The following is a 57,671-nucleotide window of genomic DNA, read 5'->3' as shown; positions in this document are numbered from 1 at the left end:
GGATGAGGTGATTGAGCAGCTCCTGATCGCATTATTCAGCCGCGGTCACTGTCTGCTGGAAGGAGTGCCCGGCCTGGCCAAAACCCTGATGATCAGTACGCTGGCCCAGACGCTCTCCATGTCGTTCAGCCGCATCCAGTTCACCCCGGACCTGATGCCCGCGGATATCACGGGAACCGATGTGCTGCAGGAGGACCGGGAAACGGGATAACCGTACGCCTCCCAAAACACAGGCGGCGCTGCTGGAAGCCATGCAGGAACACCAGGTGAGTGTCGGTCAGACCAGACATCTGCTGAATGATCCGTTTTTTGTACTGGCGACGCAAAACCCGATCGAACAGGAAGGCACCTACTCTCTGCCGGAAGCACAGCAGGACCGCTTCATGTTTAAGGTCTATGTCCGATATCCTTCATTCCAGGAAGAACGACAGATCGCCCGTCAGACGACCTCCGATTCAAAAAATACAATCGACCATGTACTGAACGCCGTGGATGTCCTGGAGATTCAGAAAATTGTAAGACAGGTTCCGGTCTCTGATCACGTGATCGATTATGCCCTGGCTCTGGTCAGGCAGACCCGTGTCAATGAACCGGGTACTCCTGAATTTGTGAACGAATGGCTGAGCTGGGGGGCCGGACCGCGTGCGGTTCAGAACCTGTTGCTCGGCGGAAAAACGCGTGCGTTGCTCAATGGTCATACACACGTCTCGACAGAAGACATCAGCGCTCTGGCTGCACCGGTTTTACGACATCGTATCGTGACCAATTTCTCTGCTGAATCGGAAGGGATCACCTCGGATCGTGTGATTGAGCGCTTGATTGAAGAGACACCGTCTAAGGAAGGCGAACTGACCAGTGACCCAAGATTACAGAAAATATTTGCTGCCTGAAGCAATCTCTCGCATTTCCCGACTGGAAATTCGAGCACGTTCGATCGTCGAGGGGTTCCTGTCGGGATTACACCGCAGCCCCTTCTTCGGGCAATCTGTTGAATTCGCCCAGCACCGGGAATACACCCCGGGTGATGATGTGCGAAATATCGACTGGAAGGTCTGGTCCAAAACAGATAAATACTACATTAAGCAGTACGAAGAAGATACCAACCTGAGAACCACACTACTGGTGGATGTCAGCGAATCCATGCAGTTCGGAACGGGTCCCCTCAACAAGTATGAATACGGTTGTACGGCAGCCGCTGCCCTCGCGTATTTATTGCTCAAGCAGCAGGACGCCGTCGGCATGGTTACTTTTGACGATGGGATTCGCAGCCGGGTACCCGCATTAAGCAAACGCAATCACCTCAATTCACTCCTGACTGCGCTGGCAGCAGAAAAACCTGCCAAAAAAACTGACATTTATGACGTATTAAAAGAAGTGGCAGAAACACGCTCGCAGAAAGGCACGATTATTCTCATATCCGATTTATTCGTTAACAGGGAAAGCCTGTTTAAAGGTTTACGCCTGTTGCAGTATCGCGGGCACGATCTCATGCTGTTGCATATTCTGGATGATCAGGAACTCGATTTTGATTATTCCGGAACAACACGCTTTGAAGGCATGGAACAGGCGGGTGAACTGGTTTGTGACCCCCGTTCTTTGAGAGAAGGGTATCTCAAAGCCATGCATGAGTTTTTAAATGAAATCAGAAGGCGTTGTGCCAGCAATAAATTTGACTACCAGACAATCCGCACCAGCGAATATCTCGACGCTGCATTGTCCCACTATTTGAATCATCGCATCGGAATGCAGCAATCCATCCGACAGTAAACGAAACTTAATCCCCGAACATCTCCAGCCTGTAACTGACGATTCGACTTATGGAAGCCTGGTTAACCCAACATTTTGTGAATTCCGCACTGGTCTCGACCGGCGCCCTGATGATTGCTGCGCCAATCATCATTCACCTGATTAATCGCTTCCAGTATAAACGCGTGCAATTTGCGGCGATGGAATTTCTGCTGCAGAGTCAGCAGACCAATCAGCGTCGCGTCCTGATTGAACAGTTACTGCTGCTGTTACTGCGGATCATACTCATCATCTGCCTGCTGTTGTTGATCGGCCGCCTGATACTCGATCCTAACCAGATGTCAATGTTTCACGGGGCCAAATCACATCATGTGATCGTGCTGGACGACAGCGGTTCCATGCGAAATGCCTGGGGGGAACAGACGGCTTTTAAAGAAGGCCTGCAGGTCATTCGCAAAATCGCTTCCGAAGGAACCAATCGACCCAATACGGAAAAATTCTCCTTAATTGTTCTCTCCCGCGCGGATGCACCCCTGTTTCTGCAGCGTGATATTAATGAAGAACTGATCAACGAACTGGATGCCAAACTCTCTAATCTCACCTGTTCACATCAGAGCCTGGATCTGAACCCGGGACTGGAAGCAGCTGTCGACCTGCTGAATGAAGATCGGGCCATCATCAAAACGCTCCACCTGATCTCCGACTTCCGCAAGTCAGACTGGCAGGAAAAGAAAGGGGTGGCAGCGACGATCGAAAAATTAAGCAACAGCGATACTGCAATCAACCTCATCAAAACCGTACCCGATTCACAATCGAACCTGGCAATCACAGAACTCTCCGGTGCGACTGAAGTCGCAGCCGTCGACGTACCACTCCGCTTGAGAATCAGCCTGAAGAATTTTGGAGAACAGGTCGCCGAGGATGTACGGGTCTCTGCGTTTGTCGATCAGAATAAACTTCCCATGAGTATCGTGTTTGACAAAATCGAAGCCGGCAGTGAGATTTCACAGGACTTTGATGTCGTCTTCAATAAACCCGGACTGCATCAGGTTAATGTGAGTCTGACAAATGACGCGTTGGAAGGGGATAATGATCGCTATATGGCTATCAATGTCAAACCGTCTAATCCCGTACTGATTGTTGATGGAAACCCCTCTGGCAACGAATGGATGTACATCCAGACGGCAATCGCGCCCGATGCATTTACCACCGGGTTTGCGCCGTCTGTTGAGAATGTCGATTATCTGCGCCGTCATCCACTCAACCAGTTTAAAAACATTTATCTGCTGAATATCGCAGAGTTGCCTCTGGACGCCATCGCCGCTTTAGAAAATTTTGTCTCTGAAGGAGGGGGCCTCATCTGGTTTGCCGGCCCTTCACTGCAGCCTCTGTTTTACAATGAGAAACTGTATAAAGAGGGCAACGGTCTGTTTCCGGCTCCACTCGAAATATCTCCGCGTGAATTACCGACCCGGGAATCGAATACCACCGTCGACCTGAATGTCAGCGATCACCCACTCTTTTCTGTGTTTGCCGGTCAGGATAACCCGCTTATTGAAGCCGTCACCATTTCTCGTTACTTTCCCATCTCCGAGCAGTGGCTGCAAACCAAAGCAGATAAAGCATCCGGAGTGAATGTAATCGCAACACTCCGCAACCAGGCTCCCTTGATCCTCGAACACAGGCTGGGAAAAGGACGCATCATTACCTGCCTGACATCAGCGGGTCCTGTGATGACCAATGAGGGAGAACCCTGGAATTCATGGGCGCTCAATCCAAGCTATATCGTGTTCCAGTTGGAACTGCAAAAATACCTGGTCCAGTCCCGTTCGCATGAGCAGGCAGAAATTGCAGGTGCTCCCATCCCCTTTTCGCTCGATGCTTCACTGTTTGCGGATGAAATCGAAATCCAGACTCCCGTGACGCAGGGTGGACGGACCATTCGTCTGAAAGCGACTCCCGCACAACAACCAGATCAGACCGACAGCAGCACACTCCAGCTTGTCACCGTCTATCGAGACACGGATCAACCCGGCGTTTATACGGTTCAACTCAAGCGACAGGACCAGACTATTGAGCCCCGCATGTACGCTTTCAACTTCCCCGTTTCGGAAAGCAACCTGGAACTGGCAACAACCGATGAACTCATGCAGGAACTGGGAAATTCCAAACAGATTCAGATTCAGGAACCGGGGGAATTCCAATGGATTCAAGGGCAGGAAGCCGGTCGGGAAATCACCAACGCCCTATTACTGATCCTGTTCATCTTACTGGTTTGCGAACAGCTGCTGGCCTATCGTTTGAGCTATCATCCTAAAACAGCGGGTGCTGCCGCATGAGTTATTTTGCCTCGATTCCCACCTCTCTGATTCTGGCTGCCGACGAGACAACCGCGTTTCGTTCGATCGAATACGATACGCCCGCCTCGGGCTGGGGCTGGCTGTTGCTGCTGGCTGGCCTGGGGCTCGTACTGCTGTTATCGTTTCGAACCATCTGGAAAGACTCAGTTCAACTCTCCCTGTTCTGGCGCTGCTGGCTGGTTGCATTAAGGCTGGGAGTCCTGTTCGCGTTGATCGCAATCGTATTCAATCCGCATGAGCGTACACAGAAAATGTCGTTTCGCCCCTCACGGGTCGCGGTGCTGGTTGATACCTCCCTTTCGATGAGGCATCCCAATCAGCTGGCTGCGACAAATGCAAGTTCGCCTGCCAGTCGCAACGGTGCCTCCCGCATGGAAGCCGTTGAAAAACTTCTGGCGGATTCCCCCCTGATCAAAGACCTGCAGAAAAATCACCAGGTCAGTATTTATTCATTTGATAAAACTTTAGTCGGCCCCCTGCATGTCTTCCAGAAGCAGAATGCGACAGCTGACACTGCGAAACCAACATCGGAAGAACAAGCCCGCATTCCGGATCAACCCGACTGGAACACACTGCTTCAGCCCCAGGGTCTGGAGACGCGGCTGGGAGAACTGCTCGGACAGCTGATGCGGGAGATCAACGGCTCTACACTCTCCGGAATTATCATCGCCACGGATGGGGCTTCGAATGCAGGCACGGATTTACTATCCGCCAACGAAGCCGCTAAAGATTCGAAGGTACGTCTCATTCCCCTGGGAGTCGGCAGTCCGGTTCCACCAGCGAACATCCAGATTTCCAAAATCATCGCCCCCACGGATGTGCAGTTCGGGGATGGTTTTGAAATCACAGCGATCGTACAGGCCGTCGGAATGCCCGGTAAAAATATAACGATTGAACTTCTGAGAAAAGCGCCGGGCGAAGCTGATCCGACTGTCGTGGAAACGCGGGATGTCCTGCTACCGACCGAAGACAGCCTGCCCCTGGATATCAAATTCGAACGCGTCCCCGCCACTGAGGGTGAAATTGGTTATGTCGTGCGTGCCCGGGGCAATCAGCTGGTGGGCGACGCCAATGACATGGACAATGAACTGGCCCATTCCGTCAATGTATTCAGCCGCCCGACACGGGTCCTGGTCATTGCCGGTGGTCCCATGCGTGATTATCGCTTTGCCCGTACCATGCTGTACCGTCATCCTTCGATCCAGTCTTCAGTCTGGCTGCAGTCTGCCCCCCCCGGAGTCTCTCAGGATGCAAACGAACTGTTGTATGAATTTCCCCAGCGGGCAGATCTGTTTGAATACGACGTGGTACTCGCGTTCGATGTGAACTGGGAATTACTGTCTGCAGAACAGATGCAAAATCTGAACGAATGGGTCTCATCAGCTGGCGGCGGAATCGTCATGGTGGCCGGTGATGTTTACACGCCCAAGCTTGCCCAGGAAAGTGAGAAGTACCAGTCGATCCTGGATCTGTATCCTGTATTTATCAACTCGTTCGTACGCGATTACCTGGATGAAGAAGCAACACAGATTCGCAGAATTGAATGGACTCAGGCCGGCCTGGATGCCGGCTTCCTGATGTTGACCGACGATCCGGCAACTTCACGCCAGTTATGGGAAAACTTTCCGGGCATTTACCGCTGCTACCCTTCGAATGGTGCCAAAGCGGCTGCCACGGTTTACGCCCACTTCCCCGATCCAAAAACACAAACCGAATTTGGATTCTCGATATTGATGGCGTCCCAGTATTACGGAGAAGGTCGTTGTTTCTATCTGGGCAGCCCCGAAATGTGGCGGTTGCGCTCGATTGATGAAGATTACTACGACCGTTTCTGGACCAAGCTCATCCGAAATATCGGACAGGGTCGTACCAAAAGGGGCACGAAACGGGGCACCCTTATTCTGGAACGGGATGAATATGTACTGGGGCAGACTGTCTCTGTACGTGTTCGGTTGCTCGACCCGGAATTCAAACCTCTGATTCAGGAATCGGTGCCGATGGAAGTCATTGATCCCCGCGGCAGACCCCTGGTTCCCAATCTGCTGTTGATGCAGGACCGGAATCGGCCTGGGGAATACGTCGCCAGTTTCCGTGCCGGCCTGCCAGGAAAATATCGATTTGAAATCACTGTTCCTGACTCCAAAGGACAGGTGGTTAATGGCAGTCTGACTGTCCTGCTCCCGCGACTGGAAGATGAATCTCTCAGTCAGAATGTGAAAGGCCTCAAAGAACTGGCCCGCGACACCGGGGGGCAGTATCTCGCACTGGAAGAGGCAGAGCAGATCCCTGCACTGCTGCCTGACCAGGGAGAAGAATTTCTCGTTGATGAACGGCTGAAAACACTCTGGGACCAGGGCTGGGTCTTCTTTCTACTGGCAGGTCTGCTGGCGGCAGAATGGTTAACGCGAAAATTATTCAAGCTGGCATGAATTGTGATACAATTTCTCTGTTTTCTATTGATAACACTCCGCTGAAAATCAGCATGAACTAAACGAATGAATGAACCGTCAAACATTTCGATTCCCCGGGAAATCACCGATTTACTCAATCGGTTACGGGGTAAAATACGTAAATATATTCTGCTGGAAGGCGCAGCAAAGCTGCTGGTAGTCGCCGGCTTGATTTTCTGGGCCAGCTTTGTGGTCGACTGGGTTTATTTCCAACTCAGCCATTTTGAGTTACCAGTCTGGTTTCGTGCCTCGTTTGTCGCGCTCTCGTTAACAGCGATACTGGTTCTGTCTGGTACGTTGATTGTGTTTCGCCTGTTGACAAAAATGAGAAAGAAAGCGCTGGCCCTCGTTCTGGAACGCCGCTTTCCTGAGTTGAATGACCGGCTGGCAACGGCGATTGAACTGCACGAATCCAATGAACCTCAAAATGCACTCACCCGCGCCATGTTGGAGCGGACAGTCAAAGAAGTCGCACAAGGCAGCAGTCGGCTTCCTTTAGAAGACGTCTTCGATAAACGCCCATTACGAAGAGCATTCTTCGGTGCCCTGATCCTGTCCGTTTCCATTCTGATCCTGGCTGTCGTCAACCAGCCCGCGATGGCTCGCTGGGCGAAAGGGTACCTGGAATTACAAAACGATTACTGGAACCGTGAGACAGGACTGGTCGTCAAAGTGCTCGCTCAACCGGGAGACCGGATCCGGGAATTCCAGGACCAGACTTACAAACATGGCCTGGGAAATGATCTGACACTGGTAGTGGAAACTGTCGAGGGAAAAAAAGTTCCGGAACGCGTGCAGTTAACCTATCGCATGCAGAATGGACGGGATGGAGGCCGGACCGTTATGTCTCGCCTGGGCGAAGGTCGTTTCAAGCACACGATTACGGACGTCCTAGACGGTATGCAGATCTGGGTTTCCGGCAATGACTATACCAATCCGGAACCCTATCAGATTGAAATTGTAGAAACACCCGTTCTCGACCAGATCCAGCTGGAATGTCGCTATCCGGAATATACCGGCTTGAACACCTTAGACCCCGAGACCGGTCTGCCCCAACCCGATCTCCGGACCGTTCAGGGAACTCAGATCGCGCTGCCCGTCCACACAGACTTCCAGATGATCTCCACGGCCAACAAGCCCATCACCCGGTTTTCTCTGGAAACAGATCAGCTCAAAATACAGCTCGAGCCAGCGTTGGCAGCCGGTTCCTCATCGAAGTCTAATTTCCTGGCATGGAAAAATCTACAGGGAGAGATTGTAAAGCAGACCAGTTTCTCGCCTGCTCAATTAGCACAGATGTGTGGTCCGGACCATCAGGTTTTTCGGATTCCCTTTACATTAGTTTCTGAAAATAAAGCAACCGCTGCCCAAAGGATCCCGCTGCTGATTGATCAGCCGATGCGGATCTACCTGGAAGACGTAGACGGGCTGCTGGTCACTGAACCGATTCGCCTCAGTGTGATGGGGATTATCGATCAGGCACCGCAGGTGGACACCCGCCTGACGGGAATTGGAAAATCAATTACCCGCAAAGCAATGATTCCGGTCGCAGGAAAAATCACCGATGACTATGGCATCCAGTCGGCGCACTTTGACTTTCTGGTAGACGAAGCTAAAAAGTTCCGTCCTCGACCATTCCGTTCCAAGCCTGCGGAACGTCCCAAAGAGTTTACCTTACAGCGAAATGAAAAAGAGGCCTGGGAGCGATTTGAAGTTCTGCCGCTGGATTTAAAAGTGGGTCAGAAACTCAGCCTGACAGTTCATGCTGAAGATGCGGATAACCTGAGTGGCCCCCATCTGGTACATGGTGAAACCTATCATTTTGAAATCGTGACGGATGAAGAATTGCTTTCAATCCTATATTCCAAAGAACTGAATTTGCGCAAGCGCTTTGAACAGATCTTCAAAGAAGTCACACAGACCCGAGATGAGCTCAAAGAACGCGTCGCCCAGGTTCGCGAATCCCAGACCATCAGAGAGAAACAAAAGCAGGGACAGACCGACCCCGGTTGGGACGACAAATTACTGGAAAACCAGAGTGCCGTCGCCATTTCGGCAGATCGATCGCTCTATGGAACGCGGAAAAATGCGACCGAAACCGCCTCGATTGTGGAATCATTTCATGACATTCGCGAAGAGTTGGTCAACAACGGTGTGGCCACTGCACAGATTCTGGGTCGCATAGATGACAAAATCCTCAAACCTCTGACGATGATTCATGAACAGGATTTTCCAGATGTCGATCAACGGCTGGGACTGTTCCGACTGGCAATCGAAAAGAATACCGACCCGCTTACCGAAATCCAGACCAGCATTGATCTTCTGGATGCCATGCTGGTTCGCATGCAGAACGTTCTCAACGAAATGCAGGACCTGCTGGAGTTCCATGAAGCCATCGAAATGCTTAAAAATCTGATCGAACGTGAGAAAGAATTGACCGAAGAGACCAAAAAGTATCGCAAAAACAAGCTTCTGGACCGTCTCAAAGGTTTGGGGTTAGAGTAAACTGAAAACGGACCAAAACCGGAGAAAAATGCGATTCAAGAACTCCTCAATCACACACTGGACACAAAAACACGCTTCGATCCTCGTCCTTTACGTGATATAATAATTAACGCGTTTAAATCTTTGCGCGCCGCACAGATAGACGTCCATGCAACTGACGCTTCCCCTTCCTCAACCGTTCTGAGATCACTATGAAAACTTTGGCAGAAATAACACTGATGTGGAATCGTCCAGGGACTTTCGTTCTGATGCTTTCGCTCTTAGGCTGCCTGCTGAATCAGAACATCAGCCAGGCACAGCAACCCGGGGCTACGGAAGACGCTGCTGCCCCGGAGGTAAAAAAAAGCAACCTGTCCGACAAACAGGAAGCAATCACGCAGCAGTTCAAACGATTTGAATCAACATTGCATGATCTTGGCGAATACATGAAAAAGACAGATCCTGCACGCGCGGACCTGCTGTTTCGTGCTTTTGGTCAAAGCAAACAGAACCAGATGACGGTTGAAATGCAACGTGTGCTGCAGATGCTCGATCAGGGTCAACTGGGAGATGCGGTGGAACGCCAGGAGAATCTGCTGAAAAACATGCAGAATCTGCTCGCATTGCTTCAAAGTGAAGACCGCATGAGTGAAGTCGAGAAAGAGAAGCAACGCATTCAGGATCTGCTCAAAGATGTCAATCGACTGATGGGGCAGGAACGGGATGTGCGTGCGGCGACTGAGCGGGGAGGAAATCCCGCGGACCTCAAAGATAAACAACAGAAGGCTGAGGAGAACGCCCAGAAACTGGTCGACAAAATCGAACAGCAGGACGCCGAAAAAAACGATTCCCAGAAGCCTGATTCCGATTCCAAATCATCTGAGAAGGAACAGGAAGGCCAGCAGAAAGACCAGAAGAATCAAGAGGGAAAGTCCGATTCGAAATCAGAGTCTGAATCCGGCAAACCTTCCGAATCAGAGTCGAAAGGCAAACCGCCTGAAAACGGCAAATCAGATCCCAATCAAAAAGGGTCTGAAGGACAGAAATCTGATCAGCAGTCTCAAGAACAGCAACAGCAGTCGCAACAACAGCAGCAGCAAGGCCAGCAGGGAAAATCCCAGGAGGGAGAAAACCAGCAGTCCCAGGAACAACAGCAGCAGAAGACGCCGGGACGGGAACAGATCGAACAGGCCCGCCAGGAAATGGAAAAGGCCATCGAAGAACTGGAAAAAAAACAGAAAGATGCTGCTTCCCGTCACCAGGATGATGCGATCCGAAAATTAACGGAAGCCAAAGAAAAACTCGAGGAAATGCTGCGTCAGTTACGCGAAGAAGAACGTGAACTGATGCTGGCTGCCATGGAAGCCCGTTTGCAGAAGATTCTGGCGCAACAGAATCGTGTTTACGCCGGCACCCTTTCCATCGGTCAAGTTCCCGAAAAGGAACGCACGAGCCGTCATACGGCCCGCGCTGTGCAACTGTCCCGTGAAGAATCCCTGATTGGGCTCGAGGTTGAAAAAGCGATCCTGCTGATCACGGATGAAGGGTCTTCGGTCGCCTTCAGTGAAGCGCTGGCGGAAGTCCGGGAAGACGTGCAAAATGTAAGTTACCGTCTGAATCGCGTGCAGGTGGATGAACTGACACAGGGCATTGAAAAAGACATCATCAGTTCCCTGGAAGAAATGATTGAAGCGCTACAGAAAGAAATGGATAAATCAGACGAAGAGAAAAAGAAACAGCAACAACAGCAACAGCAGGGCTCCCCGGAAGACCAGGCATTAATCGACATGCTGGCAGAGATCAAAATGCTGCGGTCATTGCAGTTACGTGTGAATAATCGTACCCGGCGAATTGAAAAACTGGCATTGGAAGAGGGAGCCAACCAGGCCGACATCCAGGAACAGTTACAGAAACTGGCTAATCGACAAACCCGCATTCAAAATGCGACTTATATACTGGCAACCGGCAAAAACAAATAAGCGATTTTTCCAGATCGCGGGAACAAAGGTAACAGACCGCCATGCAAGTCAGGATTAATTTAACTCGCACCACAGGATCAACTCTCCTCTGCCGGGGAGTGTTCGCCCTGATCCTGCTGACCTTGCTACTACCTGCGTTCAGCTTTGGGCAGACTCCCCTTCCCGTGCCTCTTCCCTTAAAAGAGCCAGCCGAGAAACAAACTGAGACAGAGGTCACGGTGCTATATGCTGCCCCGACGTCTGCAGAATTAAAATCTCAACTGGAAAACTGGGTTGCCGATCAAAAAGTAAAAGATCCGGCGCAACTGAAAGCAACGGCCAGTCAACTGGTAAAACTGGAATCCGCCTCATCTGCCGAAGAGAAGCTGAACGTGGCAATCCGCATCTTCTCAGTCGTCGATCCACAAGCAGCAGAGCTGATTCAATCTAACCAGTTTTCAGACAGAGTTCCTCAGTTTTCCACCCATCCACTGCTAATGGAAGGAAAAGCGGAAACATTTTATCTTGCCAATCTGAGATACTTTGTCGCCCGCAATCTGACACAATTCAGACTGGTCGACCCGGCTCTGGAAATCTTCAATTCCATCAACCCGGAACCCCTGATTGATCCGGCTGGGTACCTGTTTTATAAAGCGGTCTGTGAACACCACCTGTTGCAGAAAGAAGCCTGTGAAAAAACTCTGGATCAACTCCTGAACCGTACCCAGGACGTTCCTGAACGCTTTACCCAGGTCGCGGTCCTGATGCAGGCAGATCTGGCATCACTCAAAGAAGAAAGCCTGGATGAAATTTCCCGCAAGATGAGTGATGTGGAGCGCAGGCTCGAACTCGGTAATTCCGGAAAGAAAGTCCAGCAGGTCGAAGACGAAATCATTGCCTCTCTGGATAAACTGATCAAGAAAATGGAAGACCAGTCAAAAAACAGCCCTGCTTCCGGTTCGGGGGCAGGCAATTCCAAAACTCCCGCCGCAGGTTCTGATGAGAGCCGCGTGAAAGGCGAGACTGCACCGGGAGAAGTGGACAAGAAAAAATTATCCAACAATGGGGGCTGGGGCCAGTTGCCACCCAAAAAGCAGGCTTCTGCCAAAAACATTATCAACCGTAATTTCCCATCCCATTACCGTAAAGCAATTGAAAAATACTTCAAGAAGCTGGCTGCCGAAAAAGCCAGTTCCGGTAAATAACGATATTAAATCCTTTTAAATTCACTCATCGTTCAGCTGAGTTACTGGAGTTTACTAAATGCCTGTTCTGTTTTTTGTTTCAATGACCACGCTGCTGGCCGTGGCTCCTGAAGTTGAAGTCACTTCACTCAGTGGCGCAAGTGCCACCGGGAGTCTGCAGTCATTAAACAAAACAGTCGCGAAAGTCAAAGCGGGGCAGACCGAGAAAGATCTTCCCCTGTCCAATATTTTGAATATGCGATTTCCCAGACACCGTTTTCAACGCAGCCTTGAGCTGCCCGTCACAGTCAGGCTGACTGATGGCTCTCATTTTCCGATACAAAGCCTGCAAAGCAACGAACGACAGGTTAAAGTCAGCGGCGACCAGACGGGCGAGCTGGTCCTGCCATCAATAAATGTCGCCTCAATTCGCTTTGGACCGCTGACTTCCAATATCAGAGGCTCCTGGGAAAAACTGTTGAACGGAGAAAATTCAAAAGACCTGCTCGTGGTTCAAAAGGAGAATGTCCTCGATTACATCGATGGAGTCGTGGGTTCGATTACCGGAGATAAAATTCAGTTTTTTACCGGGGAAGACGAAGTCGCCGTCAATCGCAGTCGCGTTTTCGGAGTCATCTACGCACGGCCTCCCTCTCCGGAAGGTTCCCCCTTCTGTGCAATTCGACTGACAGACGAGGGAGTATTGAATGCTTCCGCGATTACTTTTACGGGTACCGAATTTATCGCCACTTTGCAGGCAGGCGCCCAGGCCCGGTTTGCCCCCCCATCGATTGCCAGTCTGGATTTCAGCCAGGGTAAGGTGCGTTATCTCTCTGACCTGGAACCAGCGAATATTGAATACACGCCTTTCTTTGATACGGTCTGGAAATATCGGAAAGACAGACACCGTGATGGTGGCCCCCTGCGGGTGGGCGGGAAAGAGTATGCCCGTGGTCTTTACATTCATTCCAAAACACTTCTTCAATATCGACTGAAAGGCGAGTACCGGAATTTTCGCGCGATCATGGGGATCGATGATTCCGTGCCCGGCATTGGATTTGTCTATGTTGAGATCAAGGGTGATGGCCGCATTCTGTACTCGGGAAATGTGCGGAGCTCAGATTCTCCGGTGGAATTAAATCTGGATGTTCGCGGCGTCCGTGATTTCGAGGTCCTGGTCGATTTTGGAGACAACCTGGAAATCTGCGATCACCTCGATCTTTGTGAAGCACGTTTTATTAAATAATTCAGTGACGGTTCATTTAACGGGAACAGACTGGCTGTTTCGAAGTGAGCCGTGGAAGTTTAAAGGTAATTTGATGCAGAGATTTTTCATCTGTGTTCCATTAGTGATCTGCACCCTTATCAGTCAGCCTGTGTTCTCAGCAGAGTCTTCTGTTGATCCTGCAGTGCTGGCGGCTCAGAAGCAGCGAATTGACGTCATCAAAGAAGTCTCTCCCTCTGTGGTTGCCATATTTGGTGGTGCCGGTGATGGCGGAGGCTCGGGTGTGCTGGTCACACCGGACGGATATGCATTAACCAATTTTCACGTCGTATCGGGAGCCGGCAACTTCATGAAGTGCGGGTTGAATGATGGCAAGCTGTATGATGCAGTCATCGTCAGCATTGACCCGACTGGTGATGTGGCTTTGATCAAACTGCTGGGCCGCACCGATTTTCCTGCTGCCCGGCTGGGAGACAGTGATACCGTCCAGGTGGGTGACTGGGCTTACGCGATGGGAAATCCGTTTCTCCTGGCGACCGATTTTCAACCGACGATCACCTACGGCATCGTCAGTGGCGTTCACCGATATCAGTATCCGGCTGGCACATTTCTCGAATACACGGACTGCATCCAGGTCGACTCCTCCATCAATCCGGGTAACTCGGGAGGCCCCCTGTTTAATGATCGTGGGGAACTGATCGGAATCAACGGACGCGGCTCTTTTGAAAAACGGGGCCGGGTCAACTCAGGAGCCGGCTATGCGATTTCCATTAACCAGATCAAACACTTCTGGGATCATCTGAAGAGTGGTCGTATTGTCGACCATGCATCGCTGGGAGCCACCGTCACCACCGGCTTTGATTCGCATGTCAATGTGGCTGAAATCCTCGAAGAATCAGACGCTTATCGAAAAGGTTTGAGACTGGGGGATGAAATCGTTTCCTTTGCAGGTCGCCCCATCCGCAGCGTGAACCAGTTTAAAAATATTCTGGGCATCTATCCTGCAGGCTGGACATTACCGCTGGTATATCGGCGGGATGAGAAAAAGCAGACGATTTACGTCAGGCTGCAGTCACTGCATACAGCCTCCGAACTGCAGGAACAGGCAGGACAGAAACAGCTGATTCCAGAAAAATCGCCTGAACCGGGTGACGAAAAACCCCGCCTGCCCATGCCCAATCCCCACGCGAAAGCGGCTCCCGAACCACCAGAAAAATATAAGCATCTGTATGTGCCGAAAACCGGATTTGCCAATTACTATTTCAATCAGCAACAGCAGGAACGACTGCTGCAGGCCTTAAGCGCGACGAGTAATTTCTCTGATCGAACCGGAACCTGGACGCTGACCGGAAAACTGGCTGATGAAACGGATTTCACTCTTACTCTCGCAGACAAAGGCGTCGGGTTTGAAGTCGGCAAGGATATCTTTCTGCAGTCACTGGAAACAGACACATTCGTCGATGAGCCTCCGGGCACGGGTGGTTTGCTGGCCGCACTGCATCACTTCCGACTGTTACTCTCCGGACAGTCAGAGCGATTTACTGATTTTTATTACCTGGGCAGCGAACGACTGGACGGGACCAACGAGATGGTTGATGTGCTGATTGCAACTCAGACCGGTACGATCTCCCGCTGGTATTTCAATAAATCCGACCTGTCTCTGCGGGGACTGGATTTTTACCTGACAGAAAATGCGGAAGTCTGTGCAATCCGCTTCGAACAGTTTCAGACTCTCAATGGCCAGAAGTTTCCCGGTGAACTGGATGTACGACATGGCAGCCGACCTGTGATGAAACTGAAAATTGAACGCCTCAAGCTGGAAACGCCTGAGAACACAAAAAAATAGCACCGGACCGTATGAAAGCAGATCTTCAGTGATTCAAAGCAAAGTAGTAAAACCTGTTCTGTTCCTGTTGTGCGTGACAGGGTTGCTGATGTCAGCTGTGAAAAGCGTCTCTGCTTCTTCGCAATCAACGATAGAGTATGCCCTGCCCCGGCTGGTGAAAATTTTTGGCGCCGGCGGAGTTAAAAACCTGTATGGTTACAGTACCGGCTTTCTCGTTTCTCCCCAAGGACATATCGCCACAATCTGGAGCCCCGTTCTCGATACCGATCGCCTGTCAGTCGTCCTGCATGATGGACGGAAGTTTGAAGCTGAAGTTCTGGGAGCTGAACCACACCTGGACCTGGCCATTATCAAGTTGAAATCGGAACGGGAATTAAACCTGCCCTGTTTTGATTATAAAGAAAAAGTCACAGCAGGTCCGGGTACACGGATCCTGGGCTTCAGTAACATGTTTAAAGTCGCTACGGGTGATGAACCGGTATCCGTGCTGCATGGCGTTATTGAAGCACGTACAGAATTACCACGCCGCAGAGGTGCCTTTGAACTCTCGTATTCAGGCGATGTTTACGTAGTGGATGCGATTACCAATAATCCGGGCGCCGCCGGCGGGGCATTGCTCACCTACGATGGCAAGCTGCTGGGTATGATCGGCAAACAGGTCCGGAATGCCAAAACGAATACGTGGGTTAACTACTCCCTGCCCATCGACGTGCTGAGCAAAAGTATCGAGCAGATTATCACCGGCAAATTTGATTCCAGTGAAGATCAGAAGAAACCCGAAATGGATGCGCCCCAGCGTTACCGTCCGGTTGACTTTGGTCTGGTGATGGTGCCAGATGTGCTTTACCGTACCCCCGCTTATATCGACAGGGTTCTACCCGATTCACTGGTTGCAAAAGCGGGATTACAGCCTGATGATCTTGTGGTGTTTGTGAATGATGAACTGATCAATTCCTGCAAAACACTGAATACCGAACTCGGCCAGCTGGAATCCGGCGATTTACTGCGTCTGGTCGTTCGCCGCAATAATCAACTTATCTCGATTGAATTTCAGGTTCCCCCTGAAAATAAATAATCACCACAGCATCGAAACCATCATGAGCAATCTTTTTCGTTTACTGACGTTATTGCTGGCATTGTCTGGTTCTGTTGAAATAATCCAGGCTCAGGCCCCTCATCTGGAAATTCTGGAAGAACGTGCCTTCAAACAGGCGGCCGCTTTTGTAAACCCCTCCATCGTCCGTATTGAAACTGTCGGAGGGCAGGATCGGGTCGGCAAGCTCATCACCGGAACCGGCCCGACTTCCGGAGTGATTGTCAGCCGTGACGGCCTGATTATTTCCAGCGCCTTTAATTTTATCGGCAAACCCTCTTCGATCCTGGTCACGTTGCCCGATGGCCGTCGTTTTCCGGCTCAGAATGTCGCCACAGACCATCTGAAGATGCTGACACTGCTGAAAATTGACGCGCAAAACCTGCCCGTTCCGCTCGCAATTCCGGAGAGTGAAATCCAGGTCGGCATGTGGTCGATTGCATTGGGACGTACTTTTGAACTGGATCAACCCAGTATTTCCGTGGGAATCGTAAGTGCGCTGGAACGGATCTGGGGAAAAGCGATTCAGACTGATGCGAAGATTTCTCCAGTCAACTACGGCGGCCCCCTGGTGGATATCAATGGCCGCGTGATGGGTATTCTGGTCCCGCTCTCTCCCGGGGCATCAGCAGAAACGGCGGGCGTGGAATGGTATGACTCGGGAATCGGGTTTGCAATTCCGATGTCGGATGTGCTTAAGGTCATTCCCCGCCTCAATACGGGTAAAGATCTTTATCCGGGTCTGCTGGGAATCACCTTAACCGGTCAAGGCGACCTGTCTACCGACATGAAGCTTGACCGTGTCCGCTATGGCAGTCCCGCCCAGGAAGCGGGCGTCAAAGCGGGAGACACACTCACTCAGCTGGATGGTAATGCGGTGGCCATGCATTCCCAGGTAAAACAGGTTCTGATGAATAAATACGCGGGAGATGCTGTCAGCCTGGTAGTCAAAAGAGAAGGCGCAGCGGAACCACTCTCATTTAAAGCGACCATGGTAGAAAAACTGGTGCCGTTTGAATCAGGATTCCTGGGAATCCTCCCACAGCGAACAGCGATCAATCAGGTAGAAGCAGGTGTCGGCATCCGGTTTATTTTTTCGAAATCAGCGGCTGAGGAAGCCGGTCTCAAGTCCGGGGACCGCATTCTGGAATTCAATCAGCAGAAAGTATCAGATCCCGGCGCACTGGCTCTGCTGGTGAATCATTTGCGTCCGGAAGAAACAGCCGAACTTTTGATCTCACGAGATCAAAAACAGCAGACAGTCAAAGTCATATTACAGTCCCCTCCCCATACAGTGGAAGCGGAACTGCCCACACAGGCGCTGCCTTCCCGCACCGCTGCTGAAAACCAGAAAGACAAAATCAAAACAGGACATCTCAAAGAAGAACTACCCGGTTCTGAATCTACTTACTGGGCTTATATCCCTGAGAATTACAACCCGGATTATGAATACGGTTTGATGGTCTGGATTCATCCGCCGGGTAATACCATGGAATCAACGATTTTTAATGAGTGGAAGAGTATTTGTGAGCAACGGGGGATTATTATCGTCGGCCCCGCAGCAGAAGATGTAATCCGCTGGAACCGGGATGAGACGGAATTTGTTAAAGAAGTAGTGGAGTCGATGCGGAAGCGATACCAGATTGATAACACCAGAATCTTCCTGCTCAGTCATGGCGATGGAAGCGAATTTGCATTCGATCTGGCCTTTAAATATCGAGAGCTGTTTCGTGGTGTCGCTGTTTCTGAAGCCACGCTCAACAATAAACCACCGGAGACTGATCCTGACTATCCCCTAAGCCTGTATTTCGTATTGAATGCAGCCAACCCGCTGAATCAGTTACTGCAACCACAGATCGAAGCGATTCGAGAAATGAACTACCCTACGGTCTTTGAGCTGATCAAAAAAGAGGATCCGGCGGGACAGTATCTGGATAAAACGAGACTGGAAGCAATCGGACGCTGGGCAGACAGCCTGGACCGGATTTGAGCATCATTTATAGCAAGTCACATTTAACCATAGCATCTCCCAATCTATTATGCTCGGGCCAGATGACCCTGGGGACGCCCGCCACAGTAAAACGAGGCACAGTCCAGATCCCCAGACAGCACCCTGCATTTTCTACATTCATTGAATCCCGCGCCAGCTGATTACTGTGCCTGTCGATCTGCAAAACCGCAGGCACATCGCTACTCCTGACTGGCGGGAGTGCTCATTACTGACTGCTGATCCCCATTCGATATCTCCTGCTTTTGTCTGACTGCCATGACGACTGAAATGGCGATAATAATCAGTCCAATCAGTTCGGGTGAGAAAAACAACAGCCAGATCACCCCCAGTAACAGCAGAGCAAAAGCAGGATGCGTATTAAGCCAGTCTGCAGACCGTGCTTGCACCATTTTACCCAGAATCGGAAGTAAAACGATAAGACCAATCGCAGCCAACAGCAGATTCAGGTAAAGGTCAGGCATAATCCATGCTGAGAGTAATTCTTCTTCGGGATCAAAACTCCCTGCCTTGGAGAAATAATGAATTTTCTGTTGTGCAACCGGTTTTAGTTTCTGATGGAATTGGGCGAAAAATGAAGGCGTTGGCAATATCTCGTCGTCACCGGATCTGACATATTGTTTGAAAACAAAGACGCGATCTTTTAAAGCCGCAAAGCGATTCAATGTCTCACTGATCCCCTGCCGATTCAGATCAGGATCAGCCACAATCATTTCCAGATGCTTGAGCGATTTCAGAATTGCCTGCCAGGTCGATTGTGAAACATTACTCTGATCTGCCAGTTCCAGCTCCACTTCGGCAACCTTGAGTTCTGCTTCCAGTTGATCGGCAAAATAAGTAAAAGGTGTTACTTCCTGGGAGAGAAACGTTCGATGGTGATTTGAGGATACGATTTGAACTAAATTATGAGTCAGTGGGAAATTTACTGGTTGAGGTAACTGCAACCAGGCCTTTTCCAGAAAATATTCGTGTTCAATCTGGTAAGACTCCCAGAAGAGGGTCAGTTCATAAAATTTCGGCCCCCCGTTCAAGGGAATCGAGAGGGCGCCGTCTTTCTGCTCAAGCGTCGTGTCATTTTCACCATTGATCAAAACCGCCATCAGCTTGGTTTTCGCAGGCCAGCTCAGTTTCAGCGAACGACTGGTCTGATTGAACAGTTTAATCTGCGTCAGGCCATGAATGACTTCCGGATTGCTCAGGATGATTTCTGATTCCATGTAGGGAATGAATTCTTCGCTTACCACAGTTGTATCACTCAATGTCGAATTCAATTTCCAGGGTCTGTTATTGCCAGAATAAACACGTTCTCTACTGAAATCGGGAGAGATATCGCAGCGAGCCTGAACCCAGTCCGGAACCTTTTCCGGCTGAATCGTTTTTCGTTTCTTTTTATCGGAGAGTTGAAATTCGAGCTGGGAAGATAACAGAAGATAATGCTTTTGAATTTTGGAATTTTCTAGAGTGACAGGCGCAATCACCAGTTCCTGGGCCGGCTTCAACACGGTCGATCTTACAGAAATACTTTTTTCTTTTGTTCTGGAGTCTGGTGGCAGTAAATGAACCAGCAGAGATCCCTCTGGCGACTGGCCTGCCAATTCGAAGGGCATGCCGTCGATTGTATAATTCTCAGTATACTCCTGGGGAATCAACAGGGTGATCTGCATTTCCGGATCTGGAATCGTAAACCGTAATGTTTGCGTCACTTCGATCTTCTGATCTTCGAGCACATCCACCATCGTTAGAGAATCTGCAGAAATCAGCATATTGTGTGGTTTAATTGAAAGTTCGATCACATTACTCTTTGAATCGGTCGCCTGAAACCGACCGACGAATGTCAGATGCTCAACGGAAGATGGTTGAGCCGTATCGTCCTGAACCCGACGAAATTCGGGTGAGGTCAATTTCACTTCGAGCTGTGGTTTCTGATGTAGAGTTAATTGAGAATCTTCAGTCCGGGTCTGTTCTATCTGAATCCCCGGTATCTTCAAATCTCCCATGCTGCGGACGGGTAACCATCCCTTCAATGTCAGATCCTGCAATCCCGACGTTTTATTTTTCAGAAACAATGTGATCTGATTTCCAGCGCGATGCCAGTGTGCCAACCGCTCTACATCTTCTTCTTTTACTGAAAGCGATTCGATCCGGAGTGCCGCCGGGACTGTCAGGATATGTCGAAAAGCGGGTGCCTGACTGATTCGCAATTCTGCGGAAAAGGTCCAGTCGATACTCTTCTGATTCACCACCAGAGACTGGCTGACTCGAGCAGAGCGATCGGGATTTTTAGACTTCAGGTTCAAAGAGATGGGTGCAGGTTGAGCCATTTGAAATAAAAGTGTGGCCGACTTGAGTATATTATCCTCTGGCTGACGACCCGGTGCTTTGGCAGAGATCGAAGTTACACCTTCCGGTAATGTCCCCGACTGCTCTATTTCGAATTCGGGCCCCGTCCGCACACCGATCTGTTGAGATGTAATTTTGATCGTTGCACTCTGGGTTTCCAGATGATCCGATCCAAAATAGACAGGCGGAATCGTGACTTCCTGCAGGGAGTCGTCGGCAGGAAATTCGAAAACGGCATTGATTAGAAATTCACCTGACTTGGATTCTGATAATTCCAGAAGCAGATTTTCAGATTGATGATCGGCGGTGGGATGCAGAGCAGGAATGATCGAAATCCCGGGCGACTTGACACTGCGGACAATCATTCCGGCAGGCAGTTTCCAGGATAGATAATCAACCTTTCCATTTAATACATTGTATTTCACCTGCACATCCAGGCGCGTCATTGAGGAAGATACGTCAGCATTGATGAGGACGCCTGCTTCGAGATTAAGGGGACTGACCTGAGAACTTTGCCCCATAAACCATTTTACTTTTAACTGAGAAGTCTCTTTCAGGTACGTCGAAAAATGCTTCTGTCCCGACAACTGATATCGGGAACTACCCGCACTTTCTGAAAGTTCTACAAGTTGAACGGCATCGTGGAAATCAAACGAGAAATGGTTTGTAGCCAGAGGTGGAATCGAGAGTTCAAACTGACCGCTGCCGGGACTGATTTTTACTGCAGGATGCAGAACCAGTTCGATGTGATGCTCCTGATAAGAATGATCGAATACCGGTTTTCGTGCTTCCAGAGGACCATTTGGATCTGATGACGCGCGGGGGCTGTGAGCCAATTCATTACTGACATTCACCAGAATACTCTGACCGTCGGCAGACAGTAATACCGGGATTACCTTGCCATCGACACGACAGGAATCCGGCCCGCTGAGATTCCCCCCATTGATGGGCAACTGAATCACCGAGGACGTCCTGGTAACAGGGATTTTTACTCGAAAATCAGCATTCACTGTCAGCAACTGATTATCACGAATATCGCCTGCATATTCTGCTGAAGTAATCAGATACGCCGGCGGTTCTGGATCCGCTACAAATTCTTCCAGAACCTGAAGTAAACCGGGGGTCAGATAGGCGAATGATTCTGAACCAGTACGGGAACTGTCTGGTAACAGGACATATTCAGTCTGAACAGCTACCGACTGATTTCCTTCTGCGGGAAGATTCAGCACTGGTGAGTTTTGTGCATATCCTGTCGCGGTGATTCCCAGGACACCTGCCAGCAATATTCGCGCTGTCATAGACACTGAAGAAAGAGAGTGCTGATAGGCTTTGGTGCTTTCATCTTCGATCTGTCGCTGGACTTCCTGCCTGAGAAACCGGCGGGGAATCAGCAGAACAATGAGAATTCCGGCCAGACAGCTGCCGGAGATCTCAGCCCAGACAAACGGAAAGACCCAGGAAAGGATCATTGAGATCAGAATTCCCATGATGCAAATCTTGTCGCGGTGTTTCACACTCCAGATTCGCAGCATCAGACCAATGGTGACTGTTACCAGGAGGATGACCCAGGAAAACAGACGGATATTCCCCGCATTCGCAATTTCTAAAACACCTGACTTCACAGGAAATAAAACAATGGCATCCCATTCTGAACGGTTTACACCCGCATTTTGATTCGGTTTCCCCAGGACACCCAGAAAGCGACGTGTGAGTGATTCAGCGGGCAGGGACTGCTGCAATACCATATTCAGCGGCCCTTCCATCAGTTGAACTCCCGCTGGAAGCACAAACTTCCATTCTGTTTCCAGAACACGCTGGCTGATCTGGGGAAAAGGTATCTGCCGCGTTGTCGTCAGGAAATCAGCACTGGAGGTGGTCTGATACTGAATCGTAATCTGGTAACTGTCCAACTGGTCAAACAAGGGAATCAGATACTGCTTGTCCACTTCAAGAGGAGTCACCCGCCTGCCGTTGACTGTCGTCGAAATCAGTTTCACTTCTCGCGGTAAACGAAAGAGGAATTTGTCATCAAATGTTTTGGAGAGATCAAGCGCGATGGCTGCTTCGTGCACATCCGGTTCACCATTGCCGTGCCCGAAATGAGAATGAATGCTGACTGTAGCCGTTCCCTGATCCAGGCTGTTTTCAGGCATTTCAGAAGAGCGGGTGATCGTTAATGCCCCCAGCGGCTGCTGATATTCCCATTCATAATTGCGTTGATTCCGGGGAAAACGGGATCTGTCTTGAATGTCTGGTGGAAGCAGGAGCCCTTCCGTCTTCATTCTCAAATTGAGCTCGTTGGAATTCAGTACCCGCACGATTCCCTGAAAGGGTTGTGCCTGAGGCGCAAAAACCAGTGCAGCCCGGACTGTTTTCTGGAATGGTCTGTTACGTTCTCCCCGAATTTCCAGTTCTTTGAAAACAGGAGCCGGGAACGAAAGCTCCCAGAGTTCTCCTAGATTGGGAAGATACCACTTCTGATGTTCAGAAACCGGTAGTTTTTGTATTTTAAGCTTCGCCTGCAGGCTACTGTCTGAAGGAAGAGTCCATTCCAGTGGCTTTCCTTCTTCTGACAGGTAAACCATGACACGCTGAATGCCTCTGGCTGGCGGCACACAGTTCAGAATGTAATTTTCCTGAATCAAATCATTATTCAGAGCCAGGAAAGTGCTCGCATTCACCTGGAAAGTCTGTTCCATGCTGGACTGTCTGAGGGTTCCCCAGCGGGCTCCGGAATAGGGTGAGAGGTGAAAGAACCTGGAGTTCTCCTGTCTGACAGCAGGAAACTTCCAGCTTTTAGGTAGTTCACTGGCTGTCAGGTCTTCCACTTCTTTATCAGGATCAAATTGCAGTGCCAGCTGATTTGGCGTGGACAGTTCCAGAATTCGATCGACGCTGCTGCACCCCAGTGGCCTGATACCAGCCAGTTCGATCTGTCGATTGGAAACAGGAACCAGTCGGCGAGCCTGGATTTCCAGAACAAAAGGGGCCTCGGGCGAAACCGATACCGGTAAGCGGATACTCAGTTTCTGCTGCTGATCGCTTTGTTCGACATCCCAGACAATGGCTGCGGAATTCGTCTCCGCCGGACTGCTGACCTGAGTAATTTCCCAGCCGGAGGGTATCATTGATTCCAGTCGATACGTGGAACCTGCGGCAGACGACCAGTGTATTCGGGAAGTCAGTTTCCAGGCCTTCTCTTCTACCTGGATCAGACTGTGTACGCGGGCAGAAAGATTCAAGTCCGGCAATGACAGCCGGTAAACCAGCCGGGCATCGGGTGCATACTGTTTGAAGTCGTAGGCTTCTCCCTGCTCTTCCTGAATCAGTACCCCCGTCTGTCTCAAGTCCGTGAAGCTGATGGCATGCGTCTCCAGAGGCGATGAAATATCCAGGTGAATGGTTCCACCAAGAAAATGTGCCTGCTGCAGTTTGAGCCGGGGGATGATTATCGCAGAATCCAGAGAAGGTGACGCCAGCGCCCGGACCGTTAACGGGCGACTGATGCCGATGAGAGGGTCGATCAAATCGACGGTCATCAGCGTTTGCTCGCTGGTTTTCTGTAACTCAAACGGCAAAGCCAGATCGTTTCCCAGTGTCACGGAGTAAATGTCGTATTCCGCAGGAGCAGAAAATACCAGTTTCTGAACTGGCGTGTTGAGCACTTCGATCTGGAAGTCTTCTCTCAAGCGTAGACCATCTTCACGGATCCCCGCCTGGGCAAACTGATGATAGAGTATTTGGGTCGGCGCATTTTTGATTTTTTCCGCCTGGTGAATAATTGCCTGAAACTGAGACTGCCCGCCCAGTTCGATCTGCCAGAGATCAAATTGCGAGTCTTCGCTCGGTCGGGGACCAGTCACGTAGCCGACCGAGGTCGTTAAAAACATCCCCCGTGGCAGCTTCAGTTGTACTCGAGAGACGACTGTTTCAGGAAGCTGAAACGTGAATTCCGTTCTCTGGGGAAGTTGCCGACCTTTCAGACTCCATTGCCCGGTGAGTGCTTCATCAAAATGATCGACCAGCAGGAGCGATTTCTGATCTGGTGCCAGTCCCCAGACGGCATCCTGGTTGCCCCATTTCAATTCATGCACCGCCAGATTTAACTGGGAAAGATCAATAAATCCGCGTTCACTGCGGGAGCAGTGCATGACATAATTCAGTTTCCCATCCACCAGTTGATCACCTTTCAACGTGGCGGTATATGTCGCTTCCTGAATCCAGGAATTGGGGGGCGTGTTCTTCTTGACCAGGGCCGCTTTTTTCAGCGACTGATACTTTTTCAGGGGAACTGGAAACCAGTTTCCTTCAGGCCAGCTGGATAGATCGCTGCCGGAAACCCTTGTTTCTTCAATCCGCAGCGTGGGAGAGAGCTCCCAGACCTGATTGTCGGCAGCAGTGGCTGTGGCTGAGGGGAACAGACAGCCGAGCCACGAAAACCAGAGACCAAGTCCGCAGATCAAAGCGGTCTGGAAACAGCCGGGGACTCGATACCCAATCATCGATTCGCCCCGGCTTCTGAAGACGAGACCGGTTTTTCGACCACTTCGGATCCGGGCCGGACTGCCGTGATATCTTCAGGATCCACTTCCGAGGGTCGGATTCGTTCTGAAATGGACGGAGGAGGAATGAAATCGCTGGGTGCAGACATGGTCAACAGTTTCGCTTCTCGATGTTTTCTGGATGTCCCGTTAATCATCGATGCGACCACAGCGAGAATCAAGCCAAATACAGCAGGCTGCAGAAGTACTTCTACCGGAGCAGTATACCACAGCGCCACAGCAGAGACGGCAGTAATCATCAGCAGCAGGACCAACGCACTCCGCAGAGCCGAGATACTCATTAAAATGAATCCCAGCAGTAATGCTGTTCCCGCGCCGATGAAGACGATCATCGATCGGGACAGCGCCCGAAACTGCAAGGATGTCGCCGGTCCCAGTCGATAGAACTGATAATCGTTTACGCCAAGAAATTCATCAGACTCAGGCGGTGCATTTTTAAGTGCCAGCGGCAGTTCATCCTGGCCATAGAACTGGCGAGACCAGAATACACCCTGATTTTCCCAGCGGAACTGAGGGGTAAATCCCAGCGGGATGGTAAGCAGATGCTGATTGTTAGGCAGACTGATTTTCCACATCGTCTTTTCGATCCACAGATTATCGGCAAATTCCACAGCGGCCACCGTCATGGGCTGAAACTGCGAATCTCGCTGATGTTTTGTAGAACCATAGTCGATCGTCAGGATATTCTGTTCATTTTCCTTTTCTTTGGGAGAGGGCAAAATGAGTTGATATTCCTGAGACTTACCCAGTTGCAGACTGCCGGTCACACGCTGGTCATTCCACCAGATATCATCGATTTTAATGGCTGCATTTTCCGGCATGCGAAAAGTTAACGTGCGCGGGGAAACCGGGAATTCATACTGAGCCCGTGCCTGATAGGAACCGGTCAAATCCAGGCTGCACTGAATCCAGGCCTGACTGATTGAATAGGCAAACAGGGAACCGGATTCGTTCTTATTCAACTTGAGACTGATGTCCGCTTTCGGATCGATGGCGCGCCAGAAGGCATTATTATTCATCGCCAGTTGCTGCTGCCATGCTGCATCCAGACTTTCGATTTCCAGATACTGCGCATCTTCATCATCCATCAGCGACAGTTCAAACTGGCTTTCGGTAAAAGGTACATCGTCGGAACGAATCAGGGGCACATGGAGTTCATCGGGAGAATTCTGGGGCAACAGGTAGACAGCAGTAATTTTCACCGAACCCAGTTTTTTACTGCGCAGAGAGAGCCGGGCATTCTGCACAGGATCAGCTTCATCAGAAGTCCAGGTAGGTACCAGTGGGTTCTGTTCATTATCCAGATAAAAATTCACTCGATTTTTTAATTCCAAAGGAACCCGTAATCTAACTTCAGACAGCGGCTCATATTCAATCTGATACTGAATCTCCTGTTCTACCCGCATCTCGGCACTTTCAATTTCCAGTAGCGCCGAGCTGGTGGCAATAATTTCCTGACTATGAATGGAAACGACTGCCGAAAACTCGTTGGGACCTGGTTGAATCTGGTATTCGTTTTTACGCAGGTTTAAAACTTCGGCAGGCAGGGTCAATTTCCCCCCTTGCGCCACTGGTGTCGTAAGAACCTGCGTTTTGGGTGCGGGGGTCAGATCTGTCACCACGTTGGTATCATTGACCATGACCAGGGATGTCGGTGACAGGCTGGGCGCTTTGATTTCCGGCAGGGTAAAGTTAAAAGGCTCCTGATCCGCGATCACCGGACGACGTGCGCGGAATGTGATTTCAAATTCACCTTTGGAACGTTTCAGCAGGTTGATATTGATACGCCCCGGCTGTGATTGATTAATCTCGATCGCTTCGGTTAACGATGGTTCCTGCATCAGTTCCAGTTCCCAACCCTCTTTGACCCGATCAGGCCAGTTGAGAGATACCTGATCGAGGGCACCCTGAAAGACATTGATCTGGACCCGGGCTTCCAGCTCGGCCCGGTTGCCAAACATCTGTACCAGATAAAAAGGTCTGGCAGAAAAATAGGGTTTGACCCGTTCAATATTCAAAGGCAGTTGAAACGGCTGATTCAGAAAGCGATAAGAACTGTCCAGATCTTTCTGGTTTGCTTTAATCTGATACACGGATCGATTCTGACCTTCTGTTCGAAAAATGCGATAGCCGTCCAGCGTCTGAATATCGATCAACCCGGTCTGACGCTTGGCACGACTCACCTCAAAACCGTCTATCAGAAACTCTCCCTTCTCTTCGGGAAAATCCCGTTCCAGAGTCCACTGCAGTTCGATCGGCCCGACCGTGGGTTCGATCAATGAAACATCAACGATGTTATCCTTGAGCAACTGATGACTCTTATAACCTTCGCACTTGACATCCAGCAATCGGAACGACTGAGGTAACTTGACCTGCACAGTCTGAAAGCTGCCGGTTAAAGCTTTGATCGACTGGGAAGCATTGAGCAGCACGGAGTCGGTGGTAAAATCGGTCGTCAACAGAGTCTCAGCCTGGAGAACCGTTTCGACTTTCTTCTCATCAGGAATAGGCTGCCAGGAAAGATCCAGCTGATCCCCCAGTCCGAACATCTCAACCAGGCTCTGATCGTCTGAGACTGCTTTTTTGGAAACGGCAACTCCGGTTGGCACTTCCAGACTGATCTGGGGCAGCGGAATCGTCAGTTTGAGATTACTGACTGCCGTCTGTGGTAATACGAGTTGCAGACGGCGCGAGGGCAGCTGCTGTTTGAGTGAAACACTCACAGTCAGATTCAGTTCGTGAGTACCTTTGCCCTGAAACCACCAGAGATAACCTTCGGTCCGATTAAAGCCCCCCGGACTGGATTCCCCCTGCCCTTTGTAACTGGTTTTGAGAAAGATCGATTCATTCAGTTTGATGGGAACGCGGATCCACTGCTTTTCTTCATTGATCAATACCACAATCCGCACATCGAGAACCGCACGATCATCTTTAATGGTTCCCTCAAGCGAAATGGAAGAAACAGCATACGCTGGTGAGCGATCCACCTGGCTTTCCTGTTTCTGTTTGAGGTATTCCAGAATCTGATTCAGGCTGAGATTCGGTAGCGGGAAAAACTGACCATCATCCCCTTTGATATACACATCCTGTTTCGCGGAACCCTGAGCTGTGCCATCTGTCTTCTGTCCGGGGGCGGTCTCTGCTGGCTGAGGAACGATAACAGTACCACTTCCCGCAGGTTGAGTCGCCTTGTCTGGAGTTACCGGTAATTCGTTCTTTCGATCGCCGCCTGACTGCAGACTGTTTTGCCCAGGTTGAGTTGACTGGGCGTAAAGGGAGTCACACGTACCTCCCACGCAGAAAACAGACAGCAAGAACAATCCCAGTGAGACTGAGATGAAACGTGCAAGATATGACATAATTGTTAATAGAACCCGGTCTTAGGGAACAGCTAACCTCTGAGAGAATTCGATCACCGGACTGGTCCCGAGCAAAGTGATTCGAACTCATCACTGACAGTTTCCTGACAGACTCAAACCATAACCATATCCTTATGTATATAACCCGACCCTGTCTGTGTTAATTATCACTGCTTCTATCATACGTCGTATTTTGGGCACATTAAAGAACGAATCTCGAAGGTGACTAAAAAAGCGTCTCAGTTAATAATGACTGCAGGGCAACATGAATGTTTGTCCCATTGGTGGCTAATAGACTGGGTTTTTCAATGGTAAACTCGGCATTTTCGATCGAAGTGACAGCGGCTCCCGCTTCACGGCAGATGAGAACGCCAGCCGCCATATCCCAGGGTTTCAGATTACTTGACCAGTAACCGTCAATCCGACCGGTGGCCACGTAGCATAAATTCAACGCTGCCGAGCCTGTGCGCTGCAAAGTCTGTGACTCGGGCAGCACCCGTAAAAAACGATCAATGGCAATATCCCGTCCAGTAACTCCCACCGGTAGACTGGCTACCAGCATCGCCTGATCCAGAGTGAGAATACGGGAGGGCGCGATGGGAGTCCCGTTTAAGGTAGCCCCGCGCCCCTGAAAGGCAGAGAACATTTCATCGCGATTCGGGTCATAAACGACTCCCAGCACAAGCGCTCCCTGATACTCGAGTCCAATGGACACGCAATAATAAGGGAAACCGTGTACATAATTAGAAGTCCCATCCAGAGGATCGATGACCCAGCGATATTCGGAGTCGCCATCCTGCCGGTTCAAACCCTCTTCCCCTAACATGTTATGTTCAGGGTAGGATTCACTGATATGATTTAAAATCGCTTTCTGGGATGCAAAATCAGCGTCGGTCACGAGATCGGCGCGGCCTTTCTCAGAGACCCGAAATTCATCGACCCAGTCCAGCAGACATTGAGCTCCTCGACGGGCAGCCGTTTCAGCAACATCCAGTAATTCTGTTGAATTCAATGTTCATCCTTCCTTGAAACACATGCGAGCCCTCTGCGTGATGCGCCAGAGTCCGCCTCAGTAATCTGTCTGATGTACGGAAACAGAAAACCAGAGAAAAATTCCCGGCCTGGTCTGTCTCTCCGGATCAGAGCGATTCTCCAGATAAGACTCATTTTAGGAATCAGGGATCGGTGCGCGAACCGTTAACCTCCTGAATTCAGAATTCTTTCCCCTCTTCACTGAAACTGCAAGCCCTCCTGTTGAGCTTCACTTCCTTTGCAAACAGGTAGCAATCACAAGGAGTTACATCATAAAACAGTGTTGCCTTCCATGTGATCACTCCAGGAAAGACAGCTCGGCCCCGGGTGTGATTTCCTGCCGTTTCTGATTCTACTGATTGTGCTGATACCCGTCATTAATCGCTTTGTCCGAAATATAACGGTTTTATTCTGTATTGTTGCGTTTAGAAAACAGTCGAACGGCCGAGGCTGCGTTTTTTTTCAGAATGAAAGTATCTCAGGGGAAACGTGAGGTATATTTTCAACACCTGCTGTCAGGTTCAGCATAAATTCACCAGATAACGTACCTGCCTTAATCGGCAGAACTTCCATCACCAGTTAGATTGATTGAGAAGCACAACAATGGATTTTCAGCTCACCCAAACCTCACTGTATGTCATGGCGATCAGCGTGGGGATCTTCACAGTGATCGCTGCGATTACGGATTACAAAGCCAGAAAAATCTACAACGTTTTGACGGTTCCCTTCTTCGTATTAGGCATTATTTACCAGCTGGTTTTCAATGGCTGGGAAGGCCTGATGTACGGCGGACTGGGGTTCCTGGCAGGCTTTGGCTCATTCTTTCTGATCTGGATCGTCGGCAGTGGTGCTGCCGGGGACGTAAAAATGATGGGCGCTTTATCGATCTGGCTGGGTTTCAAAGCGACTATTGCCGTCATGATTGTCGGAACGCTGTTTGTACTGATCGGTTCGTTTCTGGTTCTCTTCTGGAGTGTTGTCACAAAAGGGACACGAAAAACCAAAGAAACGTATCTGGCAACCGGCAAAGCTTTGAAGAATAAAAAGAAATACAAACCGGAAAGCATGGAACAGAAGCAGAAGCGGGGCCTGATGCCGTTCGCGCTGCCAGTCGTGCTGGCGACCTGGAGTGTCACCACCTGGATGGTGATCAAGTCGGTCGTACTTTAAACACCTGGTTCCAGACCAGATCACATTAGAAATACTGTTGAAAGTAATTCAGCAATGCGAGTCAAACGAGTTCAACATCATTCGCAACAGCCAGAACGCCGGGGGTTCCTGAGTATGGAACTGGCGCTGGTGCTACCGATTTTCGGTATCGTGCTGTTCGCGTTACTCGAATTTACTCTCTTGTTTTATGCGCGGGCAGATGTGGTCGAAGCCAGCCGCATCGGTGCGCGACTGGCAACACTGCCGGGCATCACACAAGAAAATGTACAACAGGAAGTATTGAAGATACTGCCTCCCCAGTTGGGGCAAGGTGCTGTCATCCAGACGGAGATGGGAGAACATGCCGGCGATATCGTGATGGTGGCTGTCAGCATTCCGATGAATCTGGCTTCGCCGAACCTGCTGTGGCCAGTGGGATACGACTTAACGGGACAAAATTTGTATTCAGAAACAAGGATGATCAAAGAGTGATTCGATCGGCGAATCGATTCGCACCTTGTTGATTTGGAAATAATCGTAAAGCCCTCCGACGATTCAACAGGAGGGGAAACTGGAAGCCGGGCAACCGCCTTGCTTCACCAAGTTACGGGAGATTGATCCGGTGAAAAGCCTGACCCCTGCAAAAGTAACCCTGTTGATGTTTGGCGTCTTCGGCGTACTGATTGCAGCCTATATAGGAAAACGATTACTGGCCGGTAAAGAAGAAGCACCGCCAGTTGCCACACGAAACATTCCCATGGCGATCAGTGAACTGGAACCAGGTACCCTGGTAACCGATGAGCATCTGGGTCTGGGTCCGATTGCGATCAAAAATCTGAAGCCGGAAATGATGACATCGAACCGCGTGATCGTCGGTCGTATCGTCAAGGAACGCATTCCTGCCGCGACACCGATTTCAACCGGTCAGCTGTACCCGGCCGGAGAGACACCACCTATCCAGGTGGAAGCAGGTATGCGGGCGATTTCCGTACCTCTGGAATCGTCCGTAGATCTGGTCGATGGACTGATCAAACCCGGTGAGTACGTCGATGTCCACATGACACCGACCGGCATGAATAATGACAAACGCATGAATGGTGGCATGACGCTGACCCTGTTTAACGGCGTCCGGGTGATTGCCATCAATCGCAGCTACACTCAAAACAGCAGTTCCCGGCGGGGTACAAATGTCACGCTGGAACTGACTCCCGAACAGGCCAACATCATGATCCTGGCCCGTGACCGCGGTGAAATTACAATGAGTTATACCCCCGAAGGAAAAGGGAATGGCGGCGTTGCCGTCAGCAGTTCTGAAAAAGCAACCCTCTATGAAATCCTCGGATTGAAGTCTCCGGAAAAACCAAAAGAGGAAGAACCGCCTAAGCCTTTTGTCGTAGAAGGTTATTATGGTTCCACCCGCAGTGTGAATAAATTTGATCGAGATGGATTACGAATCGGCGATTATGACAGTTACCGTCGCGGTGGAACCGGTGGATTCAACTCGGGCGGATACCTGAATCCTCACTGGGGAAATGGTGGCGGCTATGACAGCGACAGTGGTTCCATCAGTGCCCCTGCCCGACCTGGCGATGCCAATACCGATTCGAACGGCCCGACAGCTCAACAAACTCCCAATCCCGGTCCTCCCCAAGGTGGTCCCGGTGGGCAGCCGGGGCCTTATGCCCGCTCGTTTTCGTTTCCTCAGAACCAGACTGCAGGCCGTTAAGGTATTACGGTCTCATTCACTGGCGGGGTCTTTCTGTTTTTTATCACTGAAGTTCAGACTTATGAAACGTCTCCAGAAAATCCAGTTCACAAGAGCGCAATCTGACGCACGCCGAGGGGTGATTACCCCTCTGGCTGCGATAGTACTGCTTGTCGTAATGACGGGCATTGCGCTGATCGTGAACCGCCTGTGGCTGGATGCTGCATCACTGGAAGTCACCACCTGCGTGGAGACAGCGGCGCTGGCAGCGGGGCATGAACTGGTTTCCGATGAACTTCTGAAAGACAAACCGGACTATAACCTGCTGATGGAACGGGCAGAGACTTCAGCCAACCAGGCTCTGAAACTGAATACCGTGGCCGGTCAGCGGATCGGGATTAATCTCAGCAAAGGTGATAACTTACACTTCGGGAAATTAGTTCCTGATGAAGAGACCGGTTTGAGAAAGTTTCTGCAGACAGACCATGAGCCACAGAGCATTCAGATCAAAACTCACAACTCCAGCCGCCTCGCTAATCCGGTTGCGGATTTCATGTCGGATCTGACTCACACGGATCTGGGCAGGACCAGCGCGCAAATCGAAGCAACCCTGGACAATCATGTGCAGGGAGTTCGTCCCTTTGAAAACGTCCCGGTGCCCGCTTACCCACTGGCGATTTTGAAGATCGACCCGACGGGAAAGCATACGGAAACCTGGGAACTTCAGATCAACCAGAAACGAGGAAGAGATGAGTATCGATTCGACCCTGAGACGAAAACAGTCAGTCGTGGTTCCGATGGAATCCCGGAAATCATTCTGACCGGAAAACCGCGACGGGGTGAAATTACCGATGCGAACATGCAACTGCTGGATTTCGGTTCTGATTTCAAATCGGAGGCGGTGGTTCGTCAGATCCGATCGGGGCTCACCAGGAAAGATTTAAAACATTATCAAGGGGAACTGCTGTTTAACGGGCCTCCCCTTCCCATACATTGCAGCCCGGACATTGAAAATGCGGAACAGGATGCCTTTCAGGCAATGATCGGCCAATGCCGCATCTGCTTTTTATATGACCAGGTCACTGCTTCCAGTCAGAAATATGATGGAACGGCAGACTGCACGAAGCTGGTGGCAGGCCGCATCATGGCAGTCCAGAGAACCGATAATCAGACAACCAGAATCATCCTGCAACCTGCGGTAATGACAACACGTACTGCCATTCTGGCTCAGCCACAGGCAGATCCGTCTGCTGCCCTTTCCACACGGGATCTGAAACAGACAGCAGACTCACTCAAACCAGTAACCAATAAATACATTTACAAGCTTTATCTGACCCGTTAAGGGTGGAGAGTTCCATGGTATTACAAAGCGAATCAACCATAGCCAATCCAAATGCGGATGCCAAAAAAGCCTTCCAGAGGCTCAAGACACAACTGCATCATCAGATGGTGGACGCCATCGATTTTTCCAAGGCAGGTGGATTGCCTGAAGAAGATCTGCGAAACAAACTGCGTGGCCTGGCAGAGCATCTTTGCATGCAGCAGGATATCGCCCTGGATCAGACGAACCGCGACATCATGGTCCGGGAGATCCTCGACGAAATTTATGGCTTCGGTCCACTGGAGCCCCTGATGAGTGACCCGGAGATCAGCGACGTGCTGGTCAACGGTGCGGATCGTGTTTTCATCGAGCGGAATGGTCTGCTGGAAGAAACCGACATCAGTTTTGCTGACGATGAGCACTTACTGCAGTTTATCCATCGCCTGGTGGGACGAGCCGGTCGACGTATCGATGAAGTCTCGCCGATGGTCGACGCCAAACTGCCCGATGGTTCCCGTCTGAACGCGGTGATTCCTCCCCTGGCATTAAAAGGCCCGACACTTTCCATTCGTCGTTTCCGAACCCAGGCTCTGTTGTTTGAAGACATGGTCAAAAAAGGATCGCTGGCGCCGGATATGGCCCGCTTTCTGGAAATGGCAGTTCACGGACGCCTCAATATTCTGATCAGCGGTGGTACCGGTGCCGGAAAAACCACGCTGCTGAATAACCTGAGCCGCTATATTTCAAGTAAAGAACGTATTGTAACCATCGAACAGACAGCGGAACTGCAACTGCAGCAGCCGGACGTTGTTTCCCTGGAAGCACGACCATCCAACATCGAAGGTCAGGGGGAAATCAACCAGCGTGACCTGTTGAAGAACAGTCTGCGAATGCGGCCTGACCGGGTGATCGTGGGGGAATCCCGCGGCGGTGAGGTACTGGAAATGCTGCAGGCGATGAATACCGGTCACGATGGCTCCATGAGTACCGTGCACGCCAACGATACGCGTGACGCGCTGGACCGACTGGAACTGATGATTGCATTATCCGGTGCAGATCTTCCGAACTCAATTGCCCGACGGTATATCGCTTCGGCGATCCACCTGCTGGTACATATTACTCGTCTCCCCAATGGTGAGCGAAAAGTGATGCGTATCTCGGAACTGATCGGCTTTCAGAATGGCGAATACATGGTGGAAGACCTGTTCGTGTTTCGCATCACCGGTGTTGAGAAAAATGGTCAGGTACACGGTGCATTCTATGCAACCGGACATCATCCTGTGGCAATGAACTGGTTAACGCAGACCAACTTTGATGACTGCGAAGATCTGTTCCACGCGCGTGAACTGAAACTCTCTGATACGAAATCAGATCAACAGGATGGACAGGAGCAATAAACATGGCTACTGACGCCGCTATCAAAACAAATAAAATCGAGGACTTTACGGAGATCCTCCGCGATCGTGACCGCTACGCTGTTGATGACTCAAAGCAAATCGGAAACCGCTTGAATGGCGGTTTCGATGAATTGATCATCCATTCCGGCGTTGACGCCAACCCAGGAGTCATCCTGTTTCTCTGCCTGATGAGTTCAATCCTGGCTGGCGGATTGATTTATATTCTGCAGGAAAATTTTCTTTCCACATCGATTGCGTTCATGGTGGGTGGGATGGCCCCGATCGCTTACTTGATCTTCAGCAGGTCAAGCCGTCAGAAAAAGATCAATGATCAGTTGTCTGATATGGTTGACGAACTCGCGCGCGCCGCTAAAACGGGACGTAGTCTTACACATTGTTTCATCAGTGTTGCTGAGAAAACTCCTGCTCCCCTGGGAGAGGCACTCAAGGAGGCATCCCGTCGTTTACAGATGGGTGTTTCCATGAAAGCTGCTCTGGATGGGCTGTATGAGCGTACGGGAGTGGCAAGTCTGAGCATTCTTTCGATGGCATTGATTGTCCATCAGGAGACCGGGGGGGACCTGGTGAAAGTTCTGGAACGGCTGGCACGAACGATTCGCGACCGTGTGCTGTTCCTGGGGCGTCTGCGGACTGCCACGGCCGGTAGCCGTGCCACTGCGGTCCTGATGATCTTGCTGCCGCCACTGATTCTTGCGTTCTTTATTTTACGGGACCCGACCTACCTGACCACCTTGATGGCTTCTTCGTGGGGGCGTGGTGCCACGTTTACCGCTATCGCACTGCAGGTGATTGGCTCTCTGTGGGTCTTGAGAGTATTAAAAACCAGTCAACGTAGCTGATAACAAAGATTTCATTGAAACCTGCCAGAAACTGGCGAGGGCAATCCCATGTTTACACCAACAATTACAATTTCCATCTTTTATACCATCTGTGGTCTGATCATTTTATGGATGCTGTTTCGTATCATCCGTAAACGGAAACCTCAGCAGAACGAGCAACAACATCCGCAGGCGCCGCCGGAAGTCGAGAAGCAGTCGCAGGCTGCGACTTTGACTCCCTCTACCGCATCTGCCCGCTCCTCTGCAGCAACCTGGGAACATCGCCAGCTGTTTTCCGCAATCGAAACGAGCAACAAGACTGCTTCCACACTGCCTCCCGTCGAAGCCGGTGATGTACCATCCATGGGTGGAGAAGATTATATCTTCGGTTCCGCTACGCCTGCCCTGGCTGAAATGATGCCCGAGTCGGAAGAGCGTCGTGCCAAAACGAAAAAAGAATTACAGGCAGCGGGTTACTATCAGCCGCACGCTTTACATAATTTTTCGGCAATTCGATTCATTTCGATCCTGTTGACCCTGCTGTTTTTCGGTGTTGTATTACTGATTGCTCCAGAACGTTTTGAAATCCCGATTCTGGTGGCGATGCTGATCGTGCCGATCCTGGTCTGGGCGGTCCCCTTCCTGGTGATAACCGGTAAAGCCTCTGACCGCAGGAGTGAAATTGAACAGGGTATCCCCGACATGCTGGACATGTTAAACATGTGTGTGTCACAGGGGATGACCGTTCCACACGCCTTAAAGAAAATCATCAACGAACTGGCCAAAGTCTATCCAGCACTGGCTCATGAACTGAAAATCGTAATCGAACAATCCTCGATCGGGACCTTCTCGCAGGCTCTATCGAATTTCAGCAAACGTATTGATGTGCCGGAAGTGCATTCGTTTGCCGCCCTGCTGATTCAGACCGACCAGATGGGTACCAATGTGACATCAGCTTTGCAGGAATACAGTGATAACATGCGAGAAAGTCTGTCACAGCGGGCAGACGAGAAGGCCAACAAAGCGACATTCAAACTGTTGTTCCCCACGGTGCTCTGCCTGATGCCGGCAATTTATATCTTCCTGCTCGGCCCCGCGATTGTAGAACTGTCAGACTTCTTCCATTCCGGAGGACGTGACAGTCTTAACAATACCACCAATATGTTCCAGCAGGTTGGTGGGCCGTAAGCCCTGTTCGCACAGTCTATTTATTTAAAAAACATCCTGACAACAATTGCTGTCAGGATGTTTTAATATCTGGTTTGCCACAATTCAATTCAGATCAGACCTGGGGCAGTTCCCAGTCCGCTCGGTATTCGCGACACAGCAGGGCGTTGGCCTGTTCATTCTCGATGATTTGATTCAGTCGGGTATCAAAGCGGATTTCCTGTCCCGCGCGAAACGCCACATTCCCCAGATGGCAGAGCGCACTGGAGACGTGTCCAATTTCAATATCCGAAGTCGGTGTCTTACGGGACTTGATGCAGTCGATGAAGTTTCGATGGTGTGTGGTGGCCTGGTCACTGGTACCGGATGTCGCCGCATCTTTCTGATCGTAGACTTTCCAGCCGCCACGATCGACGACCAGCGTCCCCTTATCACCATAAAAGGCAGCCGCTGCGTTGCGTCCTTCCATACCATGCGTGCTCCAGAGGCGATGTTCCCAGACAATGGTTTTATCCGGGTAATTATATTGAACCACCTGGGTATCCGGAGTTTCCTGATCATCGTTGAAGAAATATTTACCCCCGGACGCAGAGATCCGCTCTGGTAAATCGACCCCCAGCCCCCAGCGGGCAATGTCCAGCATATGCACGCCCCAGTTCCCCATCTCGCCGGTCCCATAATCCCAGAACCAGTGCCAGTTATAGTGAAAGCGATTCGGGTTGAAAGGACGGCTGGCAGCGGGACCCAGCCAGAGATCGTAATTCACGCCCGCGGGAACCGTGGTATTTTTCTTTTTACCGATCGGTTTGCGGCGATGAATAATCCAGGCTTTGGCCAGCTTGACTTCCCCCAGTTTTCCGCTCTGGACAAAATCCACGGCTGATTGAAAGTGGGAGCCACTGCGTTGATGAATTCCGGACTGAACCACACGCTGGTATTTTCTGGCCGCCTCGATCATCGCCAGACCTTCGTTCAGATTATGCGAAACCGGTTTTTCGACGTAGACATCTTTTCCTGCCTGGCAGGCCATGATGGCCATTAAGGCGTGCCAGTGATCAGGGGTCGCGATCACCACGCCGTCAATTTCCGGGTCATCCAGGACTCTGCGGAAGTCGGTGACAAATGCGGGAGCAACCCCCTGCCCCTTTTCGATCGACTTGACTGCTGCTGGCGCGACGGATTCGTCCACGTCACAGATTGTCTTGAAACGCACATCGGGAAATTCAGCCATGCTGGAAGTCAGGAATTTTCCCTGTCCGCGCACGCCGATTCCTGCCAGGACCACCCGCTCGCCGGGCGAAGATTCCGCGCGGGCAAGATTGCTTGCCAGACCCACCACCCCGGCGGCCATTCCCGCTGCATTTCGCGCGCTGCGATCCAGAAACTGTCTGCGATTGACGTCCCGTTTCAGAAATTCTTCTACATCCACTTCAAAACCTCTTGCGTTAACTCCCTGTGAAATGGGAACTTTTGAATTTGTGCCCAATCTTGGATTTATTCTCAGCGACTCAATGTCTATTATAACAGATAAGAACACTGAATATATCCTGTCATTCTACATACATTACGCATTTCTGTCACATTTATTGAGTTTTCCTCGATAAATATGAGTTTAGACGACCGACCTTTCCAAAGGGTTTCCTGTTCACTCGAACGGGGATAAATCAGAAGCGATTTCAATTGACGCTCTATCAGTCCAATAAAGATCTTGCCAGCATGCCGATAAAATTTCGATGCCAACACTGTGATCAGTTGATGGGAATATCTCGCTCGAAAGCAGGCGAAGTCGTCGACTGTCCTACCTGTGGGTTATCCGTACGGGTGCCCGGTCTGGATGGCGCGGTGGCTCCGATTCCGCAACCTCGCCTTAATCTGAAAGATGCGGAACTGGCCAATGCCCTGGACGAACTGGCGGCGATTGGCGCCAATGTCACTCTCGATAAACAGAAATTTTCGGAACAACAGGAATCACTGGCAGCTGAAGCTTCGGCACAAAATTCGGATCACACTTCGTTTCCTGAAGAGGCGTTTAAAGCAATTCCGATGAAGTCGATTCAAACCTCCGAGCCTCCGCAGCAGCTGGAACCAGCTCATGTATCGTCTGCACCAGAAAGGCAGGCCACGCCCGTCAGTCAGTTACAGGTGGAACCTGCGGAGCAGGGCGAAATCAATCATGCCGAGGAGCTTTCCCATCTGGCAGGCCTGGCACAGAAACGTGCCTCAGATGTCCTGGCAGAAAAAAAGAAGACCAGGCTGAAACACGCAGCCCGGTTTGAGTTACCCACCAGTACGTGGGTGATCATTCTGCTTACCTTTGGCGCGTTGATGTTTTCCATCGGTTTACTCGTCGGTCGCAACGTTTTGTGAAATCGAAACTCCCGGTGAGTTTGTGAGAAAGTCACAACAGAGCGTTCACATTCTCCGGAGGACGACCGAGTACAGCCTGTCTGCCTTTCACCACAATCGGTCGTTCGATCAGTTTGGGATGCGCTGCCAGCAGTTCAAGCGCTTCGTCCCGAGAGAGTTCTTTCTCAGCCAACTTGAGTTCCCGATAGATCTCTTCCCCCTGACGCATTAAATCGCGGGGTTCCATTTTCAGTTTCTTTAACAGGGAATCCAGTTCTGCCACGGTCGGCGGTGTTTTCAGATATTCGATGACCTGCGGTTCCTGACCGGCTGCCTGGATCAAAGCTAAAGTCTGTCGGCTCTTGCCACAACGGGGATTATGATAAATTGTGATCATGGTTTTTCTGCTTCAACTCCTGCAGCTGACTGGCAAACTCAGCGACGACCTCCGGAGACTGCTGGTAGACATCAGCGACATCCCAGCGATCAACGGGTTTGCGATACAGCTCTTTTTTCTGTGAATCATCTCTCAATTCAGGCTCATCCGCATCCTGACTCGTTATTGATTCCAGATAATAATATTCAGCAGTCCGAATTGCCAACGTCTCATCATCGGCTGCATAGATGTGCGGCTCCTGAATTTCGAATTCACCTTCCAGCAGTTTCAGTAAATCGACTCCCTGATCAGACTGTGCCTCTGAACCGGTTTTCCACCACGAAAGCAATGTGACCGGTAGATCAGCCGGTTGTGTCAGGAACTGTCGGCGGCTGCCTGACTGTCCGCTGTCGGAGCGAAACAGCATCAAAGGAATGTGCGTCGATTCTTCCAATAGCCCCTGCATCCCGGAATCCCTCACCGGCCCCAGCAAAGCAGTACCCCCACGGGCAGCCGTCACGATCAGGAGAAAGGAATGGGAGTCTGCATATTCCAGCAGTCGATCCAGAAAACGGCCCAACCACTGATCGAGCAGCGTGACATACCCCGCATAAACCACCCGCGCCATCTGTCGTTCCTGCTCGTCCAGTTCAGACCATTCTTCCGGGCTGGTAAACAGTTCTGCCACGGCGGAAACCAGTTCCTGCCAGTCCTCTTCTTCCAGGTCTGTTTCTAAATCTTCATCGGAAACATCTTCCAGTTCCTCCAGAGTTTCATCAGCCTCTTCTGAGGCACCCTGATCGAGCACTTCGTCCAGGTACAGGGTCGCAAAAAACTCGGGAGCCAGGGGAAAAGAGGGAACTCCTTCCGAGCGGATCCAGATCAGTTGATCGCGTGAATCTTCCATCCACCCGGGTAATCGCTCGACAGCAGCCTGCATCAGTTTTGCGATGGGTGTCTCGACTTCGCTGAGCTGATAATGATTGGTCCCCGTGATCGTGTCGACCTGATCAAAACTGGAAAGGTACGGTTCCTGTGCTCTTTGCGCGGCATTTCGCCCGGCGTCGGCATCTGCTTCCAGGAGCAGAGACGTCGCAATGCCCTGATTCTTTAAAGTTGAGACGAAACTCTGCAGATTCGGACTGGCAGCCTGAAATGCCTGGGGAAGAGTCTCACCTGTCCAACAGGGAAACGAATTCTGCGTTGCAGACAAGTCGTTGGCATAGTGTTGATCAAACAGCACGGATAGAGCAGCCAGGCGATCAAAATTGGGGGTCTCGATCCATTGATGTCCATAGCACCCCAGCATGCAGGCAGGCAACTCTTCAAAACTGACAACAAAGGCTTTTTTCATGTAATCACTGGTCTTCGTTATGATGAAAAAGAATCAATCCACTCACTGCATCGTCTGGAATACGCGCGGGCGTCATCGGCTGTCACGATGCCTTCCGCCTGATGGATCGTCATAAATCCCTGATAATCGACTGCTTTCAGCCCGCTAAAGACTTCTGCAAAATCAATCCCCTGTCCGGACTCATCCCAGTAAGGCAGTAATCGAAACGGCCGTTCTCCCAGACACCAGGTCTCCAGGTGATCTGGCCCCTCAGCGGTAATCACAAGATTCTGAACGTACGCATTTCTGAGCCAGGGCTGGATCGTTCGTATTGCCTCAATACCATAATCCTGGCCACACATCAGCAGGCTCGCCGGTTCATAGATCAACCCGAAGTTGGGTCGGTCTATCTGCTGCAGGACCTCAATTGATTTACCCAGTTCTTCAAACAGGCAGGCGGGATGAAACTGATGCACAAGTTGAATTCCCCGCTCGGCTGCCAGGTCACAGGCCTGTCGCGCGTAAGGGATGTCCTCTTCGGTTTTCAGACAGACCCGCACCATCTGACTTCCCAGCACTTCAGCCACATGCAGCGAGGGTTCAATCTGACGCAAAGCCTGGGGCGCGTCATTATTGTTCTGAGGAATATTCAAATCAGCGGTTACCATCGAAATGACAAGACCGGCCTGATCCACGATGCTACGAACCTCTTCCAGTTCAGCTTGAGTACTATGCACGCCAACAACACTGGCCCGCATACAAAGGGCCGCATAACCTGTGTCAGCAGCAATTTCTGCGACCTGGGGAAAGGGGATATTTAATTTTGTCTTACAGGCTGCTTCAGCGATCCGCACCGAAAGTGAAAGCTTCATCGAGTATCCTTTAACTGGTTATTGACCTGTACCGGAAGGATCCACCTGAACGCGGCGCGGAACTTCCGGAATCGGCAACTTACCGGCGGCCCAGGCCTGAGCCGTTTCACTGCCCGGATAGGCAGACTCCACTTCGACATGATAGGTACGCCATTTGCCGCCTGTCGCGCCCCGCATGATCTTGCTGGCATTCTGAGGTTTCAGTTTTATTTTTCTGCGAATCCCTACTTCTGGCAGATACCATTCTGCATAAGTCCCGGCATCGGTCAGTACTGTGATATGGAACGTCATGGGACGAAAGGGAGAGATATTCTGCAGCCAGCCCTCAATCCGGGGCGGCAGTGAGGGAGAATACGAGGTGGCTGACATTTTCACAATGGCCATTTCCTGTTTATGTTTTTCCAGATGCACATACTTATCGTCCAGTGGCGGCAATTTCAGCTTAGACTCCAGTATCGCCTGGATTAATTGTACTTTGAACTTCAGTTGCAGTTCCTCAGGGCGCACTTTGAGGATTTCAACAAATTCTTCGTACTGTTCTTTGGGAGATATTTCGGCAAAGGGCTCTTTGGTGGACAGATTTTGTACATATTTGAGATATTCCGTCGGATGTTCTGTCACGAGCATCCAGTGCAGCCCCCAGGCATGGACATAGGCGTCGCCGGAAAGAATACTTCCACTGAAGACACCATCCAGAGCCACCACTTCGCCCCAGTTCAGCAGCTTGGCGATACCCGACATCAATGCATAGTGGGTATTGATCCGGTCCGGACTGACATTGATCCGGTCTCCTTTTCCTTCAAAACCGGTGGCGATGCCTTCCATGAACCAGGTCGGAACCGGAGCAAAACGTTTGACGAGGCCACGATTGGTGGTCTGCAGGTGAATCGCTTCGTGCAGAGGCGTTTCAAACGAACTGCATTCACTCATTCTGAGTATCAGGTTGTTGGACACATGAGAGTAGTAGGCCAGAATATTTTCGGCACCATCCCCCAGCCCTGCGGTCTCTTTTCCAAACGCTTCGAAATCAGCGTCCGACTCGAAAATCAACATGGCCATGGGAAATTCATATTCAGCCAGTTCGATTCCCATTTTCCGGGAGTAGGTTTCAAATATGACATCCACGTTCTGCATGAAACGTCCCGCTTTTTCCAGGAACGTTTTGACACGAAGTTCCGTACGATCCGAACCATCCAGGGGTGCCGCCAGTACCACACCCACCAGAAACGGGCTCTCCAGATGAAAACGGAATTTTTCTTTGCCGAATTTTTGCGTGAGGTCTTCAGACATCTGCTCGACCGTCAGCGGTTTCGGTGCCGCCTTGAGTTCCCGTTTTTTGATTTTTCCCTGGGGAACCAGCACGATCGAACCGTCTGGTTTCAACAGACCATGCAACATCTCGCCGCGCCGTTTCCCGGAACCATACAACGATGCTTCCAGGGTGACGGTTTCACCCGACTCGTCGACGTAGGTAAAAATATCGGCCTGCAGAGTTGAGTTGCCGATCGGAAGTGAAACAGCGATTACAAACAGGCTGAGAAACAGCCTGGCAATTGTTTGATTCATAGGGCACCTTGTGTTTTCTGATTCGATTCTGGTTTGAGTTCAATCTGACTTCACGGGAACGAGTTGCAGCGCATCGACAACGACGTGCCCTTTCGTGCCCTGATTGGTAATGCGCAGCACTTCCCGCTTCCCCTGCTCGAATGGAAACCGTCCCAGCAGATGGTATTTTCCGTGATTGGGTTGCTGCTTCTGATTGACCACGATCTCTTTGGTGCCTGTAGAACTGGTCACAATATAGGGTGTATTAATCGAACGATTGGAGCCGGGAGAATAATAGACGCGCACTTCATACAGACCCGTCTGCGGAATATCTGCCGTGAAGGAAATCTCCCGCTCCCCTTTTTCCGTATCTCCATCATGCTGATAGCCCTGGCCCACGTAAGGAGAACTGGCGGAACTGGTTTTCCAGCCCAGGCTGCTCCGGGCATCGCGATCATCGACGACAATTCCCGATAAACTACGCACTCGAATTGGTGGTTCCCGGCGGGGCCCGTCCCAGACGAGTACCTGTTTGTCCGCGATTAATTTTTTTCTCAGTTGTGTGTAATCAATATCCTGAACCGCCTGTCCGGCATCAATCGACTGGCAAGCGGCAGTCGCGGCTGACTGCCCCAGTACCATGAAGACCGGTTCCATACGAATCGAACCATAGGCGATATGCGAAGCCGCCATCGCAACGGGAATGAGCAGATTCTCACATTCTTCTTTTTTGGGACGAATCGAACGATAAGAAATGGGATAGGGGTTAGGCACACCGACCTGCACATCACCTTCGTTCAAGGTTTTTCCATTGACCGCATACCGCTGCTGATTGTGCGAATCCATGGTATAGGCACCCAGGCCCACGCTGTCTTCCGCGACCAGTTCCGACATGCAGTTCTTTTCTGTCATTACGTATTCAGAGATCAGTCGGCGGGCTTCGCGAATGTACAACTGGAATGGCCAGCCTGCCCTATCCTGAAATTCATCTTTGGTCGGTTTCCAGGTCTGAAACTGCTTTCGCACTTCAGCGGGTACACGCGGATCGTTTGCCAGCGTCCACATTAATCCCTGCTGATAGGTGAGATGCTCCTGAATGATCTGTTCCCGTTTTTGATAGTCGGCGTCGGGGTATTCATAGTTCATCCCGATATTATCAGTGGAGATGGCAAAATTATTATTCGTATCGGTCTTGCGATTCGGCATCAGTACCGGGTTCCAGGGCACACGCAGATCGCCGGCCTCAAAGTTTCTTAACAGCAGTTCATAACGCAGGGGATCATAATTTTCGGGTTTCACCCATTCCCGCTGATTTTCGGGAACATCTGTTGTACACATCCGAAAACAGTAGGCCTGCACGCGATGATCGCCGTCACCGTCTTTGCCCCCCGGTCCTTCCTGTTGTACGCCTGGGAGCAGTCCACTTTGGGGATCGCCGGGTACGACATACGGATCTACCGGCTTGATGAACTGATGGAAGACTGCATTCCGGGTCTGAATTCCATTCAATGATTCACCATAAGTGTCGTTGGATTCACGCCCCACATGGTAAGAGACACCGGCAACCGCCATCAGGTCCCCTTCATATGTGGCGTCGATAAAAACATTCCCCGAAATAACGAGTCCACTCTCCATTTTAATCGAAGCGATACGAGCCTGCTCTTTCTTCACACCCTGCTTCAGATCCAGACGCTGTTGCTTCAGAACGGGAATCGCCTGTTCGCTGAGCATTTTTTCAAACGTCGCTTCAGCGACATGCGGCTCGAAAGTCCACATCTCTGACTCGGCCCCTTTGCTGCGGCGACTTTTGTATTCGTCCTGTTTCTGATACTCCCAGGAAGATTCCTGGCTGTAATAATCGCCCAGACGACCATAAAACTCACGGGCAATACCGCCGATAGCCGCTTTGTTACCGATATCTGTGGCACCTAAGCCCCCCGAGGAAAGACCACCCAGATGGGTTCCCGGTTCGATCAGCAGTACACTTTTTCCCATCCGATCTGCCTGAATTGCGGCTGCAATGCCACCGGAAGTTCCGCCGTACACGACCACGTCATAACGGGATTTGAGCTGCTCAGGTTTGATTTCCTGCGCCACAGCGAGATTTAAAAATCCCAACCCGAGAATCAGAATTAACGTAAAACGGATAATTTTCGTAGAAACAGCAAGCATGCAGAAGACCTTCTCACTCAACTGGTATGTTCTCATCAATATTAATTAAGAAGCAGACATGTTTACACAGGCCCGTTTCGTCCATCATAATCACTACGCCGGAATATCTAAACCGGGTTGCTGAAAATCTGTATTTATATCTGACTTAAACTGTTAATTATGTGAACAATACCATTTAGGACGATTTCATCATATAATGGTAACCGTCTCAATTACGAAACCATCCCAGTGCGCTGTTCCCAACCCATTCCAATCCCCAGCAGGCTGACATGAGCTTTGATTTCCTTAATCCGATGATGCTGCTCGGTTTACTGGGAATCTCACTGCCCGTGCTCGTGCACTTGCTCAGTCGAAAAAAATACGATGTCGTGCAATGGGGGGCGATGCAGTTTCTGGAACTGGGGCGGCGGACACGTCGTCGAATTCGTCTGGAAGGCTGGTTGCTGCTGGCAATGCGGATGCTGTTGATTGCCTTGATTGCCCTCGCCTTATCCCGCCCCTGGGTATCCGGCGGTTTTCTATCGAAATTTATTTCCACGCAATCCAGAGATGTCGTCTTCGTGATCGATGGATCCTACAGTATGGGCTGGGAAGGCGAAGCCGAAACACCGCATGCCGCGGCCATCCAGTGGGTGCACCGCTTTATGGAAGAATTAAATTCCGGCGATACCATCACCCTCATTGATGCCCGCGACCAGCCCCGATTGATTACCGAGTCTCCGACTTCCCAGTTTGATGTGGTCCGTGAGAAATTAAATCAACTGCCACCTCCCGCCGGTTCATCCAATCTGGCAAATTCCATTTCCAAAGCCATTCAGACGCTCAGTAAAACATCGAACCTGGAACGCGAAATCATCGTACTTACTGACGACCAGGCCTTTTGCTGGTCTCCCGAAGATTCGATTTTGTGGGCGCAGGTCAATGATCTGTTGCAGCAGTCTGCAGTTCCCGTCGATCTGTGGGCGACCAATGTCGCGGGTGAAAAAAACGAAGGACTGCTCACCAATCGAAAAGTAGAACAGCTGTCGGTTTCTCGCGAGGTCTGCGTCAAAAACCTTCCGGTCCGAATTTCGACCACTGTGCGTTATGACGGCCCGGAAGAGAATCTGATCTGCCCGGTCTATTTTGAAGTGGATGGACAGCAGCTGCCGGAAAAAACACAATCCGTAAAAATCGAAAATCATGGCGAGACCGCCGTCGAATTTGAGCATCGCTTCGAAGATGAAGGGACACACGTTGTGAGCATCGTCATCGACGCCGATCAGTTGCCCGGAGATGATCGCTCCGATGCTGCCCTGCATGTTACCAGCGCCTTACCCGTGCTGCTGGTGGATGGCACACCCAGTTTTGATGCGACACGCAGCGAAGTTTTTTTCGCCAATCTCGCATTGATGGCGCCCGCCAACCGGACACCCTGGATTCAGACGACGGTCATTGAAAAGACTCAGTTGAACGCGGACATTCTGAAAAACCAGGCCGTCGTCGTGCTGGCGAATGTCGACACACTTTCGGAAACACAGGCGGGAGCTCTCATCGATTTTGTCAATCACCAGGGGGGTGGCGTCTTAATCGCGCTGGGTGATCAGATCAACGCGGACGATTATCAGCGACTGCTGTTCCACGACAAAGCCCTGATCCCGGTAGAACTGAAATCAAGGGAGTCCAATCCGGGAGCCGAATTCGGCAATCTGATACAGATTCGTGCTGACAGCCTGCAGAGCCCGTGGTTGAACCGCTTTCGCGGAGAATATGCCAATGGTCTGACGGCGGCACGGTTCAGTGACTGGTGGGATACCTCAGCCATCACTCAATCCGACCAGCCTGAAGAGGAGAAACAAGATGAGAAAAACCGGCAGAAAGCAGCAGCCACACCAGTGGAACTGGCGAGTTTAAGTAATAATTCTCCCTTCATGCTGATGATGAATCATGAACGGGGGCGTGTACTGCTGCTGACTTCATCACTCGATGCGGACTGGAACAATCTGCCGGCGAAACCCGATTACGTCCCCTTTCTCCATGAAGCAGTTTTTGAACTTTCATCAGGTCGAGTGTTTCGAAACCTGCAGACAGACGAACCGATAGTGGTTCCTGTCCCTGCTAAAACCACGGTGGAACAGATTGAATTTCTCGACCCCAACGGCAAACCGCTGACCGGCACGATCGAAGCAGATCCCGCTGCTAATGCTGCCACGTTTCAATCTCAGAATACATCCCTGCCCGGCGTCTACAGCCTGTCTCCAAAACCAGGTGTGCAGGCTGACCTCAAACCGGATCGTTTTGTTGTCAACTTCGACCGCAGTGAATCCAACCTGACGCCACTCAGTGAAGCACAACAGAAAACGCTCTCAGAAGAATCGCAGCTGACTTTTTTCAAGACACTCGATGAATTGAAGCAGGCCATGTTCTCTGATGTCTCGGAAACTGAATTCTGGCGAGTTCTGTTACTGATATTTCTGCTGCTGATGGTGGGTGAAATGTTCCTGACCAGGCGACTGGTGCAAGGAGGCCATTCGACACTTCCCGAGCAGAGCGAAACCTGATGCAGTTAATCTTAGACAGAGAGATGACGGATTGTAATGATTGAAAGGCACTTCCAGTTTAACGGCTTTGAATGGAGCGGATGGACGATTTTCAGCGTCTGTGCCGTTGTGGCGGCGCTCGTCTCCATCGTAATGCTGTTTCGCTACGAACGTCGCCTGGTCTCTTCTTCAATCGGCAACATCCTCATCACACTGCGAATCGCAGCACTGATTCTGATCCTGCTCACCTTTCTGGAACCCGTGCTGACCTGGTCGTTTAATGTGAATAAGACCGGGCGGCTGATTGTCGCCGTGGATGTGTCTGACAGCATGAACACCCAGGATCGTCATGCCAGTGATCTGGAAAAGCTGAGGCTGGCCCGCGCATTGAAAATGATCGGCAATGAACAGGTCGACAGCCGCCTGGATCGCTGGGAAGCCGCCTACGCTGCCGACGAAGAACCGCCGTGGGTCGACGAGGATGAAACCGCCAACCCCGAAAAGCGGGAAGAACTGGCGGCCAGCCGCAAAGAGAATCTGGCGGCGATCTTTGCCGACATTGATCAGCTGTCCCGCAAACAGATTGCACAAAAGCTGCTGTTGAACCCTGCCAATCCGATTCTGGAAAAGCTCCAGGAACGCGGCCAGGTGGATCTTGTCCTGTTTGCCGGTGATGCTGTCACCACCGAAAAAACAACACTGGAAAAGTCACTGAGTGAAGTTCCCGATCAGGTGCGGATGGAACTTTCTAATCTGACACAGGCACTAAAAAATACAGGCAGTAGTGCTGAAACAGGCGAAGCGCCGATCTCCGGTTACATCCTGCTGACCGATGGCCGGGACAACAGTCAGTTGAATCCCGTAACGATGGCGGCACAACTCGGGCAGATGAAAGTTCCCATCTATCCGGTGATGCTGGGTACAAACTACCAGCCGAAAGACATTTCCATTGCTGACCTGGACTACCCGCAGACGGCATTCAAAGACGACCGCCCCTTACTGAAGGCACGTATTGCAGCCAATGGATTTGACGGACAGGAAATCAGTGTCATCCTGAAACAGGGGGATCAGGAACTGGCGGTAAAACGTTTTACACCGCAGGGAGTCAGTAAACTGCTGGAATTTGAACTGGATTCCGGCAAGCTCGGGCGGCAGGAATACACTCTGGAAACGGAAGTTCTGCCGGGAGAAACGCGGGAGGACAATAATAACAAAGACTTTGCCATCAACATCGTGGATGATAAATCGCATGTACTGCTCGTTGAGGAAACCGCGCGCTGGGAATACCGGTTCCTGCATCATGCACTGGAGCGGGATAAACGTATCGCGCTGGAGCAGGTTTTGTTCGAACAACCCTATATGGGGCTACTGCCTCAACCCTTTTTTCCCACCCAGCTTAAGATTAATGTTCCTGTGCAAGACAAAAATGCGGAACCGGATGACCGCGCTCAGCCCTTCGCCGATCAGGATCTGATTATCATCGGAGATGTCTCTCCGGCTCATCTGGAAGAAAAAAACTGGAAACATATCCAGACCTTCGTCGGCGATCAGGGGGGGACACTGGTCCTGCTGGCGGGGAAAAAATATATGCCCCTGGAACATCACTCTCCCACGCTGAATGAGCTGCTGCCAGTGAAAACTCCTCAGGTGATTGACTGGAATCAGGCAAATTTCAAAGTCCCCCCCGGCGAGCGGGGTATGCGGCTGCGCCTGACGCCGGAAGGCGAAGCCGAACCGCTGCTGCAGTTCGACGCCAATGCCGAAATCAATCGAGATATCTGGAAGGAACTGCCGGGACATCTCTGGTTTCTGCAGGGAGAACTGAAACCAGGTGCGACCGTACTCGCTTACGGCGTCTCTCCATTCAATGCACCCCCCAATGAAAAAACGGACGGGGTGATCATTCATCGTCAGTACGGTTCCGGACAGGTTATCTGGGTGGGCATCGACAGCACCTGGCGCTGGCGGTTTCGCGTGGGCGATCGCTACCACCACCGCTTCTGGGGACAACTGGCGCGCTGGGCGGCCAAGAATAAAGCGTCGGCTGGAAACGAATTTGTAAAATTCAGCTTAAGCAAAACGGACATTGATGCAGGTGAGATCACCACAGCCCGCGCCCGCTGGACCCAGGAATACCGAGACCAGTTTCCCGAAGTCAAATCCACGGTCTCGATTTTCAAAGCGTCTGAACCAGACAAGATGATTGCTTCACTCGATCTGTTGAATCAAAAAAATCAACCCCTGCTGCAGGAAGCAAATCTGCCTGCCCTGCCCGCGGGGGAATACCAGCTGAAACTGCAGACGACGCCACCCATCGCAGGTGCAAAGGACATCACCACCCCCCTGTTTGTCAATCCAATCAAAACCATCGAACTGGGTAACCTGACTTCGAATCCACAACTATTGACAGAAATGGCAGAGTCAAGCGGGGGAAAACTGCTGATGCCGCAGACCATCAATGAACTCATGGAATTACTCCCGTCCCTCAAACAGGAAACGACAAAACAGGACGAAGTTTCGGTCTGGGACCACTGGTTTTTCCTGATTCTGATCATGGGTATCCTGACCGTGGAATGGGCTCTCCGTAAACTGAACGGCTTACCTTGAACCAGCTTGGCAGCTTTTTGGACTCGAATTCGTTTTTTCATCCCTATTTCATCCCAAATCTTGTTACAATAAATGCGGGTGCGGTCTGCGCGATACAAGTTCCCTGACCGGGAACCAGCTCGGACCAGTGTTCCCTCAAGTGCTCACTGAAACAGACTCCACAATCACTTCCTGCTGAGATAAACTATGGATGGGCAGTTAGATCAATTTGTGAACGAACTGAAACGGCAGCTGAACCAGCTTGATCGACGCATTCGTTCTCTGGCGCTGTTACGTGGTCTGGGCCTGGTCATTCTGGTACTGGTCTGCCTGATAACGCTGCAGATCAGCATCGACTTTCTGTTTTCACTCGATTCCACCGCCCGCATCATCATGAGTTCGATCTCACTGGCAGTGCTGACGGGTTGCCTCTGGTTTGGTATTCTGCGCCGAGTCATACAAAAACGCACTCCTGTCGAACTGGCTGCCATTGTCGAAGAGTCACAATCCTCACTCAATGAACGACTGACTTCGGTACTCGAACTGGCTTCTGCTCAGAATGAAACCAGCTCCGTGATCATGCGCGAACGACTGGCTCGTGAAACGATCGCTTCCCTGACCACGTTTAATATTACCGATTCCGTTCCCTCTGATCGCGCCATGAGATTCATCATGAGCGCCGGTATCGCGATTCTGATTTTTATTACTCCCCTGCTGTTCTGGCCTGACGCCTATCGCCTGCTGCTCTCCCGCAGTGTGATCCCCTGGGGCAACTTCGCGACCGTAAGCTCTCTCTATTTCGATGTCCAGCCCGGCGATGAAACCGTCGCCCGGGGAACGGATTTGAAAATTGTGGCAGAACCGCGCTGGCATACCAAAACACCGGGAAAGATCAACGACGTCTGGATTGAGTGGAAAGATAGCGCCGGCAAAGAAAACTCCCGCCGTATGGACCTCGACCAGGAAACCGGTTTCTACCTGACTCAGTTTCCACGACTTCTCAGCGGCTTCCAGTATACGATTTCCTCCGACCGCAGTCGCTCGAAACACTATACGATTGAAATTGCCGAGCCCCCCTCCATCACCGATACACTGCTGACAGTCAAGTCTCCCGGCTATACTCAGAAACCAACCGAGCAACTGAAGGTCATTCCCAGCGAACTCCGTGTGATCGAACAGAGTCTGCTCAGTTTCAAACTGCAATTTGATCGTCCCGTCACTGCCGTCACACTCGAGTCTCAGCGTTACGCTACCGGTCAAGAAGAACGGCCCCCCGTGGAACAGAAGGCATTCACACTCAGTGAGGACCAGTTGTCGGCGGAGTTGGAGTTACCCGTACACAAAAGCAGCTTTTTGTTTCACCTCACACTCGAAAGCCTGCAGGGTAAACTCAAAACCCAGACCTCGGAGCATCTGGTCAAAGTCATTCCGGACCGGGCTCCGGAAATTGAACTTTCCCTTTACAATCAACCGGAATTCATCAAACCCACTGATGGTTTAACGGTGCCCGTGAAGGTTCTGGATGATTTTTCTGTCGCCGAACTCGAACTTCACGTTCAGAAACTGGATGACAAAGTGACAGTGCTGAAGGTACCCGCCCCGTTGCTGGGGAAACCTGCTGTCGAACACGAGTTTAAAATCGACCTGGAAGGGCTGGGTGCGCAGCAGGCGGATATTTTTACCTATCGCATCCGGGCAGCCGACAATCGAGAAATTCCGGAGCCGAATGTCGTCTGGACCACTCCCCGCGTCTTTGGCATTGATAAGAATGCAGACCAGCAGGTATCAGCGGGAGTTGTCTCCCGTCAGCAGAAACTGCGGGATGAGCTGCAGAAGATCCAGCAGGAATTCAAAGAACACAAAGATCAAGTTGACCAGAAAATTGCGGAACTGAATCAGGTCAAAGAAAAAGAAGCCTTAAAGGCCGCAGATCAGGATCAGTTGCAGGAACTGAGTAAACAGGAACGCAAGCTGGCTCAAAAACTGGAAAACCTGGCCAATGAATTACTGCAGCTCCCCCTGTATCAGAAACTGGCAGAACAGACTCAGGAAGTGGCACGCACTGATTTCGTCAAAAACCATGACACACTCAAAGCGACCGCGGATGCCGAAAATGTCAAACAGGCACGAAGCGACCTGAAACCGGTTCCCAAAGCCATGAAAGGGACCGAACAGAAACTCGATCAACTGGCGCAGCAGTATGACAAACTTGTCGAACTGGAAAACGACCTTTTAAACCTGAACCGCCTGGCAGAAGAAACGGATCACCTGGCGAACGATCTGCTGGCATTCAACGACAAACTGGAATCGACAAAGCCCCAATCAGAACAGCAGGCTGCTCCACTACAGGAAAACCCGGACGGCAAACAAGCTGCGTCTGAAAAATCAAAAATGGAACAGAAGAAAGAGGAAGCCCACCAGCAGCGTTCCCCCGAGATGGAGAAGGAACTGGCCAATCAGCAGGCGGAACTGAAACATCGTCAGTCCCGCCTGGCAAAAGACCTGGATCAGTTACTGGAACGTCGCCCTGAACTGGTTGATGCCGCCCGCAACTATCAGATGAAACAACTGGATTCACTGGTCAGACAGACTTCTCAGCTGGTGGAACCGCAAACCCAGGTAGCCGAAGCAATCCAGGAACAGGCTCCTGTCGCCGCCGGCAGACCGGCAGCACCACAGACAGCAGAGCAAACCCGTGAAGCGAATCCTCCCGCGACCGCGCAGGGTGAAAATCAACCTGCACAACCCGCAGACAACACGACTCCACCGGGCGCTTCCCCTGCCGGACAAGCGCCCCCTGCAGCCGCGGAACCATCACAGAATGCCGCTACGGCGGCCGCAGCGCAACCTGCCGAAAGCAGGATGAGTAATGAACCGTCACGGGCGAAAGCAGAGCCGGCAGAAGCGGAATCCGTTCTTGATTTACAACGGCAGCAGCAGTTACTCGCGGAAGCTGCGACCAACTTCGTGCTGGAAACCGCACAGCAGTTCGGCCCTGATTCCGAGCCAACCCGCAAAGCCACGCAACTGGCTGAAGAATCAATCAAGGCACAACAGGCTGCCAATGCAGGTCGTCTGCACGAAGCCGGCCAGGCCGCCAATCGTGCCTCGAAAGTGGCTGAGGAAATCATGCAGGCTCACAAAGAACAGAAGCAGGAAAACACTGAGAGAGATGCCTTTCTGGAGCAGGCGGAGCGTATGGCAAACCTGCAACAGTCCCAGGCCGCCAAGATGGAACAGGCATCTGCATCCGAAGCGAATCGACAGCAAGCCTTAAAAAATACACAACAGGCGCTCGCCCAACAGACCCAGGCATTATCAAAGCAATTGTCTGAAACCTCGCGAAAACTGGAAACCGATCCAGTCAGCTTGAAAAAAGAGAGCCAGCAGGCAGACCGGACACGCCAGAAAACAGAATCTGCCGGTCAGGCGATGGAGAAAACGGTCGAAAGTCTGCAGGAAGAAAATCTGGCACAGGCAGCCGAACAGGCGAAACAGGCCGCCCAGGCTCTGCAGGACGCCGCCCGCCAGGCACAGCAGGCCAGCAGACAGAAAGTGAAAGAATCTCCTGTGCCTGAGAAAGTCGGAAACCAGGTAACGGACGCTGCCCAACAGTTGCGCGAAGCACAAAAACAGCTGGAGCAGACTCCCGAATTCAAAAACCAGTCTGATCAGTCGATGGCCCAGAAACAGCAGTCACCGCCCGGGGAAGCAAAAGAAAACTCTCAAGAAGGCAGCCCGGCAGATCAAAAAGAGAAAGCGACTGAATCGGGGGATGCCAAAGCCCAAGCGAACTCAGAAGCCGGCGACAAGTCGCAGTCACAGGAGCAGATGGCGGAAAACGCGAACAAGCAGCAGGGAGATTCCGATCAACAGGGTAAACCTTCGAAATCGCAGGCCGCTGCCGAGTCACTGAAACGGGCTGCAGAGTCGCTGTCTCAGGCAGCGACGGAACTGAAATCAAAAGCACAGCAGGGTTCTGATCCCGGCAAAGGACAACAGTCACAGACGGCTTCAAAAAATATGGCTCAAGGCAAAGGCCAGGGCGAAAGCGAAGGCGGGGGTGCCCAGACCAGCGTGGATTTTTCCGAGTTGAAAACGAAACTTCAAGCCATGTCGGATCGCAACTGGGGTGAACTTCCCGGCCAACTGGATACCGAGATCCTGCAAGGCTCGCGCAGAAGCACAGACCCGGAATATGCCCGACTGATCAAACATTATTTTGAAGCGATTTCCAAATCAAAACCTGACAGTAACTGAACCTGTTACTCAGACAGATCCCCGGGATGTTATTTATGATTCGCTGGTTCCCAACCTCGATACTGCTGATTTCCCTGTTGCTGCCTGCCAATATCAGCCACGGTCAGGAGCTTGATGCACAGAAGAAACAACTGGATGCCAGCATTCAACGGGCGGTGCAGTTCCTTGCGAACTCGCAACAACCTTCCGGTGCCTGGTCTTTCAATTCTTATGGCGAATCGACGGCAGCCACTTCACTGGCAATCATGGCGTTCATGGCCGCTGGTTATGTTCCCGAAGAAGGCCCCTACGGTGATCAGATCAATAAAGGGATCGACTGGGTTCTGGCACATCAGGCTGACAATGGCCTGGTCGTCCATCATAAAAGTCACGGGCCGATGTACAGCCATGGCATCAGTACCTTGATGCTGGCTGAAGTCGCCGGCATGCTGACAGGTGAGCGAGAAAAAAAATGCAGAGAGGTGCTGGAACGGGCAGTGAAACTGATTGTCTCTGCCCAGAATGTCAACAAGGACAAACGCAACGCGGGGGGCTGGCGTTACACGCAGACCAGTACCGACAGCGATCTGAGTGTGACCGGCTGGCAGTTGCTGGCTTTACGGGCCGCCAAGAATATCGGCTGTGATATTTCTAAAGATCACATCGACAAAGCGGTCGCGTATGTCCGCAACTGTCGCGGACGTAATAATGTGGGCTTTGCCTACCAGCCCGGCGGTGCCCCGAGTGCAACGCGCACCGGAACCGGAATTTTAGCGCTGGAAATCTGTGGTCAACATCATACCCGTGATGCGCTGGAAGCGGGCGACTATCTGATTCAGAAGCCATTGCATCCCGACGAATTTTATTATTTTTACGGTGCTTATTACTGCAGCGTCGGCATGTTTCAGATGGGTGGCCAGTACTGGCAAAAAACACGGGATGCCATTGTCCCGCAACTGCTGGAAACTCAGAAACATGATGGCAGCTGGCTGGCCACCAAAGGGAGTGAAAAGCAGGCGGGGAAAGTTTACGCGACTTCCCTGGCGGTGCTCGCGCTGGCGGTAGAATACCAGTATCTGCCCATCTACCAGCGATAAGTTCTGGGGACTTGAATTAAGCAGAAATTTCGTTTCACAGATGTTTCTGAAGACATTCGCAGAAAAACTGATGAACCCAGGTATTCCTGATCAGTGCGACTATTGGATATCTCCCTGTCAACAAACGGGTTACTCCATTCCTTCATTCAAAGGCTCCCACGAATTGACCTTGGTGAACCCACTGGTTATCTTTAAAATTCGCTTCTGAAATTTACCTATTGTCCTCGACTTTAACCCCTCTGGATACACGACTGTGCGGATTGCTTACTTAGATTGCTCTACTGGAATTAGTGGTGATATGACTCTGGCGGCTCTCGTGGACGCCGGTGTCGACCCCGATCAGATTTGTGCCGGCATCGACTCGCTCGGACTGCCTGGAGTAAAACTCACCTTCTCTTCGACGATGAAGGGAGGCTTCCACGCGACTGCGGTCAAAATTGAACATCCCGAGCAGCATGCCCATCGGCACTTAAGTGACATCATCCAGATTCTCAAACAGTCAGATCGTCTGACAGCCCGGCAGTATGAACTGTCACTCTCACTGTTTTCGGCAATCGCTGCTGCGGAAGCCAAAGTCCACGGTTCTACCATCGATAAAGTTCACTTTCACGAAGTGGGTGCCATCGATTCCATCGTCGATATTGTCGGCGTCGCTATCGGCTTTGATCTGCTGGGCGTGGATCAGATTATTTCCAGCCCCGTGCCCACCGGCTATGGTCAGATTAAAATTGATCATGGAATCTGCACGGTGCCTGCACCCGGGACTGCGGAAATTCTGAAAGGGATTCCCCTGGCCGACATTCCCATTCAGGCAGAACTGACGACTCCAACGGGAGCCGCCATCATCGCGACGCTGGTAGATCGATTTTCCATGCTGCCTGCGATGACCATTGAAGAGATCGGTTACGGTGCCGGCACGAAAAACTTTCCCGAACGGGCAAACCTGCTGCGGATTTTTGTCGGTGAGCTGGTGACTTCCAGCAATACCGATTATGTGACGCTGCTGGAAACCAACCTGGATGACATTACTCCCGAAGTGATTGGATACACCAAACAGAAACTGATGGAAGCCGGCGCCCTGGACGTTTATTCGGCTGCCATCCAGATGAAAAAAGACCGACCGGCGGTCATGCTGAGCGTCATCTGCCAACCCGCCGAGGCGGAACGACTGGAAGCGATCCTGTTTCAGGAAACCGAAACCCTGGGAATCAGACGGCATGTTCTGCAGCGCAGCATTCGCCCTCGTCAGCCACACGCTGTCAAAACTGTCTGGGGAGAAGTCGCAGGCAAACTCTCCCTCACAGCCGGTCATCAATCCGTCTTTACGCCGGAATATGAGTCGTGTGCTCAGCTGGCAGCGG

The 57,671-nt window shown here is 51.2% G+C and carries 32 protein-coding genes and 1 pseudogene (1 of these 33 running past the window's edge); 24 read left to right on the top strand and 9 right to left on the bottom strand.

The window, feature by feature from the left end; all coding sequences use genetic code 11:
- From AACZ40_RS00165 to AACZ40_RS00115, 11 genes and pseudogenes are all read left to right on the top strand, one after another.
- Window positions 1–890 (top strand): annotated as a pseudogene (locus tag AACZ40_RS00165) (MoxR family ATPase); it begins 116 nt to the left of the window's first position.
- Entirely contained in the window at window positions 856–1,767 is a 912-nt protein-coding gene (locus tag AACZ40_RS00160) for a DUF58 domain-containing protein (protein ID WP_291175263.1), read from the top strand. The pseudogene AACZ40_RS00165 and the gene AACZ40_RS00160 overlap by 35 nt, the downstream one beginning before the upstream one ends.
- Window positions 1,768–1,817: 50 nt before the next feature.
- Window positions 1,818–4,085, top strand: coding sequence for a BatA domain-containing protein (locus tag AACZ40_RS00155; protein ID WP_291175266.1), 2,268 nt, complete (start codon window positions 1,818–1,820; stop codon window positions 4,083–4,085).
- Window positions 4,082–6,535, top strand: coding sequence for a vWA domain-containing protein (locus tag AACZ40_RS00150; RefSeq protein ID WP_291175268.1), 2,454 nt, complete (start codon window positions 4,082–4,084; stop codon window positions 6,533–6,535). Before AACZ40_RS00155 ends, AACZ40_RS00150 begins: the two co-directional genes overlap by 4 nt.
- A gap of 66 nt (window positions 6,536–6,601) precedes the next feature.
- Window positions 6,602–9,061 carry a hypothetical protein gene (locus AACZ40_RS00145; RefSeq protein ID WP_291175271.1) on the top strand — a complete coding sequence of 820 codons (2,460 nt, stop codon included), beginning with the start codon at window positions 6,602–6,604 and terminating at the stop codon, window positions 9,059–9,061.
- A gap of 218 nt (window positions 9,062–9,279) precedes the next feature.
- Complete coding sequence (locus AACZ40_RS00140) at window positions 9,280–11,019, top strand: hypothetical protein (RefSeq protein WP_291175274.1); 1,740 nt, start codon at window positions 9,280–9,282, stop codon at window positions 11,017–11,019.
- 41 nt (window positions 11,020–11,060) lie between these two features.
- Complete coding sequence (locus AACZ40_RS00135) at window positions 11,061–12,203, top strand: hypothetical protein (protein WP_291175276.1); 1,143 nt, start codon at window positions 11,061–11,063, stop codon at window positions 12,201–12,203.
- A gap of 58 nt (window positions 12,204–12,261) precedes the next feature.
- A complete protein-coding gene (locus tag AACZ40_RS00130) occupies window positions 12,262–13,428 on the top strand; it encodes an NPCBM/NEW2 domain-containing protein (RefSeq protein ID WP_291175279.1) in 1,167 nt (388 codons plus the stop codon).
- 73 nt (window positions 13,429–13,501) lie between these two features.
- Window positions 13,502–15,253 (top strand): trypsin-like peptidase domain-containing protein, encoded by a 1,752-nt coding sequence (locus AACZ40_RS00125; RefSeq protein ID WP_291175282.1) that lies wholly within the window; start codon window positions 13,502–13,504, stop codon window positions 15,251–15,253.
- A gap of 88 nt (window positions 15,254–15,341) precedes the next feature.
- Window positions 15,342–16,328 carry a S1C family serine protease gene (locus AACZ40_RS00120; RefSeq protein WP_291175285.1) on the top strand — a complete coding sequence of 329 codons (987 nt, stop codon included), beginning with the start codon at window positions 15,342–15,344 and terminating at the stop codon, window positions 16,326–16,328.
- A gap of 22 nt (window positions 16,329–16,350) precedes the next feature.
- The gene (locus AACZ40_RS00115; protein ID WP_291175288.1) at window positions 16,351–18,336 is read left to right on the top strand and encodes a PDZ domain-containing protein; all 1,986 of its coding nucleotides are present in this window, start codon (window positions 16,351–16,353) and stop codon (window positions 18,334–18,336) included.
- A gap of 200 nt (window positions 18,337–18,536) precedes the next feature.
- Here the strand turns inward: AACZ40_RS00115 and AACZ40_RS00110 are convergent, their stop codons facing one another.
- The 3 genes from AACZ40_RS00110 to AACZ40_RS00100 form a co-directional block, all read right to left on the bottom strand.
- Window positions 18,537–25,196 carry a hypothetical protein gene (locus AACZ40_RS00110; RefSeq protein WP_291175290.1) on the bottom strand — a complete coding sequence of 2,220 codons (6,660 nt, stop codon included), beginning with the start codon at window positions 25,194–25,196 and terminating at the stop codon, window positions 18,537–18,539.
- Window positions 25,193–28,570, bottom strand: coding sequence for a hypothetical protein (locus tag AACZ40_RS00105; RefSeq protein WP_339672603.1), 3,378 nt, complete (start codon window positions 28,568–28,570; stop codon window positions 25,193–25,195). The genes AACZ40_RS00110 and AACZ40_RS00105 overlap by 4 nt, the downstream gene beginning before the upstream one ends.
- 271 nt (window positions 28,571–28,841) lie before the next feature.
- Window positions 28,842–29,627: an inositol monophosphatase family protein gene (locus AACZ40_RS00100; protein WP_291175296.1), complete on the bottom strand. Its 786-nt coding sequence runs from the start codon at window positions 29,625–29,627 to the stop codon at window positions 28,842–28,844.
- A gap of 623 nt (window positions 29,628–30,250) precedes the next feature.
- Between AACZ40_RS00100 and AACZ40_RS00095 the strand changes: the two genes are divergently transcribed.
- The 7 genes from AACZ40_RS00095 (at window position 30,251) to AACZ40_RS00065 (ending at window position 37,246) form a co-directional block, all read left to right on the top strand.
- Complete coding sequence (locus tag AACZ40_RS00095) at window positions 30,251–30,817, top strand: A24 family peptidase (protein ID WP_291175299.1); 567 nt, start codon at window positions 30,251–30,253, stop codon at window positions 30,815–30,817.
- A 54-nt stretch (window positions 30,818–30,871) separates the two neighbouring features.
- Complete coding sequence (locus tag AACZ40_RS00090; RefSeq protein ID WP_291175301.1) at window positions 30,872–31,288, top strand: pilus assembly protein; 417 nt, start codon at window positions 30,872–30,874, stop codon at window positions 31,286–31,288.
- Between the two features lie 130 nt (window positions 31,289–31,418).
- Window positions 31,419–32,522, top strand: a complete 1,104-nt coding sequence (cpaB, locus tag AACZ40_RS00085; RefSeq protein WP_339672598.1) for a Flp pilus assembly protein CpaB — start codon at window positions 31,419–31,421, stop codon at window positions 32,520–32,522.
- A 61-nt stretch (window positions 32,523–32,583) separates the two neighbouring features.
- Entirely contained in the window at window positions 32,584–33,843 is a 1,260-nt protein-coding gene (locus tag AACZ40_RS00080; RefSeq protein WP_291175306.1) for a hypothetical protein, read from the top strand.
- Between the two features lie 14 nt (window positions 33,844–33,857).
- Window positions 33,858–35,219: a CpaF family protein gene (locus AACZ40_RS00075; protein WP_291175309.1), complete on the top strand. Its 1,362-nt coding sequence runs from the start codon at window positions 33,858–33,860 to the stop codon at window positions 35,217–35,219.
- A gap of 2 nt (window positions 35,220–35,221) precedes the next feature.
- On the top strand, window positions 35,222–36,079 hold the full coding sequence (locus tag AACZ40_RS00070) for a type II secretion system F family protein (RefSeq protein ID WP_291175311.1): 858 nt from the start codon (window positions 35,222–35,224) through the stop codon (window positions 36,077–36,079).
- Window positions 36,080–36,127: 48 nt separating this feature from the next.
- Window positions 36,128–37,246 carry a type II secretion system F family protein gene (locus AACZ40_RS00065; RefSeq protein WP_291175315.1) on the top strand — a complete coding sequence of 373 codons (1,119 nt, stop codon included), beginning with the start codon at window positions 36,128–36,130 and terminating at the stop codon, window positions 37,244–37,246.
- A gap of 94 nt (window positions 37,247–37,340) precedes the next feature.
- Here AACZ40_RS00065 and AACZ40_RS00060 read toward each other — a convergent pair whose 3' ends face one another.
- Complete coding sequence (locus AACZ40_RS00060) at window positions 37,341–38,654, bottom strand: Gfo/Idh/MocA family oxidoreductase (RefSeq protein WP_291175318.1); 1,314 nt, start codon at window positions 38,652–38,654, stop codon at window positions 37,341–37,343.
- A 326-nt stretch (window positions 38,655–38,980) separates the two neighbouring features.
- On the opposite strand from AACZ40_RS00060, the gene AACZ40_RS00055 reads away from it, so the two are divergent.
- Window positions 38,981–39,592 carry a hypothetical protein gene (locus AACZ40_RS00055; protein WP_291175321.1) on the top strand — a complete coding sequence of 204 codons (612 nt, stop codon included), beginning with the start codon at window positions 38,981–38,983 and terminating at the stop codon, window positions 39,590–39,592.
- Window positions 39,593–39,623: 31 nt separating this feature from the next.
- On the opposite strand, the gene arsC is transcribed toward AACZ40_RS00055, so the two are convergent.
- Genes arsC through AACZ40_RS00030 form a run of 5 tightly spaced genes read right to left on the bottom strand, consistent with a single transcriptional unit; the run spans window position 39,624 to window position 45,869 of the window.
- Window positions 39,624–39,968: an arsenate reductase (glutaredoxin) gene (gene arsC / locus AACZ40_RS00050; protein WP_291175324.1), complete on the bottom strand. Its 345-nt coding sequence runs from the start codon at window positions 39,966–39,968 to the stop codon at window positions 39,624–39,626.
- Window positions 39,949–41,301, bottom strand: a complete 1,353-nt coding sequence (locus AACZ40_RS00045; RefSeq protein ID WP_291175327.1) for a sulfatase-like hydrolase/transferase — start codon at window positions 41,299–41,301, stop codon at window positions 39,949–39,951. The genes arsC and AACZ40_RS00045 overlap by 20 nt, the downstream gene beginning before the upstream one ends.
- 17 nt (window positions 41,302–41,318) lie before the next feature.
- Window positions 41,319–42,152 carry a sugar phosphate isomerase/epimerase gene (locus tag AACZ40_RS00040; RefSeq protein WP_291175330.1) on the bottom strand — a complete coding sequence of 278 codons (834 nt, stop codon included), beginning with the start codon at window positions 42,150–42,152 and terminating at the stop codon, window positions 41,319–41,321.
- Between the two features lie 18 nt (window positions 42,153–42,170).
- Window positions 42,171–43,718 carry a DUF1570 domain-containing protein gene (locus AACZ40_RS00035; protein WP_291175337.1) on the bottom strand — a complete coding sequence of 516 codons (1,548 nt, stop codon included), beginning with the start codon at window positions 43,716–43,718 and terminating at the stop codon, window positions 42,171–42,173.
- Between the two features lie 39 nt (window positions 43,719–43,757).
- Window positions 43,758–45,869, bottom strand: coding sequence for an FAD-dependent oxidoreductase (locus tag AACZ40_RS00030; protein WP_291175339.1), 2,112 nt, complete (start codon window positions 45,867–45,869; stop codon window positions 43,758–43,760).
- Window positions 45,870–46,138: 269 nt separating this feature from the next.
- Here AACZ40_RS00030 and AACZ40_RS00025 point away from each other — a divergent pair, with 269 nt between their 5' ends.
- The 5 genes from AACZ40_RS00025 to larC form a co-directional block, all read left to right on the top strand.
- Window positions 46,139–48,409, top strand: a complete 2,271-nt coding sequence (locus AACZ40_RS00025) for a BatA domain-containing protein (RefSeq protein ID WP_291175341.1) — start codon at window positions 46,139–46,141, stop codon at window positions 48,407–48,409.
- 36 nt (window positions 48,410–48,445) lie between these two features.
- On the top strand, window positions 48,446–50,995 hold the full coding sequence (locus AACZ40_RS00020) for a hypothetical protein (RefSeq protein ID WP_291175343.1): 2,550 nt from the start codon (window positions 48,446–48,448) through the stop codon (window positions 50,993–50,995).
- A gap of 186 nt (window positions 50,996–51,181) precedes the next feature.
- Window positions 51,182–55,234 (top strand): DUF4175 family protein, encoded by a 4,053-nt coding sequence (locus tag AACZ40_RS00015; RefSeq protein ID WP_339672582.1) that lies wholly within the window; start codon window positions 51,182–51,184, stop codon window positions 55,232–55,234.
- A gap of 35 nt (window positions 55,235–55,269) precedes the next feature.
- Window positions 55,270–56,310, top strand: a complete 1,041-nt coding sequence (locus AACZ40_RS00010; RefSeq protein ID WP_291175353.1) for a terpene cyclase/mutase family protein — start codon at window positions 55,270–55,272, stop codon at window positions 56,308–56,310.
- Window positions 56,311–56,608: 298 nt separating this feature from the next.
- The coding region (gene larC / locus AACZ40_RS00005; protein WP_339672573.1) for a nickel pincer cofactor biosynthesis protein LarC at window positions 56,609–57,671 on the top strand (1,063 nt) is incomplete at its 3' end.

Source organism: uncultured Gimesia sp., assembly GCF_963972345.1.
Taxonomy (GTDB): Bacteria; Planctomycetota; Planctomycetia; order Planctomycetales; family Planctomycetaceae; genus Gimesia.
The sequence above is the reverse complement of the archived record's forward strand: the minus strand, read 5'-3'. Positions and strand labels throughout refer to the sequence as shown.

Excerpts from the sequence above, each read along its gene's own strand:
- AACZ40_RS00030 (WP_291175339.1), bottom strand. The coding sequence starts at position 45,869 with ATGCTTGCTGTTTCTACGAAAATTATCCGTTTTACGTTAATTCTGATT.
- AACZ40_RS00075 (WP_291175309.1), top strand. The coding sequence starts at position 33,858 with ATGGTATTACAAAGCGAATCAACCATAGCCAATCCAAATGCGGATGCC.
- AACZ40_RS00090 (WP_291175301.1), top strand. The coding sequence starts at position 30,872 with ATGCGAGTCAAACGAGTTCAACATCATTCGCAACAGCCAGAACGCCGG.
- AACZ40_RS00010 (WP_291175353.1), top strand. The coding sequence starts at position 55,270 with ATGATTCGCTGGTTCCCAACCTCGATACTGCTGATTTCCCTGTTGCTG.
- AACZ40_RS00130 (WP_291175279.1), top strand. The coding sequence starts at position 12,262 with ATGCCTGTTCTGTTTTTTGTTTCAATGACCACGCTGCTGGCCGTGGCT.
- AACZ40_RS00110 (WP_291175290.1), bottom strand. The coding sequence starts at position 25,196 with ATGATTGGGTATCGAGTCCCCGGCTGTTTCCAGACCGCTTTGATCTGC.
- AACZ40_RS00035 (WP_291175337.1), bottom strand. The coding sequence starts at position 43,718 with ATGAATCAAACAATTGCCAGGCTGTTTCTCAGCCTGTTTGTAATCGCT.
- AACZ40_RS00150 (WP_291175268.1), top strand. The coding sequence starts at position 4,082 with ATGAGTTATTTTGCCTCGATTCCCACCTCTCTGATTCTGGCTGCCGAC.
- AACZ40_RS00055 (WP_291175321.1), top strand. The coding sequence starts at position 38,981 with ATGGGAATATCTCGCTCGAAAGCAGGCGAAGTCGTCGACTGTCCTACC.
- AACZ40_RS00065 (WP_291175315.1), top strand. The coding sequence starts at position 36,128 with ATGTTTACACCAACAATTACAATTTCCATCTTTTATACCATCTGTGGT.
- arsC (WP_291175324.1), bottom strand. The coding sequence starts at position 39,968 with ATGATCACAATTTATCATAATCCCCGTTGTGGCAAGAGCCGACAGACT.
- AACZ40_RS00140 (WP_291175274.1), top strand. The coding sequence starts at position 9,280 with ATGTGGAATCGTCCAGGGACTTTCGTTCTGATGCTTTCGCTCTTAGGC.
- AACZ40_RS00120 (WP_291175285.1), top strand. The coding sequence starts at position 15,342 with ATGTCAGCTGTGAAAAGCGTCTCTGCTTCTTCGCAATCAACGATAGAG.
- AACZ40_RS00115 (WP_291175288.1), top strand. The coding sequence starts at position 16,351 with ATGAGCAATCTTTTTCGTTTACTGACGTTATTGCTGGCATTGTCTGGT.
- AACZ40_RS00145 (WP_291175271.1), top strand. The coding sequence starts at position 6,602 with ATGAATGAACCGTCAAACATTTCGATTCCCCGGGAAATCACCGATTTA.
- AACZ40_RS00125 (WP_291175282.1), top strand. The coding sequence starts at position 13,502 with ATGCAGAGATTTTTCATCTGTGTTCCATTAGTGATCTGCACCCTTATC.
- AACZ40_RS00095 (WP_291175299.1), top strand. The coding sequence starts at position 30,251 with ATGGATTTTCAGCTCACCCAAACCTCACTGTATGTCATGGCGATCAGC.
- AACZ40_RS00025 (WP_291175341.1), top strand. The coding sequence starts at position 46,139 with ATGAGCTTTGATTTCCTTAATCCGATGATGCTGCTCGGTTTACTGGGA.
- AACZ40_RS00080 (WP_291175306.1), top strand. The coding sequence starts at position 32,584 with ATGAAACGTCTCCAGAAAATCCAGTTCACAAGAGCGCAATCTGACGCA.
- AACZ40_RS00045 (WP_291175327.1), bottom strand. The coding sequence starts at position 41,301 with ATGAAAAAAGCCTTTGTTGTCAGTTTTGAAGAGTTGCCTGCCTGCATG.
- AACZ40_RS00155 (WP_291175266.1), top strand. The coding sequence starts at position 1,818 with ATGGAAGCCTGGTTAACCCAACATTTTGTGAATTCCGCACTGGTCTCG.
- AACZ40_RS00040 (WP_291175330.1), bottom strand. The coding sequence starts at position 42,152 with ATGAAGCTTTCACTTTCGGTGCGGATCGCTGAAGCAGCCTGTAAGACA.
- AACZ40_RS00135 (WP_291175276.1), top strand. The coding sequence starts at position 11,061 with ATGCAAGTCAGGATTAATTTAACTCGCACCACAGGATCAACTCTCCTC.
- AACZ40_RS00015 (WP_339672582.1), top strand. The coding sequence starts at position 51,182 with ATGGATGGGCAGTTAGATCAATTTGTGAACGAACTGAAACGGCAGCTG.
- AACZ40_RS00020 (WP_291175343.1), top strand. The coding sequence starts at position 48,446 with ATGATTGAAAGGCACTTCCAGTTTAACGGCTTTGAATGGAGCGGATGG.
- AACZ40_RS00070 (WP_291175311.1), top strand. The coding sequence starts at position 35,222 with ATGGCTACTGACGCCGCTATCAAAACAAATAAAATCGAGGACTTTACG.